This is a genomic window from Mycobacterium innocens (genome assembly GCF_900566055.1).
In the GTDB taxonomy this organism is placed as follows: domain Bacteria; phylum Actinomycetota; class Actinomycetes; order Mycobacteriales; family Mycobacteriaceae; genus Mycobacterium; species Mycobacterium innocens.
In genome coordinates, this window is sequence record NZ_UPHQ01000037.1 from 1 (window position 1) to 45,109 (window position 45,109).

Genomic DNA, 45,109 nt, shown 5'->3' on the forward strand with positions numbered 1-45,109 from the left:
TCTACGCCCGCGTCGCCCAGCGCCTCCTCGCCCTTGCCGCTGTGATCTGGCACAACTGGAAGATCAACAGCCCAGTCAAGAGGTCACTGATCGCCTACGACCACTGACCAAGGTTGGGAATTACTCATCTAGTTCGCCTCTGACGAGACACCCCCTGGCCTTCACCAGGGGGTGTCTCGCTTTCACGTGGCGATGGGACAAAGCTCCGCGAGACTGAAAGGACGCACATCCGCGTCGGCGTGTCTTCGCAGCGGTTTACGTGTCGCGGTGGGCTACGCCGGATTTCCGGTGAGCGCGTCAGCCGCTGGGTGGAAGGCTGGGAGTCGTTACGGTGCTGGTCGGAGCGGACGTGACGGTCGGGACGCTGGTGACCGTGACGGTGCTCGTGCTCGTTGACGGCGATGGCACGACGGTCGTGGTGGTGACCGTGCTGACGGTAGGTGTGGCCGTGGTGGACGAGGTGACGGTGGGTATAGACGATGTAGTTGTCGTGGCCGCCGGGGCGATCACGCCGCAGGCCACCCGCTTACCCGAATCACCAGTGGCCAACGTCTCTTCGTCCGGGCCCGGTGTGCCGTTCTTCTGGGTGTAGCGGGCGGGAGGAATATTGCCGAAGTTATCCGGGTCCTGGTGAATGATCAGTGCGGCGCCCGAGCCATTTCGCAGGTCCGCCGCGGTGAACGAGTTCGAGGTGGTGACGAGTTTCGCCGTGCCGTCGGAGCGCACTTCCAAGGAAGTCAGGTCGCCGCTGGCGGGATAGCCGGTGTGACCCGGCGCCTGGTAATGGCCCCCCGCGGAGTTGAAGTCGCCGGACGCGCCTCCCGTCGGTGCCACCGAATTGGTCTCGCATTTGCCCACCGAGTGGATGTGGAGCCCGTGGAAACCGGGGGTCAGGATCTGGTTGGGGACCGTTTCTAAGGTCAGCGTCACGAAGCCGTTGGCGAAATCGAAGGTGGCGTTGGCCACCAGAGTTCCGTCGGCGCTCTTCAACTGTGTGGTCATCCGCTCGGTGCCGGGTGGCGGGGCGGTCAGCGGCGACGTATTGGGCTGGGTGGTGTTCTGGTTGGTGCACGCACCTATCGGTGCGATGGCCGCGGTAAGCACCGCCGCCACGTAGGCCGCAGGTCTTTTCAAGCCCTTCATGGCCTGCGCTTACCCGGATTAGCCAACGCCAAACGAACGACTCGGGGTAGCGGCTGTAACCGCTCAATATCCCGGATACTTCTGCCAGATGCGCTCGGTGTCGGCGTCGGGCAAGGCGTACTCGGAGAGATGCCAGTCCGCATAGTCGTAGAGGTCGTCGGCGATCTCGCTGATGACGTCGCGAAGTTCCAGCGGTTCCAGCCATTCGCTGGAAATGGCGTCCACGCCGAGCGCCGCGCCCAGGAGGTTGCCGGCAATCGAGCCCGTCGAATCCGAGTCGCCGTCGTGGTTGACCGCCGCCACGACGCCGTCGGCGAACGAATCCGCTACCAGCGCGCAGTACAACCCGATGGCCAGCGCCTCCTCGGCCACCCAGCCCTGGCCCCAACCCGGCTACAGCCTCATGGGCCTCATGGCGGCGTCCGCCGCGACGTGCCGCAGCCTCGGCGGCCTCGACCGCGGCGAGGGTTTCGTCGTGGTCACCGAACTCGACGAGGATGCGCTTGGCCTCCGGCAGCGCCTCCGCCAGCGGCATCCCTCGGACCAGCTGGTAGATGAGCGCCGAAAAGACCCCGGCCGACAACGAACCCGTGGGGTGACCGTGTGTCAGGGCCGCAAGTTCGGTACCGATCCGGAATGCCAGCCGCGTGGTCGCTTCGGGCCGCCGCGAGACGAACAGCCCTACCGGCGCCACCCGCATGACACCGCCACAGCCCTTACTGTCGTTGTCTGCGGGCTCGCCGAGACTGCGTATCCCGCGAAGTGCCGAAATACAGGTATTGCCGGGCGCGCGCTGGCTGTGCAGCCGGCGTTGCTGATAGAGCCAGCCCGGCTGGCCTTCACCGAACGGCTCGCCGATCCCGACTGCATGCACGGGAGATTCACCTTGGGTGCGCAGCCAGCGCAGATACGCGTTGGCCGTTACCCCGGCATACGTCGACAAGCCCCGCAGACATCCGCGAACCCAGTACCGCAGCAGCCCTTCGGCGGTGAACAGGGTCATCTGGGTGTCGTCGGTCACCATGGCGACTCCGCCGTAGGCGGGCGCATACGCGGTGATCCCCTCCGGGCCGAACTGCGCCAGGATCTGCTCGCGGGTGTGGAATTCGACCGGCGCGCCCAACGCGTCGCCCACCGCTCCGCCGAGCAGGCAGCCACGCAACCGTTCCCGCTCGTCGACAGTCATGCTCGCCCACGCTAGCGGAGCCGGCCGTACCCCGCCGGTCAATCCGGCGGGGTACGGCCGCACCACCCGTCATGCGCTTCGATCTGCTCGATTCCGTGGCAGCAGCACCCAGACGGCGACCGCCGCGGCCACCGGTATCAGTGCCATGGCCAGGCTGGTGGTGCGCAATGCCGAGGCAATGAGCTCCTGGGTGTCTGCCAAGACCCGATGCGCCAACTCCGGGTTGAGTGTCGCGAGGCTGCCGAGGTGGCCCCCGCCGTTCGAGCGCGATGCCTCCAACGCGTTGGCGGCTTGAGCGGGAGAGATACCCAAGCCGGCCAGCCGCTCCCGGGCCCGTGCGGCGTAGAACGTGGTGGTCAGCAGGGTAACCACGGTGGGGCCCAGGGAGTAGAAGGATTGGCCGGCCCCTGGTTTGACCGACGACACCGATCCCTCCAGCCCCGGCGGGGCATAGCTCATCATGATGCTGGCCTGCGGGGGCTCGACCATGGCAACCCCGACGCTCAGCGTCACCACGCCCAAGCCGATCACCGGCAGGGATGTGCTCACCCCGAAGGTGGCGAACATGCAGCTGGCCAGGGTGAGCAGTCCCAGACCCCACAGCATGGTGGTACGTGCCGAAGTCCGCATCATCATGCGACCGCCCAGGACGGCTGCGGGTGCTTGCACCGCGGCGGCCAGCACCAGCAGTAGGCCCAGCACCGTTGGTGAAAACCCGCGGACCACGGTGGTGTAGTAGCCCAGCAGGAGCACCCGGCCGGCCAGCAGGAAGTTGAAGGCCAATCCGGTGATGACCGCGGCATTGAAGGGGCCGGCCCGGAAGATCCGCAGGTCCAGCGCCGGCTGGTCGGTGTGCTGCTCCCACCAGACGAAGAAGACTCCGGCGCCCAGGCCGATCAGCAGCGGCGGCACGGCCGCGCCGGGGCCATGAGCGAGGCGGGACAGTCCGTAGACGAGGCTGACCATCATGAGGCCGGCTGCGCCGATGCCGGGGTAGTCGATCCGGCGGCCCTGGATACGGAATGTCTCGGGGACGAAGCGCAGCGTGATGGGGATGGTGATCAACGCCGCGGCCGGGGCAACGACCAATGCCCAGCGCCACCCCAGCGACTCGACCAGGATGTCGCCGATCAGTGGTAGCGGCGCGCCGGCCAGGAATGCCGTTCCGAGGAAGAGGCTGATGGCCTTGCCTCGCTGTGCGGGCGGGAAGGTGGCGTTGATGATTGCCAGGGAGAGCCCCAGCAGAAAGGCGAAACCCACACCGGTCAGCGCACGGGTGATCATCAGGATCACCGCGTTGGGCGAGAGCGCAGCGAGCAGACCGCTGACGATCACGCCGGCCAGGCCCAGTAGATACATCCGGCGTTTGCCGTAGATGTCGCCCAGCGTGCCGGCGCCGAGGATGGTGGCGGCCAGAGTCAGCGTGGCCAGACTCGCGGTGAATCCGGCGGCGGCGGTACTCATATGCAGGCCCTCGCGCACCGGCACCAGGCTGCTGGAGAAGATGGCCGGGTCGGCACCGGTGATGGCGAAGCCCAGACCCATGGCCAACACGGTCATCCATTGGGCGAACGTCAGCTTGTCCTGGGCCGACCGGGTTTGCGTGTCGAGCGCGGTCATGGGGTTCCTCCGTTTTGACGTGTGGGGTGGGTCGGGTTAACCGGCGGCGGGCGAGCCGACGATCACGAAGCGCTGCGCAAGGCCGTATCGGGATGCGCTACCGCTGGTCGTGTTGGCGGCTCTGCCCGCCGCTGGCAGACCGCCCAGCATGGGGGCTGCCGCATCCGGTGCAATCTGGGAAGTGGACGCTAGCCCGGTGTTCGGCAATGCCGTGGCCGCGTGGCTGATGTTCGGGGCTGCGGCGCCCCAACTGTGTGGTACCGACAACGCCCCGATCGAACCGGCCCGGCCCATACCCGCAGACACCATCCCCATCCGGCCCAGGCCCGGCATCTTGATCGGAAAGCTGGTGGCCGCCTGCGCCAGCGGTCCCGCGGCCTGTGCTGCGACCTGCCCCATCGACATGAACGACCTCAGGACCGACGTGATGGACATCGTCGCCGACGTACTGCCCATGACGACCTCGACCGGGGTCAGCATCCCTTCTTCCACCGTGACCACCCCGGCGATCAACGGACGGGTGGCGAACCACTTCAGCAACGGCGGCACGGTGCTGATCAACTGCGACAACTTCATCGCGTTGCTGGCGGCCGCTTGACTGGCTGTCCGGCCGGCCGCGTGGGCGACCTCCGGCGCTACGGCGAACGGGGTCAATCGGGTTGCGGCCGCCGCGGCGGCGGCGTAGCCGTACATCGCGGCGGCGTCTTGGGCCCACATCGTGGCGTAGTGGGCCTCGGTGGCCGCGATCGCCGGGGTGTTCTGGCCCAGGACGTTGGTCGCTACCAGCGCCATCAGCAGCGCGCGGTTGGCCGCGATCTCCGCCGGCGGCACCGTCATCGCGAACGCCGCATGGTAGGCGGCCGCGGCTGCGGTGGCCTGCCCGGCGGTCGCCTCGGCCTGCCCTGCCGTGACGTTCAGCCACGCCAGGTAGGGGGCGGTCGCGGTCGCCATCGCCACCGATGCGGCACCCTGCCAGGGCCCGCCGACAAGCCCCGAGATCACCGACCAGCACCGAGCGGCGGTGGAGTACAACTCGGCGGACAGCCCGTCCCAGGCCGCCGCCGCAGCCAGCAGCGGCCCGGAACCGACCCCGGCATACATGCGCGCGGAGTTGATCTCCGGCGGCAAAGCTGCGTAGTCCATCGCGGCCCCCTCGCTCAGCCGAACGCAGCGGTGTTGGCGGCTTCGGCGGCGCCGTACGAGGCGGCGCTGGTGCCCAACGTGGTCACCAACTGGTCGTGAATGGCCGCGGCGTGGGCGCTGATCTCCCGGTACAGGACGGCGTGCGCGGCGAACTGAGCGGCGATCAGCGCGGAAACCTCGTCGGCAGCGGGTGGCACGACCGCGGTGGTCGTGGCTGTCGCGGCCGCGTTGTGCGCGTTCATCGCCGAGCCGATACCCAGCAAATCGGCTGCTGCGGCCACCAGCGCCGGTGGCTGAGTGGTCACGAAAGACATGCGCTTACCTCCCTCTGAGTTGACCTGTGAGCTGGTCCCTGAACTGGCCGTGTACTGGCCAAGTGCTATCTATGATCGAGACCACAGCACCGCCGCCCAAGGGCGAAATGACCCAACCCACCTCGATGGATGGTGCAAAAGTGTGCGCACATCGCGCCATCGGCGCCGACGTGGTCGCCGCCCGCGGATGCCGCGGGCCTGGGCCCACGCCCCTGCGGTGTCTGGTCCGGTTGCAGGAATCCTCGGACTTCGTTGTCACGCTCGATGCGGCCTATCCGGCCGCCGCTACCAACCCGTAGCGCCCCACTGCGATTCATTACCGCTACATCGCCTGCCGCGCGGCGCTAGGGTGATTTCCGGTTCATACCGGAATCCGTGCCACTACCCAAGTCTCATGGCAAAGACCCCAAATATGTTGGCTCGCTTAGGACCGTCGGTCCCGCCCGAGTGCCGGTCCCGACACTGTCGACCACGCGTTGTTCCGCAGTGTGCCCTGCCGGCAATGCGTCCCTGCGCCCGAACGGCGGCGTCGTGGCTGTCCGGCGAAGCTTGGCGCGCAACTTCGACAACGTGAATCGATGGTTCTCGCCGTCGTAATAGAACCGCACCGGGCGGAATAGCAAATACACCAGCAGCAGAATGGCCATCGTCAGCAGCGCCGTCCAGATCTTGACGCCATGGGCCTTTGTCGTCCTGGTATACCGTGTGATGTACCGGTAAAAGTCAAGCGCCGGGGCTTCCAACCGCCGGCCCGATATGCCTGCAACCATTGTCGGCTCGTACGCAATCTTCAAATCGTTCTTGAACAAGGTCAGGGCCAGGTCGATATCTTCGTGCAGTAGATCTTCGGGATCCCGATGGGCCAGCTGACGGATCGCCCGCCACGCCGAGTTCCGGATTGCCATATTGGCGCCCAGGAGAAACCGCTGATCTGTTGAGTGCCGTTCCAGATAGCTGCGAATCCGGCGGTCTCCCCAGAAACCGAGCCTTTGCAAAGGCATGTCATGGTAGAAAACCGGACCGGTCGCCGCGGCCACGGCCGGACTGGCGAATCGGCGGCGAATTGTCTCTACCCAGTCGTCGGCGATGATGGTATCGGCATCGATGCGGCCGATGACATCGCTGCGCGCATGGTCGAATCCATGGTTGCGTGTCGGAATGAGCCCTTGATGCTCATTCTGTTCGAGCAGGCGGATGTTGAGCTGTCGGTGGTGTCTTTGATATCGGCGCACCACCGCCAGGGTATCGTCGGTCGATTTGTTGTTGACCACGATTATCTCGTCGGGCGCGGATGTCTGGGCAATGCATGATTCCAGGCATCGGCCGATAATACGGGCCTCATTATAGGCAGGGATAACTATCGCCACGGACGGCCGCGGCGACACGACGGCGGGCCGGATTTCCGCGACAATCGGAGGTCGGAAGGTGGACAGCCGTCCGCCGTGACAGTCATCCCGTCCGCGCGTCAATACCAACTGTGGAGCGTTCACGACATCTTCCTAACCAAAAGAGATCTTGCCGAGATCAAGCAAATTGCTGGTCGCCTCCAGGAACTGGTCGTTTTCGTGTGGCAATCCAGCGGAAACGCGTAGATAGTGCGATAAACCCACATCGCCGAGAAAGATGCCCGCGTTTGCATAGGCTTCCCAGACTGCATGCGCATCATCCAATTTCCCCAGGAGGAAAAAGCTGGTGTCGCTGTGGGGAATGTCGAATCCTGCCAGCTGAAGGCCGGTGACCATCCGGTCACGTTCCAGCAGAAGCTCGGGAACTTTAGCCAGGATCTCGTCGGCGCGATCAATGATCACCGCTGCCGCAGCTTGTGTCATCGATGACACGTGGTACGGAAGTCGAGTTGCCAGCAGCGTATTAATAATGTCCGGGGCAGCTATCATGTAGCCTAATTTGCCGCCGGCGAACGTGAACGCCTGGCTCAGGGTCCGGCAGATCGCAATCTTGTCCGGGTAGCGGTGTATGAGCTGGACCGCACTGTCTTTGGTTGACATTTCGATGAAGGCCTCGTCAATAACAAGTATTCCGGACCGTAAGCGGGACAGCACTTCCTCGAACATGTCCATGCTGAAGCTGTCGCCCGTGGGATTGTTCGGATTCGCGATCACCACGACATCGGGCTGGCATCTTTCTATGGCGGTGAGGGCCGCGTCCATGTCGCGCTGCGGAAAAGCCCGGGGCGGCACGCTCCTCCATTGGGTGCCGACCGCTTCCGCGATCGTCGGGAAATATCTGTACGACGGTTCCAGCCCCAGTACGGTTCCCCCCGGCCCGGCGAATGCGCGAAAGATCTGCTGCAGTATTTCGTTGCAACCATTGGCAACCCAGATATTTTCAGGCGACACTGCGCTACGCCCATGATTGGAGATGTATTCGGCCAATTTCGTTCGTAACACGGTCGCGTTACTGTCGGGATAGGTGTTGATGGCTGCGATTTGGCCTCGGACCGCTTCGATGACCGCGTTCTGGATGTGTGGTGCCAATGGGTACGGGTTGACCGGACAATGCAAGCCGATCCCGCCATATCCGAGTGAGGCCGGAACGGGACGTCTGAGTATGTGAACTCGGTCCGGTGGTGTCGCCGAATCGCCGGGAATGTGCAGCGGAAGTGATGTGGTTTTCATATTTCCCCATTGGATTACTCGGCGGCGGTCGGAAAGACCTCGGTGGCGGAGCGGCCGCCATCACACAATGCGCGCTCGTCGCCGTGCCCGGCAAGTTGCTCACCACCGCCGCAGACGGCTATGGCTGCCGACGATCTGTGATCCATCATCGTTATCGGGCCGTTGCCGTCCAAGGGCTAAACTTCCCAATCCGGCTGGCAAATGGTGCAAAAGTGTGCACACGGGTTTAGGGTGGGTGGGTGGTATGGCAAAGTCCGTCGCCGCAGGTATGCGAGATGATTCGGCAGGGAGCGCGGATTGTCCTCAACGCTCCCCCGGAGTGGTTTGACGAATACGACCGGCAAACCATGGCGGCCAACCCGTCGATAGCCGACGATCCCGTTCTGGCAGCGGCCGCCCGACGAAGCATTCGATCCAGCCTGATGCATTGGGCCGCAGCGAATGTCAGCAACCCGGGCGCTCCAGTGCCGCCCAATGTGGGACCCGAGCCGCTGAGTATCGCCCGGGACATGGCGCGCCGCGGCCTGGAGCCGTTCACATTCCGTCCGGCACTGACCGTGGGCTGGCGGCTCTGGATGGATATCGGCTTCAAGCTCGCCTCCGACCCCGACGAGCTGCGCGAGCTGCTCGACGTGTCCTTTCGGTCCATCAGCAATTTCATCGACGCCACGGCTGCCGGCATCGCCGCCCAGGTGCAACAGGAACGCGACGAATTGGCCCGCGGCACTCATGCCGAGCGCCGCGAAGTGACCGCGCTGATCCTCGACGGCGCCCCGATCAGCCGCCAGCGTGCCGAAGCGCGATTGGGCTACGCCCTCAACCGCGCCCACATCGGCGCGGTCATCTGGAGCGACGAACCCGACGGCGACCTCAGCCAGCTTGACCGCGTCGCTGACGCCTTCGGCGACGCCGCCGGTTTCGCGCGGCCACTGACCGTGATCGCGAGTGCGGCCACCCGTTGGGTTTGGGTGCCCGAGTCCGCCCTCGATGTCGAGCTGGTTCGCCGGGCGGTCGAGGGCACTCCCGGCGCGCGAATCGCCATCGGCACAATCGCGAAGGGAATCGAGGGCTTCCGGCGCAGCCACCTCGAGGCGCTCACCACCCAGCGCATGGTGGCCGGGCTGCAATCCCGACAGCGGGTAGCGTTTTTCGCCGACGTCCAGTTGATCGCATTGATCACTCAAAACCGGGAAGCCGCAGAGGTATTCATCAAAAACACGCTGGGGGACTTCGAGTCGGCCGGGCCCGAGCTGCACAAGACGGTGCTGACGTACATCAACGAGCAGTGCAGCGTCGGGCGCACCACGAAACTTCTTTACACGCACCGCAACACGTTGCTGCGTCGACTCGAGCGCGCTGAGCAACTCCTGCCTCGACCCCTGGAGCACAGCAGCGTTCACGTCGCCGTCGCACTCGAGCTCCTGCAATGGCGCGGCAAACCGGCCACGTAGGACTGACATAGGAATGGACCCGGGGCGCCGAGCGTCGTCCCAGACCGCCGGCTGACATGTGAGGTCTCTTTTCTGGTCTCTTCTGGTCGCTTTGGTGGGGCGGGCGTTAACCGGGTGCGCTGTGGGTGGACGGCAGAAACGTCCCGTAGGCGGCAGACTGCCCGAGATCGGTGGCATATCCTGATGTTTGGGTGTAAGCGGTGCGGCCGTTGATGAGCACGGCGTGCACGGCGTCGTCGTTGCGGTTGACCACGCGGTCCAGCCCGAAGGCGTCGGGGGCGGGCGCCTCGGAGACCTCGAAGACCTGGTCGGTGAGCCCGTCCGGGTCGACCACCACCACGTCCGCGCGGGCGCCGATGCGCAGCCGGCCGGCCTCGACGCCCCACCAGTCGGCCAGATCCGACGTCAGCTTGCGCACCATCTCGCCGACGGTGATCTTCGGGCGTGGCGATAGTTCGGCCCGCTTGGCCATCGTCAGGGCACGCAGCCCGAAGTTGTAGTTCGCCAGGCTGCGCAAATGCGCACCCGAATCGGCGAATCCAATGTGGGTCCCGGGGCTTGCCAACAAGTCGAGCACGATGTCGGGGCGGTGGTTGCCCACCACGGTGTACCACCGCAACTTGTCCCGCCAGGTGGCGGCCAGATCCAGGAACACCTCGGCGGGGTGCTGTCCGCGCTCGCGGCTGAGGTCTTCGAAGGTGCGACCCACCACCGAGACATCGGGGCAATCGATGATGACGGCATCGTCGAAACGCCGGTTCCACAGGCCGTTCATCATGAATCCGCCCATGTCCTTGATGAACTGGGCCCGGAACTTCGGGTCGGTCAGCAGCGCGTACTGATCGTCGGCGGTGCGCAGGTTCCGCAGTGTGACGCCGCTGCTGAACTCCTCGAAGGCCGCGAAATCCACGCCGTCGCAGAAGATTGTCATCGGGCCGGGCAGTGCTTGAAATCGCATGTCGCCGTTGAGTACTCGATTGGTCAAGAATGCCAGCAGGCGCGACACCCGGTGCAGCATGGGGTTGGACTTGAAGTCCATCGCGGTCAGCAGGCTGGTGCGCAGCGGCCGGCGGCCGATGCCGGCCGCGGTCAACGCGAACGCCAGCACGTTCACCTGTGTTTCGGCATTGGGGGCACTCTGCAGAATGCGGCCCCGCCGGCGCAGCCGCTTGTGCAGCCTGCGGTATTCGCGCCACCTCGCGAACGTCGACGGCAATGGCTCTGCCCAGGCCCGGTCGCCGGCCAGCTTGTCACGACGAGTGGTCATCGTCGACAACCCCAGGAAGCCCTCGTCCAGCGCGTTGTCGAGAATGCGCTCCATTTCGGTCATCTGGGTGCCGCTCGGCCGAAAATGCTTGTCCGTGGCCGCTTCTAGGCCCAGCACCCCGACCCGCAGGTCGCTGTGGCCAAGCATGGCCGCGACGTTGGGGCCCAGCGGCTGCTGTTGAAGCCATTTCCGGTATTCGCCCGGTGTGTTCCATGTCTTGCTCTGCTGCAGAATCGTTTTGATGCCCGAATGCGGGATGGCCTCCACCCGGGCGAACAGGTCCGCCGAATCGTCGGCGTCCACGGTGACCATGCTCAACGAGCAGTTACCGGTAACCACCGTGGTCACCCCGTGCCGTACCGACTCGGGCAGCCCAGGGGCGGTGACGATTTCGGCGTCGTAGTGCGAGTGGATCTCCAGAAAGCCTGGCATGACCCATTTCCCGTCGGCATCGATGACTTCGTCGAAGCTGCCCGGGTTCAGTGCCTGCGCGGACACGTTGATCACCACGCCGTCGGCGATCGCGACGTCACGCACCACCCCTGCCGCGCCGCTGCCGTCGAAAACCAGCCCGCGCGAAATCAAGATTCGTGGACCGGGCTTGCCGCCGGCTGCTGTGGTGTTCATTCGGCTAGATCCTTTCGGCCGGCCCTCGGCGATACCGCCGGGCGCACTGAGCTTTACCCATCACCGTGCTGCTGGCTGGCCGCGTGAGTGGGGTAAGCGAAGTGCTCTTCATGATCGAGGTCGCGGCACCGCCGGCTAAAGGCCACAATGCCCCAATTCGCACGAACGGATGGTGCAAAAGTGTGCACGGCCGGTTTCCCGTTTCCCGGCAACCAACGCCGAACGACCCGAAATCGCGACGCGTTCCGCGACCGCGCCGCCCACGCCGCGCTATGGACCTACCTCGCGATTGGGGCCAACCAGATCAGGTAGCCAAAATGATCAGCCGGCCGAGGCTCAGCAAGCCTGAATTGGCGATCCCGGTGTTGAAGAAGCCCGAGTTGAAACCGCTGAGCATACCGCTAGGGAACGGGCCCATAACGTCGGTGACACCGGTGTTGAAAAAGCCTGAGGTGACGCCGGTGATAAGCGAGCCGCCGGCGGCCGAATTGAAGAAGCCCGAAATACCATGACCGTTGTTCATGGCCGTGTTTCCAAGCCCCGAATTGCCGACACCCGTGTTGGAGAACCCCGAGTTGCCGGTGGCGGCTAAGCCGACCGGACCCTGGTCGGTGGCGCTCCCGACGGCGGTGTTGAGATTGCCCGCATTCCAAAAGCCCGTATTGACGTGGCCCGAGTTGCCGAAGCCCGTGTTTGTCGCGCCGGAGTTGAAGAAGCCGGTGTTGAGGTTGTTCCCATTCCAGCCGCCGGTATTGATCGAACCCGCGTTCCCGAAGCCGGTGTTGAGCAGGCCCGAGTTGGCAAAGCCGACGTTGCCAGCCCCCGCGTTCCCGAAGCCGAGGCTACCGGTGCCTGAGTTCGCAAAGCCGACGCCGTTGAGGTGGCCCGGAAAAACGGTATTGGTGCCGGAACTGAAGAGGCCGATGTTGCCGTCGCCGGAGTTGAAGAAACCGATGTTGTTGGTGCCCGAATTGAACAAGCCGATGTTGCCGCTACCCGAGTTCAGGCCGTCGAAATGGAACTGGCCAGCTGCCGGGTCGTAATACGCGCCGCCGACACCGACCAAATTGTTGCCGGTGAGTCCGAAGCCGATATTGCCGTTGCCGGTGTTCCCGCCGCCGATGTTTCCGTTGCCCAGGTTCCCCAAGCCGAAGTTGCCGTTGCCGGTGTTACCCATGCCCACGTTGTTGTTGCCCGGCGTGGGGGAAAAAGTGAAAAGGTTCGGATTGGACAAGTCGGTCGGTCCACCGTTTCCGAAGCCGATGTTTCCGTTGCCGAAGTTGCCGAAGCCGAAGTTTCCGTTGCCGTGGTTTCCGGCGCCGACGTTGTTGTTGCCGTTGTTTCCGCTGCCGATGTTATTGTGGCCCGGCTGCGGGGGCACGAGCTGGCTGTTTCCCACGCCGCTGTTTCCGAAGCCGATGTTTCCGCTGCCGGTGTTGCCGCTGCCGATGTTGGCGTTGCCCTTGTTGCCGACGCCCAGGCTGGGCAGGTTCTGCAGGAATTGCTGCAATCCACTCGGCAACTGCGCGGCCGCCGTCGACGCCCCGGCGTGATAGCCGGTCATCGCGGCCACGTCCGCGGCCCACATCTGCTCGTACTGTCCCTCGGCGGCCATGATCGCCGGGGCATTGAGTCCCAACCAATTCGACCGGATCAGCTGGATGAACGCCGAGCGGTTGGCCGCCACCGCCAACGGGTGGATCGTTGCCGCGCGCGCGGCCTCGAACGCACCGGCCACGGTCCGTGCCTGTTCGGCGGCACCCGCCGCTTGGGCGCCGGCCGCGCTCAACAACTTCGCATATGGGGCGGCCGCGGCCGTCATCGCCGCCGAGGCCGCACCCTGCCACGACTCAACGGCCAACCCTGAGGTCGCCGACGAAAACGACGACGCCGCCGTCCCCAACTCCGAGGCCAGCCCATCCCAGGCCGCCGCCGCGTCCAGCATCGGCGCCGACCCCGCGCCGGTGAACATCAGCAAAGAATTGATCTCCGGCGGCAACACCATGAAATTGGTCACGATAGTCCCCTGTCAATATCACGCGGAGCTCCACAGGCGACCCGGCGCCGATGCGGGAGCGAGTAACCCGCCACGCACGCTACGCGGACGGCGACGTCAATATTGGCTTTTCGCCAGAATTCCGACCGGAGCGATTCGCTGATCGGAGCGGACGACAAGACCACCTCGACCGAGCTGCACGACCGGTCCGGCGTTCGAGTGTGCCGACAACACTTAGTCCGGCTTAGTTAACTTATTGTGCACCAACATGATTCATGACTCAGCGCCGTCAGTATCGACAACCGAAGTTGCGCGGATCGGTGAATGCCGCACTAAGATGGCTGGCGATCACAAGGAGGTCAACATGATTGGCGAAGCTGACGCCATCTATCTGAACGGTGACATCGTCACGATTGACGATGAGCAGCCAACGGCCGAAGCAGTCGCCATCAAGGACGGTCGCATCGTCGCCGTCGGGGCTTGCGACGACGTTGTACAACAACACCGAGGCCCGCGAACGCGCACCGTCGATCTCGCCGGCAAAACGCTGCTGCCTGGCTTCATCGACCCGCACAGCCACTACATCAATGCGCTCACGGTGGCCAACCAGGTCAATGTGTTCGCGCCACCGGCGGGTCCGGGCGCCGACGTCGACGCCATCGTCGCGGAGCTGAAGAACTTCCGCGACGCGCGCAACATCCCCGAGGGCGAGGTCATCATGGGCTACGGCTACGACGAGACGGTCATGCCCGAGGGCCGCACCCTGCATCGAGAAGACCTCGACAAGGACTTCCCGAACAACCCGGTGATGGTCGGGCACGTGTCGCTGCACGGCGCCGTGCTCAATTCCGCGGCCATGGACAAATACGGCATTTCATCGAGCACCATCACGCCACCGGGCGGGGTGATCGTGCGCAAGGACGGCTCGGACGAACCCGACGGCCTGGTCATGGAAACCGCATTTCTGCCGATCTTCGCCTCGCTGCCCAAACCCACCCGCGAGCAAGAGGTGGAGTGGAGCATCGCCGGCCAAATGCTTTACGCCGCAGCCGGTATCACGACTGCCCACGAGGGGGCGACGCACGCGGCGGACATCGCTGTGATGCAGCGGGCGGCCGCCGGCGGCGCCACCCTCATCGACATTGTCGCCTATCCGTTCATTCTCGATCTCGACGCGGTTCTCGAGGACAACCCGCCCGACACCTTCGGGACCTACCACAACCGCGTCAAGCTCGGTGGCGTCAAAGTCACTCTCGACGGCTCGCCGCAGGGCCGGACCGCGTTCTTCACCACCCCCTACCTCGTCGACGGACCCGACGGACAGCAGAACTGGGCCGGCGAGCTGCCGTTCCCGCAGGAAACCGTCGACTCCTGGTTCAAACGGGTCTACGACCTCGGTGTGCCGCTGAACATCCACGCTAACGGTGACGCCGCCATCGACGTCCTGCTCAAGGCACACGAATACGCCGCTGCCGACGACCTTTCCAAAGACCGCCACACCACGGTCATCCATTCCCAGTTCGTGCGGCGCGACCAGCTCGACAAGTACGTCCAATACAGCCTGATCCCGTCGCTGTTCACTGAGCACGCGTTCTACTTCGGCGACACCCATGTCCGGCTGCGTGGCAGGGAACAGGCGCATTTCCTCAGCCCGATGCGGACGGCGATCGACATGGGCCTGCGCCCGACCAATCACACCGACTTCAACGTCTCGCCCCTCGACCAACTGTTCGTGGTGTGGACGGCGGTCAATCGGGTCTCCCGCAGCGGCGAGGTCATCGGCGCCGATCAGCGTGTCACGGCCCTCGAGGCGCTCAAAGCGATCACCATCAACGCCGCGTATCAGTACCGCGAGGAGCAGTCCAAGGGCTCGATCACGGTTGGCAAACTCGCCGACTTGGTGATCCTGGACAGCAACCCACTCAGCGTCGACCCGATGGACATCAAAGACATCAAGGTCGTCGAGACGATCAAAGAGGGGCGCACGATCTATCGCAGACCGGTCGCCGCCGCGTGACCATCGGTCGAGCTCGAAACGCCGGACCCGTCACGCCGAGCGGCGGATACCCCGGCTGCGTCCGATACCGCCCTTGAGCAGCAGGTCGCGCTCCGATTCGGACAAGCCGCCCCATACGCCGTAGGGCTCGCCCACGTCCAGCGCGTGGGAGCGGCACTGATCGATCACCGGGCAGCGGCGGCACATTTCCTTGGCGCGTTGCTCGCGCAGCATACGGGCGCGGCCGCGCTCGCCGTCGGGATGGAAGAACATCGATGAGTCGACTCCGCGGCACAAACCCTGCAACTGCCAGTTCCAGATGTCGGCATTGGGCCCAGGTAGCTGCTCCGGCTGTGGCATTGCTCATTCCCTCTCTGCACGGCACATCCAAGTGGAGGTTAGGTTCGCGAACGCGCGAGGTGTGCAACTGATACTTCAGAGGAGTCACCGATGACTACCAGACAACGCTAAACGCTAGGGGGACTGCCGAATTTCCGTCAATAGCCCGCGGGAGCGGCCAAATACCTGTGCGTTGGGCGAGAATTAACTCGGTGTTCATCTATCCCGCATTTACCAGCGCCGAAACGTGCTGTCGAGACCGGTTCGGAATCAGATTTCCGCAGCTCACAGCGGTGCTGTGAGCATGCTGTAATTAGCCGAAGGATGGCTGTGAGTAATGTGCGCGTAACACAGAAACCACAAACTTTTTACCACTCAAGGTGTGTGAAACGCTAATGTTCGAACCCTCGATCGGCAGCCGGCGCGTCGTGCGCGCCCTTTTCTCTATTCACCACCACGGGATTCACCACCACGGGATTCACCGACCACGGGATTTCGCCGGCCACGGCGCCGCCGGCCCCGCAGGTGCCGGTCGGGCTAGGCATGCGGATTGGGCTGGCGTGGGCTGCGCTTATGCCACAACGAGGTGGCAATTGCGTCGGTGGATTCGGGCTAGGGTGCAGCTATCACCGTGCAGGAGTCTAGACCCGCTTCGTCGACCGATATGGCGATTGAATCGATTGAGTCGCGGTTAGCCGATGCAGCCTTCGGGAGTAGCCCGGGCAGCTGGCCGCTGCCGACGGCGACGACGCCACGACAGCTGTGGTTGCGCGCCGTGGCCGCCGGGGGACAAGGTCGCTACGGCTCGGCGTACACCGACCTGGAGTCGCTGCGACGCCGCGTCCCGGCGGGCCGCTTGGCGTCGCTGGCGCACAGCACCCAGGGGTCCTTTCTGCGCCAGCTCGGCTGGCACACCCTGGCGCGGGGCTGGGACGGACGCGCCATGGCACTGGCGGAGGCGGATCCGGAGGCCCGCGCCGATGCGCTGATCGGGCTGGCGGCCGACGCGCTGGGCGTCGGCCGCTTCGCCGTCTCGGCGACGTTGTTGACGCGTGCGGACGCGGTGTTCGATACGGCCGGGTTGCCGCCCGACGTGGCGAACCGGCTGGCGGTACGCCGTAGCTGGGTGGCCGCGGAGTTGGCGATGGCCTCAGGTGAGGCGGCGACCGCCGTCGACCACGCGCAGCAAGCGGTCGAGTTGGCGCGGGCGAGGACCGGCGGGTCGGCCAGGCACCAGGTCAAAAGTGAGGTGGTGCTGGCGGCGGCGCTGTGCAGTGCCGGCGCTGCCGGGCGGGCTCGCGGCGTGGGTGAACAGGCGCTGGTAACTACCGGGCGCCTGGGTCTGATTCCGCTGCGCTGGGCGTTGGCTTGCTTGCTGATCGATATCGGGAGTGTCACGTTTTCGACGCGCCAGTTGCGCGAAATTCGTGATATCTGCGCAGATCAAGTACGGCGCGCCGGTGGAACCTGGCGTCCCGCTTGATTCGCCGCTCGACCGTTATTGTCAATCCGTGAGTTAGCCCGGGATGTGTCCGGTTCGTAACGTTGGAGATATCGCCGTCAATGACAATTGAAGGGGAACGTCTCGACGCGGTGGTTGCGGAGGCCGTGGCAGGAGACCGGAACGCACTTCGGGAGGTGCTGGAGACCATCCGTCCGATCGTGGTGCGATATTGCCGGGCGCGTGTCGGCACGATCGAGCGGAGTGGCCTCTCAGCAGACGATGTGGCACAGGAGGTGTGCTTGGCCACCATAACGGCGCTCCCGCGCTATCGGGACCGGGGACGCCCGTTCCTGGCCTTCCTCTACGGCATCGCGGCGCACAAGGTCGCGGACGCTCATCGTGCGGCCGGCCGTGACCTTGCGTACCCCGCCGAGTCGGTTCCGGACCGCCGATCGGCCGACGCCGGCCCCGAACAGCTTGCCATCGAGGCCGATTCGGTGACCCGGATGAACGAATTGCTAGAGATCTTGCCGGCCAAGCAACGGGAGATCCTCATCCTGCGCGTTGTCGTCGGCCTATCCGCCGAGGAGACCGCGGCCGCCGTCGGCAGTACGACGGGAGCGGTCCGGGTGGCCCAGCATCGTGCACTTCAGCGGCTCAAAGACGAAATTGTCGCGGCAGGTGACTATGCGTGATTCCGGTTTCGATCGGCCCGGCTTGGACGAACTGGCCGGCACCGAGCTACTCCTCGACGCGCTCGCCGGCCGCGCCGACGTCACCCTCGACGATCCACACGAAGATGCGCTGGCCGCCCTGCTGGGGCAGTGGCGCGACGATTTGCGGTGGCCACCGGCCAGTGCACTGGTGTCGCCCGATGAGGCCGTCGAGGCGCTGATCGAAGGAATCGCCGAGCGCCGGCGCTCTCGCCGCGCGCTGGCAGCGGTCGGGTCGGTGGCTGCGACGCTGCTCGCGCTCAGTGGGTTCGGTGCGCTGGTGGCCGATGCCCGCCCCGGCGATGCCCTCTACGGGTTGCACGCGATGATGTTCAGCGAGCCGCGGGTCAGCGACGACCCAATTGTGTTGTCCGCCAAGGCCGACCTGGCCAAGGTCGAGCAATTGATCGCCCAGGGGCAGTGGGACCAGGCCGAAACCCAGCTGGCCGAAGTCAGCAGCACCTTGCAGGCCGTCAACGACGGCAGCCGACGGCAGAACCTGCTGAACGAGTTGAACCAGCTGAACACCAAGGTGGAAAAGCGCGATCCCAACGCGACTTTGCCACCGACCCCGTCGCCCCGGTCCGTGCTTTCCAGGGTCCTTGCCCCGAGTGACTCCCCGGTGACCTCGTCGGCCCCGCCGGCTCCCGACACCGAGCCGGCAGCGACATCAGGGGCACCGGAATCGACGGCGCCGACCAGTCCGGTCACGTCCGAGATGTCCACCGGTAGCCCGGCACCAACGTCGAAGCCGACGACCAGTCCGTCGCCGCCGCCGCCCACCAGCACGCCGGTGTCTCCGGCTGCGGGCCCAACGGAACCCGGCTCATCGCCGGCACCGGCCGGGGAGCCAGGCTAGAAGAAGCTAGCGGGCGGACCGCCTAGTGACGGCGGTGGAACCCGTCTGCGTCTGACGTCGCTTCGTTGAGCGAGGCGTCGGCGTATCCGCGGCAGTAATCCCAGGTGACGTAGGCGTCCGGCTCGGGATCGTAGGCCGGCTCGTGCGGGCGGACGGTGCCGTCGATGAGCAGCTGCAGCAGGTTGGCGCGCAGCATGTCCCAGTCGTGGTAGTGGTCCTGCTGGCACTCGTCGCAGCAGACCACCAGGCCGCGAATCCCCTTGTTCGCCAGTAGAGCTTCGTAGACGGCGAGGTCGGCCAGGTCAGCCTCTACCGCCAGCCGCTCCTGCTGATCGAGGGGTTGGCCGGGTTCGACGGCCTCCAGCGCCGCCGACGGGTCACAGGGGTCGTCGGCAAACGGATCGGGCGGCAAACCCGGCGGCAGGTGGTCGCGCACGCTTCTACACTACGCAGCCAGGCGGCCATCGCGCCAGAAATTGAGTGGGCGCGCCGTACGGGTCGGACCCGGCCACGCCGCAAGCTGCGCGCCGAGTACGGCTGTTGGCCGGTTCGGCCTCGCCGCCGCTACGCGGTTACAGGGATCGCCATCTCACGCCGCTTCGCGGCCTGCGTCGTCGCCCGGGCGGGAGCCGATAGGATGGGTTTCTCACTCCGCATGCGTATGGAGGGCCCCCCGATGTCCCGTGGCATGTCTCGCCTGGAAGAAAGCTCCGACCTGGTCGGTAGCCTATATGTGCGCGACGCGCATGTCGGTGGCCTGACCGGTGACCCGGTGCCGACCGGTGGCGACGACCCGCACAAGGTGGCCATGCTGGGGCTGACTTTCGACGACGTGCTGCTGCTGCCGGCGGCTTCCGATGTGGTGCCGGCTACCGCCGACACGTCCAGCCAGCTCACCAAGAAGATCAGGCTGAAGGTGCCGCTGGTCAGCTCGGCGATGGACACCGTCACCGAATCTCGGATGGCGATCGCGATGGCCCGGGCCGGCGGCATGGGCGTCCTGCACCGCAATCTGCCGGTCGCCGAACAGGCCGGCCAAGTCGAAATGGTCAAGCGCTCCGAGGCCGGCATGGTCACCGATCCCGTCACCTGCCGACCGGACAACACCTTGGCCCAGGTCGACGCGCTGTGCGCGCGGTTCCGGATCTCCGGATTGCCGGTGGTCGACGACGACGGTGCGCTGGTCGGCATCATCACCAATCGGGACATGCGCTTTGAGGTCGATCAGGGCAAGCAGGTCGCCGAGGTGATGACCAAAGCCCCGCTGATCACCGCCCAGGAGGGGGTCAGTGCGTCGGCTGCGCTGGGCCTGTTGCGCCGGCACAAGATCGAGAAGCTGCCCGTCGTGGACGGGCGGGGCCGGCTGACCGGCCTGATCACCGTGAAGGATTTCGTCAAGACCGAGCAGCATCCGCTGGCCACCAAGGACAGCGACGGCCGGCTGCTGGTCGGTGCCGCCGTCGGGGTCGGCGGCGATGCGTGGGTGCGCGCCATGATGCTGGTGGACGCCGGGGTCGACGTGCTGGTCGTCGACACTGCGCACGCCCACAACCGGCTCGTGCTCGAAATGGTCCGCAAGCTCAAGGCCGAAGTGGGCGACCGGGTCGATGTGGTCGGCGGCAACGTCGCCACCAGGTCGGCGGCCGCGGCCCTGGTCGACGCCGGTGCCGACGCGGTGAAGGTGGGCGTGGGCCCGGGCTCGATCTGCACGACCCGGGTGGTGGCCGGGGTCGGCGCACCCCAGATCACCGCGATCCTGGAAGCCGTCGCGGTGTGCCGGCCGGCGGGTGTGCCGGTGATCGCCGACGGGGGACTGCAGTATTCCGGCGATATCGCCAAGGCGCTGGCCGCGGGCGCGTCGACGACCATGCTCGGTTCGCTGCTGGCCGGCACTGCCGAGGCGCCCGGTGAGCTGATCTTCGTCAACGGCAAGCAGTACAAGAGCTACCGCGGCATGGGATCGCTGGGTGCCATGGCGGGCAGGGGCTCTGGCGCGGCGGCCACGTCGTACTCCAAGGACCGCTACTTCGCCGACGACGCGCTCTCCGAGGACAAGTTGGTGCCCGAGGGGATCGAGGGCCGGGTGCCGTTCCGCGGCCCGCTGAATTCGGTGATCCACCAGTTGACCGGCGGTCTGCGCGCGGCGATGGGCTACACCGGCTCACCCACCATCGAAGTGCTGCAGCAGGCGCAGTTCGTCCGGATCACGGCGGCCGGTCTCAAAGAGAGCCACCCGCACGACGTCGCCATGACCGTCGAAGCGCCCAACTACTACGCTCGCTGACGGCGCATCATGGTCGAGATCGGCATGGGCCGCACGGCACGGCGCACCTACGAACTCAGTGACATCAGCATCGTCCCGTCGCGGCGGACCCGTTCGTCGAAAGACGTATCCACGGCATGGCAGCTTGACGCCTACCGGTTCGAGATCCCGCTGCTGGCACACCCGACGGATGCCCTGGTATCGCCGGAGTTCGCGATCGAACTGGGCCGGCTGGGCGGGCTGGCCGTGCTCAATGGCGAGGGACTGATCGGCCGGCATGCCGACGTCGAAACCAGGATCGCGCAACTTGTCGAGGCTGCCGAGAAGGAACCCGAATCATCGGCGGCGATTCGGCTGCTGCAGGAGCTGCATGCGGCCCCGTTGAACCCCGAGTTGCTCGGCGCCGCGGTGGTCCGCATCCGGGAAGCCGGGGTGATCACCGCGGTGCGGGTCAGTCCGCAAAACGCCCAGTCGCTGACCCCGGTGCTGCTGCAGGCCGGGATCGATCTGCTGGTCATCCAGGGCACGATCGTCTCGGCCGAGCGGGTAGCCAGCGATGGGGAGCCGCTGAACCTGAAGACCTTCATCGCCGAGCTCGATATTCCGGTGGTCGCCGGCGGCGTGCAGGATCACCGCACGGCGCTGCACCTGATGCGCACCGGCGCCGCCGGCGTCATCGTGGGCTACGGCTCCACGCAGGGGGTGACCACGACCGACGAGGTACTGGGCATCAGCGTCCCGATGGCCACCGCGATCGCCGACGCCGCGGCCGCACGGCGCGAATACCTCGACGAGACCGGCGGCCGCTACGTGCACGTGCTGGCCGACGGCGACATCCACACCTCCGGTGAGCTGGCCAAGGCCATCGCCTGCGGGGCCGACGCGGTGGTGCTCGGCACGCCGTTGGCCGAGGCCGCCGAGGCGCTGGGCCAGGGATGGTTCTGGCCGGCCGCGGCGGCGCACCCGTCGTTGCCGCGCGGGGCGTTGCTGCAGATCGCGGTGGGTGAGCGGCCGCCGCTGGAACGGCTGCTCAACGGGCCGTCCGACGACCCGTTCGGCACCCTCAACCTGGTCGGCGGGTTACGCCGGTCGATGGCCAAGGCCGGTTATTGCGATCTCAAGGAGTTCCAGAAGGTCGGCCTGACGGTCGGCAGCTGATTCGGCCAGCAGACGCAGAATCGCACGCGCGGGCCCCGCGCTGTGCGATTCTGCGTCTGCTGGCGGACGGCTGGTCTACAGCTGATTTACAGAGGCGTCAGTAACTCGACGTCGCGCCCTTCCCCGAGGGCGACTACTAGGGCGGCGTCAAAGGTGACCAGACGAACTCCCCGGCGGCGGGCCAGCGCCAGCAGGTGCGCGTCGGTCACCTGGCGGTGACCGCCGATCGCCGGCACGTCGCCGTCGACGAGCGACACGTCGTCGACCAGGAAGCGGTGACCATCGACGGTCCGCAACGCCGCCAGCACCCGGCGTGCGTCGGCGATGCCGATCGGGCTGGGCAGCACCTTCGGGTTCGTCGACACCCGGATGAAGCGTGTGAATCCCACGCCAGCGCGACCAGGGCATTGACATCGAGCAGCGCCACGGCCGGGTCAGTCCTCGTCGGCGGCGCGCCGAACCATCGGGCGTGATCGGCGGTGTGCGCCGGCCGGGACCCGGATCGCGGGCACTCGTCGTCGGTTTCGACGCGTGCGGGGGTCAGGCCGCGGCGCGCCAACTCGGAAATGACCGCGCCGAGCGATCGGCGCTGACTAACCGCAAGTTCACGGGCCGCGGCGACCACATCGTCGTCGATGTCCAGCGTCGTTCGCACCAGATTGATGACAACGCATCAGCGCATCAAGGCCCCGGGCATCTCATCGGGCGCAGTGGCGCCCCTTGCCAGGGTGGGGTTAACAGGCCGATGTAAAGAAGGTCATACTGCATCGATGAAGCCGGATTACGACGTCCTGATTATCGGTTCAGGTTTTGGGGGCAGCGTCAGCGCGCTGAGGCTGACGGAGAAGGGCTACCGGGTAGGCGTGCTGGAGGCGGGCCGCCGGTTCTCCGACGAGGAGTTCGCCAAGACGTCCTGGGATCTGCGCAAGTTCTTGTGGGCACCCAGATTGGGTTGCTATGGCATCCAGCGCATCCACCCGCTGCGCAACGTGATGATCCTGGCCGGCGCCGGGGTGGGTGGCGGGTCGCTGAACTACGCCAACACCCTGTACGTACCGCCGGAGCCGTTCTTCAAGGACCAGCAGTGGCAGCACATCAGTGACTGGCGCGACGAGCTGATGCCGCATTACGAGCAGGCGCAGCGGATGCTGGGCGTGGTGAAAAACCCGACCTTCACCGACGCGGACCGCATCGTCAAGGAGGTCGCCGACGAGATGGGGTTCGGTGACACCTGGGTGCCCACGCCGGTCGGGGTGTTCTTCGGCCCCGACGGCACCAAGGCGCCGGGCAAGACCGTGCCCGACCCCTATTTCGGCGGCGCCGGGCCGGCCCGCACCGGCTGCATCGAATGCGGTGAGTGCATGACCGGCTGCCGCCACGGCGCCAAGAACACATTGCTGAAGAACTACCTTGGGCTAGCGGAATCAGCTGGGGCGCAAGTGATTCCGATGACGACGGTGAAGGGCTTCGAACAGCGGGCCGACGGGCTGTGGGAGGTTCGCACCGTCCGCACCGGCAGTTGGGCGCGCCGCGACCGGCGCACCTTCACCGCCACGTACCTGATCTTGGCCGCGGGCACCTGGGGCACCCAGCATCTGCTGTTCAAGATGCGCGACAAAGGCAAGTTGCCCCGAATTTCCAAGCGCCTGGGCGTGCTGACCCGGACCAACTCCGAGTCGATTGTCGGCGCCGCACGGCTGAAGGTTTCCCCGGACCTGGACCTGACCCACGGGGTGGCGATCACGTCGTCGATTCATCCGACGCCGGATACCCACATCGAGCCGGTCCGCTACGGCAAGGGGTCCAACGCGATGGGTCTGCTGCAGACGCTGATGACCGACGGCGCGGACCCGGATGGTCCCCCCGGCAGCGCAGTGCCGCGCTGGAAGCAGCTGCTGGTGCAAGCCGGCGAGAGTCCGCGCAAGATGATCCGGCTGCTCAATCCCCGGCAGTGGAGCGAGCGGACCGTGATCGCGCTGGTGATGCAGCATCTGGACAACTCGATCACCACGTTCACCAAACGTGGGAAGCTCGGCATCCGCTGGTATTCCAGCAAGCAGGGACACGGCCAGCCGAACCCGACCTGGATCCCGATCGGCAACGAGGTCACCCGCCGCATCGCCGCCAAGATCGACGGGGTGGCCGGCGGCACCTGGGGCGAGCTGTTCAACATCCCGCTGACGGCGCACTTCCTCGGCGGCGCGGTGATCGGCGACGGCCCGGAGAACGGCGTCATCGACCCCTATCACCGGGTCTACGGCTATCCGACACTGTTCGTCGTCGACGGTGCCGCGATCTCGGCGAACCTCGGTGTCAACCCGTCGCTGTCCATCGCCGCCCAGGCCGAGCGCGCCGCGTCGCTCTGGCCGAACAAGGGCCAAAACGACCAGCGGCCGCTGCAGGGGGATGCCTACCGCCGGCTGGATCCCATCGAGCCCGAGCACCCGGTGGTGCCCGCCGGCGCGCCGGGGGCGCTGCGGTGGCTGCCGGTCGATCCGGTCAGCAAGACAGGCTGATCAGCCGGCTCCTCAGCCGGCCAAAGCCAGCGGCGCGCCGCTGACCACGCGGCTGCGCCGGCCGTGCACGTCGACGGGCACGTCGCCCATCAGGGTGACCCGGTGCATCAGCCGGTGCTGGTCGTCGTAGTCGTCGATGGCCCGGTGCTGGGTTGCCCGGTTGTCCCAGATGGCCACATCGCCCGGCTCCCAGTTCCAGCGAATGGTGTTCTCCGGCGCGGTGATTCGTCGTTGCAGTAGTTCGAAGAGCACGCTTGACTCGTGGCTGTCCAAGCCGACGAAGTTGCGCACGAAGCTGCCGGCCAGCAGGGTGCGCTCACCGGTTTCCGGGTGCACCCGCACCACCGGATGCGCGGTCTGGAAATCGGGTTTCCGGAACGCCTGCCGGTGCGCCTGCTGGGCCTCGGTCAGTGGTTCGGCATGCAGGTAATCGTGGCGGTTGGTGTGCAGCGCCCACAGGTTTTCAGCCAGGCACTTGAGCGGTTCGGGCAGCCCTTCGTAGGCCGCCGCGGTGTTGGCCCACAGTGTCGACCCGCCGTAGCCGGGCAGCGTGACCGCGCGCAGCACCGAGGCCGAGGGGTAGTTGGCGGCGAAGGTGACGTCGGTGTGCCAGCGGTTGGCCTTGCCGTATTCGGAGTTGATCGGGGTGATGATCGGCGCGTTCTCGGCGGCCAGCATGGCCGCGGCCGGGTGCCCGATCGGCGCGCCCAGCAGGCCGGCGAACGCCAGCTGCTGCTGGTCGTCGAGGTGGCGCTGGCCGCGGAAGAAGATCACCTTGTGGGTCAGCAGTGCCTTGCGGATCTGGTCGACCGCGGCGGGAGCGAGGTCAGCGCCGAGGCGTACGCCGTCGACGCGGGCGCCGATACGGCTGCTCAGCTTCTGCACGGCTATCAGGTCTGTCATGCATGGCCCTTCGGAGACGGGTGTAGTCGGTTGACTACATGGGGTAGCGTAGTCGAGTGACTACACAAACGGCAAGCGGTCGCCGGGCCACGCCCACCGGGCGCGACGAGGTGGCCGCCGCAGTCCTGGAGGCCGCCGCCGACCTGTTCGCCGAGCGCGGCCCGGCCGCCACCTCGATCCGCGACATCGCCGCCCGATCGAAGGTCAACCACGGGCTGGTGTTTCGGCATTTCGGGACCAAGGACCAACTCGTCGGCGCCGTGCTGAACCACCTGGGCGCCAAGCTCACCGAGCTGCTGCACTCCGGGGCGTCCACCGAGGTTGTCGACCGCGCGCTCGACCGGCAGATGCGGGTGTGGGCCCGTACGCTGCTCGACGGGTATTCGGCCGAGCAGCTACAGACCCGCTTCCCCAACGTCGCCGAACTGCTGGACTACGTGCGGACCCGCCACCGCGACGACTCCAGAGCGCGGCTGGCGGTCGCCAATTACATGGCGCTGCAACTGGGTTGGCGGCTGTTCGAACCCATGCTGCGCTCGGCGACCGGACTCGACGAGTTGCCGCCGGCCGAACTGCGGCAGGCGGTGATCGCCGAGGCCGCCCGGATACTCGAACCGCACTGACGCGCCACGTCCCCGGGCGTCGCGGCCGTGTCGGTGTCAGTGGCCGCCGATGCGCCGGCGGTGAATCGGCTCGCGGCCCGGCGGCTGCTGCGGTGGCGGCAGCAGCGGCTTGCGCGGGCGCACGGCAATGGTCGACGGCGACGACGTGTCCAGTTTGATGTTCTCGCCGGCGTGCCGGATCGTCAGCTCGCCGCCGGGCCCGTCGCGCAGGGTGTAGGTGACGTCGGAGTGATTGGCGTCGACGGTCACCCCGAAATCCCGCCACCGCAGCCGGAAGCGCAGCCGCGAGATGCCGTCGGGCAGTTGGGGATCGATGGACAGGATGCCCTCGTCGTCGCGCAGACCGCCGAAGCCGCCGACCAGCGCCGTCCAGGCGCCGGCCAGCGAGGCCATGTGTAACCCGTCGCGGGTGTTGCGGTGCAGGTCGCGCAGGTCGATCAGCGCCGCTTCGTAAGCATAGTCATGGGCCAGCTCCAGGTGTCCGACCTCGGCGCACATCACCGCCTGAGTACACGCCGACAGCGACGAGTCACGCACCATCCGCCGCTCGTAGTAGTCGACGTTGCGCGCCTTCTGTTCCGGGGTGAAGGCGTGGCTCTGGAACTGCATGGCCAGTACCAGGTCGGCCTGTTTTATCACCTGCGCGGGGTAGAGCCGCACGTAGGCCTCGTGCAGCAGCAACGGGTAGGTGGTATTGGCCTGGAAGTCCCACTCGGCGAGGGTGGTGAACCCGTCACACTGCTGGTGGACCCCCAGCTCTTCGTCGTAGGGAATGTTCACGGCATCGGCCGCGTCCCGCCAGGCGGCCATCTCTTCGGTGGTGACGCCCATCTCTTCCGCCGCCTCCGGGTGGCGCAGGCAGGCGTCGGCGGCGGTCACCAAGTTGTTTGCCGCCATCAAGTTCGTGAAGACATTGTCGCGAACCACCGCGGTGTACTCGTCGGGACCCGTAACACCGTCGAGATGCCACACGCCGTGCCGGTCGTGGTGGCCGAGCGAAAGCCACAGCCGCGCGGTTTCGACCAGTACGGCCAGGCCGCAGTCCTTCTCCAGCGAGTGGTCGCCGGTGACGGTCCGGTACCGATCGAACGCCATCGCGATGTCGGCGTTGATGTGCCAGGCGGCGGTGCCGGCCGGCCAGTAGGCCGAGCACTCCTCCCCGCGGATGGTTCGCCAGGGGAATGCGGCGCCGTCAAGTCCGAGTTCGGCGGCCCGCTCTTTGGCCAGGTTCAGCGTCGAGGCCCGCCACCGTAGCGCGTCGGCGACCGCGTGCGGCGCGGTGTAGGTCAGCACCGGCAGCACGAAACCCTCGGTGTCCCAGAAGGCGTGTCCGTCGTAGCCGGTGCCGGTGAGCCCTTTGCTCGGGATGGCGCGGCGTTCGGCGCGGGCGCTGGCCTGCAACAGGTGGAAGAGCCCGAACCGGACCGCCTGCTGGGACTCCGGGTCGCCCTCCACCTCGACGTCCGCATTCTCCCAGAAGTCGTTGAGGTAGGCGCGTTGCGCATCCAGCAGCCCCTGCCACCCGCTGTAGCGCGCGCCGTGCAGCGCCCCGGCGGCCTGGTCGCGCAGCGCCGGACGGGAGCGCAGGCTGGACCAGCCATACGCCAGGTATTTGACGATGCGCAGCTTCTGTCCCGGGCGCAGCCCGCAGATCACGGTGGTCCGGGCCAAGTCGGCGCGTGCGTCGGTGGTGATCTCGACCCGCCCGGGGACCTCGACCTCGTGGTCCATCGCGGCGGCCATCATCAGGGCGCTGCTGCGGGTGCGGTGCATGAGAAGCGCGCCGCACTCGGTGCATTCGTGGTCGACGGCCTCCAGCGGTTTCTCCAGGATCGCCGACACCCGCGGGTCGGCGGAGGTCTGCGGTTGGTCCTCGTTGGTGACGAGCTCGGATTGCACTGTGACAAGCGAGAATTCGCCGACGGCCTCCACCACGTACTCGATGGCCGCGGCGGCCCGGTGGGCCAGTGACACCAGCCGGGTGGATACCACCTTGACCTGCTTGCCCGCCGGCGACTGCCAGTGGGCCCGGCGGGTCAGCGTCCCGGCGCGCAGGTCGAGAACCCGCTCGTGTGAGATCAGCGTGCCGTAGCGGACGTCGAACGGCTCGTCGTCGACCAACAAGCGCAGGATCTTGCCGTTGGTGACGTCGACGACGGTCTGGCCGGCCTCGGGATACCCGTATCCCGCCTCGGCGTAGGGCAGCGGCCGGATCTCGAAGAAGGAGTTCAGGTAGGTGCCGGGCAGGCCGTACGGCTCGCCCTCGTCGAGGTTGCCGCGCAAGCCGATGTGTCCGTTGGACAACGCGAACAGCGATTCCGACTGCGCCAGCAGGTTCAGGTCGAGCTTGGTCTCGCGAACCCGCCACGGTTCAACAGGGAAGGCTTCTTCAGTAATCATCGAGGATCATGCCTCACAGCAGTTCGGCGAGATCGTTGACCACCACGTCGGCGCCGTTGCGCCGCAAGTCCTCGGCCTGGCCCACTCGGTCGACACCTACCACGAACCCGAAATTACCGGCCCTCCCGGCCTGTACGCCCGACAACGCGTCCTCGAACACGGCGGCCGCGTCCGGGTCGGCGTCGAGCAGCTGGGCCCCGCGCAGGAAGGAGTCGGGGGCCGGCTTGCCGGCGATGTGCTCTTCGCGCAGCCGGACGCCGTCCACCCGCTGCTGGACGAACCGGTCCAGGCCGGTGATCTCGAGCACGTCGCGGGTGTTGGCGCTCGACGACACGACGGCGATGCCGAGCCCGGCCGCCGCGGCCGCTTCCAGATACCGCCGTGACCCTTCGAACACCTCGACCCCCTCGTCGCGCAGGATCTGCTGGAACATGTCGTTCTTGCGGTTGCCCAGCCCGTAAACCGTTTCGGCTTCGCCGGGGTCGTCGGGATTTCCGTCGGGCAGCTGGATTCCCCGGCTGTCCAGGAAGGACCGCACCCCGTCCTCACGCTTCTTGCCGTCCACGTACCGGCGGTAGTCGGTGGCCGGATCGAAGGGGACGAAGGGTTCCCCGGTGCGCTCGGCCCGCTCGGACAGGTACGCGTCGAACATGGCCTTCCAGGCCTTGGTATGCACGCTGGCGGTATCGGTGAGGACACCGTCGAGGTCGAACAAACAGGCACGCACCTTCTCCGGCAGACCCAGCACAGGCAACCTCGCTCCCGCTCACAGTTACTTTCGGGTGATACCAGCTCACCATCTCACCCTGGCGATGACGGCACCTTAGCGCCTGACCCTGACACGTTCATGTGGATCGGGCATCCCGGAACCTCGGATCCGGATCGGAGGTGAGGCGGACGGCGCCGGCGCGGCCGGCGGCAAGGAGTTAACTGATTGCCCTGGCCCCGGCTCGGGCGATACCCCGGATCACTCGCAGCCGTCCGTCACCGAGCGCACGGGTGAGGTTCTCGGCCTTCTGTGCGAAGTCGGCGACGAAGGCGTGCAGCCCAAGCGGGTTGGCAGGCATTGACAGCAGCAGCTGCATCGTCGTGGTGGCCTGCTCGGTGAGATCGCTCCAGTGCTCGACCGCGAACCCTGCCGACTCGACGACGGCGCGCAACTCGCCGGCAGTGACCAGGTGGCTGCGTCCGGGTTGGTCGGCCCAGGGCAGCGGATAGTCGAGTTCGCCGGGTTCGCCAATGGTGATGTCCCACATGGCGAGTCGGCCACCGGCGACGGTTACCCGGCGCGTTTCCCGGTAGAGGCGGGTCTTGGCGGCCACGTTCATCTGGACATGCTGGCTGAAGACAACGTCGAAAGTGGCGTCGGCAAAGGGCAGTTCGGTGACATCTGCGTGCCGGACGCTAATCCGCTCGTCGAGCCCGACAAGTCGGTTGAGCCAACGATTGGTTTGGCAGTACTCATCGCTCAGGTCGACGGCGGTCACCCGGCACCGGCACCGATCGGCGACGAAGCGGGCGGTACCGCCGATCCCGCTGCCGGCGTCGAGAACCCGCATGTCTGCGGTAATCCTGATCAGGTCGACCAATTCCGTTGTGGCAAAGCGGCCCATCGTGTGGAAGTCCTCCAGCAGCGTCAGGTCCGCGGGCCGCAGGTGCTCGAGATCCTTTCCGGCGGCCCGCAGAGCCTGCCGGATACTGGGCTGAGTCAGGCCCGTCGAGTACTGGGTATGGATCTGGTTGTCGGTCATTTCGGCACCCGGGCCGACGCGGTGATCAGCGCAGGCATGGTGACGGCGGCGTCCACACTGAGAACGGTTCCGGTGGGGCCGACCCAATGCCTCACCCACGGCGTCGGCGATGTCGGCGCCGGACAGCAGCGTCGGCCCGGTCGGACGGTAGGCCCGACCGTCATGCCGGTGCGGGTCAAGCAACGCTCCTACCGCAACGCGCGCGATATCTTCGTTGGAGGGCGGCGCATTTCGGCCGCTTCCGGTCGGCACCGGTAGCACGCCGAGTTGGGCGGCCAGCGGGACCAGCTGGAGGTAGTTGTCGGCGAAGAATCCGGGATCGACCGCGACGCGTACGGTATCCGGCAGCAGCCCGAACAACTCGGCTGTCAACCAGGCCTGCCGGGTGGACAGCGCCGGATGTTCGGGGCTGGCCAGCCACTGCCCCAAACACCACCACCGCTTCCACACCCGCACGTCGCGCCGCCACCGCGAAGGCGACCGCGCTATCGAGCGCATGCGGGTGGTACGGGGGATTGAAGTACAGCCTGTCGACCCCGTCCACCACGGACTGAACCTGTTGGATGTCAAACATATCGGCGACGACGACGTCGGCGCCCAAGGCCTGCAAACGGGCACTGCGCTGGTCGTGGCGATGCACCAAAGCCCTGGTGCTAACCCCGCGGCCAAGCAGTTGGGTGGCCACCGCTCCGCCGATCCTGCCCGTGGCGCCGGTTACCAGCACTCGGGTACGTGTCATCGGATTCTCTTTTTCTGGATCTGATTGATTCGTAAGCCGTTACGCCTGCGTCAGTGCGACTGCCGGGGTGGGCGCGGTTGTGTGTGGCGCGCGCGCCGGCAAGAACGCGGCGACGACGACGGCGGCGGCCAGCGCGATGCCGGCGCAGACCAGGGAGCCGGCCTGCAGGCCGTCGAGGAAGGCGCGGTCGACCGTGCCGCGGACGGCGGCGGCATGGTCTGCCGGCAGCCGCCCGATCACGTTGTAGGCGGCCGCGATTGAGTGCTGCATGGCTGCGCGGACGTCGGCAGGCAGTGTCGTCAGCGCCGCCCTGGCGCCGAGCTGGCCCGAGGATGCGAAGACGCTGCCCACGATGGCGACGATGGCCACGCCGAGGGTACCGCCGAGTTCGCGGGTGGTGTCGTTGACGGCCGAGCCGACCCCGGCCTTGTCGGCCGAAAGGGAGCCCATGATCGCCTCGGTGGCCGGTGCGGTGGTGAGGCCGAGCCCGCCGCCGAGCAGTAGCATCTGCATCGCGATCTCGCGATAGGGCGTGGCGGCATCGGCCGTGGACGCCCAGGCCAGGCCTACGGCGAACACGCCCAGACCGGCGGCGACGACGGCGGTGGTGCCGACCCGCTCGACCAGCCGCGGCCCCAGGATGCTGGCCAGCGCGATCGAGAGGGCCGCCGGCAGCAGCCGCACCCCGGTCTCGAATGCCCGGTATTCCTTGATGAATTGGAAGTACTGGGTGATGACGAAGATGAACCCGAACAGCGTCAGGAAGCCCGCGGTCACCGCCAGGCTGCCGCCGGAGAATCGACGGTCGGCGAATACCGACACGTCCACCATCGGGTGGCTGCTGCGCCGTTCCCACAGCGCAAATCCGACGAGAACCATTGTGGCCAAGCTGAATCCGGCGACTGTTCGGGTGCTGGTCCAGCCCCAGGTGGGGGCCTCGATGACGGCGTAGACCAACACGGTGATCCCCACCGCGGACAGCGGCAGGCCGGGGACGTCGACCCGGGGGGCGGCCGGGTCGCGCGAGGTCGGGACGAACAGGATTCCGCCGGCGATGGCGATGACCGCGATTGGGATGTTGACCATGAAGATCGAGCCCCACCGGAAGTGTTCGAGCAGCCAGCCGCCGCTGATCGGCCCGACGGCCACCCCGACGCCCACCATGGCCGCCCACACTCCGATCGCCTTGGCCCGGGTCACGGGGTCGGTGAAGATGTTGGTGATCAGGCCCAGAGTGGTCGGGAAGATCACCGCCGCGCCGACACCCATGGCGGCCCGGGCCGCGATCAGCGCATCCGCCGAATTCACCTGTGCGGCAACGCCGGAGGTGATCGCGAACAGGACGAGGCCGGCGTTGAGCCAGCCGCGCCTGCGGTAGCGGTCGCTGAGGCTGCCGGCCGACAGCAACAGGCCCGACATGACCAGGGTGTAGGCGTCGACGATCCATTGCAGCTGCGCGGTGTCGGCGCTCAGGTCGCGCGACAGCGTGGGCAGGGCGACGTTGACGATCGTGGCGTCGACGCTGATGACGAAGACGCCGAGGCAGATGACGGCGAGCGCCGGAACGGGATGGTTGCGGAAAGCCGGAAGAGTCACGGACAAGATACTAAAGTTTGTAGACAAACTAACCAAGTAATTGGTGGAAAAAGATGTCTAATGCCGATAGGCTGGCGCAATGGCGACCCGCAACTACAACCAGAACTGCCCCATCGCGCGCGGGCTCGACATCCTCGGTGAGCGATGGACCCTGCTGATCCTGCGCGAGTTGGTCGGCGGTCCCCGCCGCTACGGCGATCTGCGCGCTGCACTGCCCGGCATCGCCACGAACCTGCTTGCCGAGCGACTCAAACAACTACAGGACTTCGGGCTGGTCGAGCGCACCGACCTACCGGCTCCGATCGGGCGCACCGTCTACACCCTGAGCGACGTCGGTTGGCAGCGGGTGCCTCCCGTCCTGGGAAGCATTGCGCGGTTCGGACTGGACCTGCTCGATCCCGTCGACGACGGCCAGGTGTCGCCGTTGAACGGCTTCCTGGCCGGAATACTGCTGGGCTTCGACCCGGTGAAGGCCGCGGGTGTGGAGGCGACCTGCCGCGTCGAGGTCGACGGCCGCCGGTTCGAGTTCGCCGTGACACACGGCCGTCTCGGCGGCGCCCGCGGCGAGCCATCGGTCACGATCACCGCCGACGCGGCAGATCTGGTCGCCGCCCGCCTCGGTGCCGGTGAGGCCGACCGCCAGGCGGCGCTGCGCCGAATCCGGTTCGACGGCGACCACGACGCGATCGCGGCAGTGCGCCAAGCATTTTCGTTGCCGTCCGGCTAGCAAGGAGCGGGCGAGCCGGCCGGTGGCCGTGGGCCACCGGGGTCCGGGCATGGTGCCGCCCCGGGCGCGCCGCGCGGGCACCACGGGCACACCTTGCGGCGCGAACCGGGTGGCGGCGCCCACTAAACTTGCGGCGTGGCGAAACCTGACGATCCCGAAGCAGCTGGACATGCGCCGCCGCGGCCGGTGTTGGTGGTGGACTTCGGTGCGCAATATGCCCAATTGATCGCCCGCCGGGTCCGAGAGGCCCGGGTTTTTTCGGAGGTGGTTCCGCACACCACCGCCATCGAGGAGATCAAGGCCCGTAATCCGCGAGCGCTGGTGCTGTCCGGCGGGCCGGCGAGCGTCTATGCCGACGGCGCTCCCAAGCTGGATCCGGCGCTGTTCGACCTGGGTGTGCCGGTGTTCGGTATCTGCTACGGGTTTCAGGCTATGGCGCAGGCGCTCGGCGGGACGGTCGCCCACACCGGCACCAGCGAGTATGGCCGGACTGAGCTGAAAGTCCTTGGCGGCAAGCTGCATTCGGATCTGCCGCAGGTCCAGCCGGTCTGGATGAGCCATGGTGACGCGGTGACGGCCGCCCCGGAGGGATTCGAGGTGGTGGCCAGCAGCGCGGGAGCGGCGGTGGCCGCCTTCGAGAACCGGGAACGGCGCCTGGCCGGGGTGCAGTACCACCCGGAGGTGCTGCACACTCCGCACGGGCAACAGGTGCTGGGCCGGTTTCTGCACGAGTTCGCCGGGATCGGCGCGGAGTGGACGCCGGCCAACATCGCCAGCGCGCTGATCGAGCAGGTGCGTGTGCAGATCGGCGACGGGCACGCCATCTGCGGTCTGTCCGGGGGAGTGGATTCCGCGGTAGCCGCGGCGCTGGTGCAGCGCGCGATCGGGGACCGACTGACGTGTGTCTTCGTCGACCACGGCTTGTTGCGCGCCGGTGAGCGTGCGCAGGTGGAGCGTGACTTCGTGGCGGCCACCGGGGCCAACCTGGTCACCGTCGACGCGGCGGACACTTTCCTGGCGGCGCTGTCGGGGGTACACAATCCCGAGGGCAAGCGCAAGATCATCGGCCGGCAGTTCATCCGGGCCTTCGAGGGTGCGGTGCGAGATGTGTTGGACGGGCGCGAGGTTGAGTTCCTGGTGCAGGGCACGTTGTATCCCGACGTGGTGGAATCCGGCGGCGGCAGTGGTACCGCGAACATCAAGAGCCACCACAACGTCGGCGGCCTGCCCGGGGACCTGAAGTTCAAACTCGTTGAGCCGCTGCGGCTGTTGTTCAAAGACGAGGTGCGCGCGGTGGGACGGGAGTTGGGTCTGCCGGAGGAAATCGTTGCGCGCCAGCCGTTTCCGGGGCCGGGCCTGGGTATCCGGATCGTCGGTGAGGTCACCGCCGCCAGGCTGGAGACGCTGCGGCGCGCGGACACGATCGCGCGCGAGGAACTGACCGCCGCGGGTTTGGACAACCAGATCTGGCAGTGTCCGGTGGTGCTGCTGGCCGATATCCGTTCGGTCGGTGTGCAGGGCGACAACCGCACCTACGGGCATCCGATCGTGCTGCGCCCGGTATCCAGTGAGGACGCCATGACCGCCGACTGGACCCGGGTGCCCTACGAGGTGCTCGAGCGCATCTCGACCCGCATCACCAACGAGGTGCCCGAGGTCAACCGCGTGGTGCTGGACATCACCAGCAAGCCGCCGGGCACCATCGAGTGGGAGTAGCCGGGAGTCACTTCACCGCAGGGCCGGGCACCGAAATTGCCGCCACGGTCGTGGCCCGGACATCGACCGCAGCCATGGCGGCGATTTCGGCGTTACGTCTGGACGAGTTCGCGCCTGCCGTAGTTGATCGTGGCCGCGGTCCAGGACCCGCCGGCCTCCTCGACGAGTTGGCGGGCGATATCGCAATCGCGGTTGGCGGCGACCAGTAGCAAGGTGTGGTCGGCCGTGGTGACAGATCCGCCCAGCAGTCGCTGGCGTGCGGCTGAATCGGCCATCAACGCATCGCCGAAGCGCGCGATGTCGATGCCGGGCACCGCAATGAGGATCGCGTCGGCTTCGGGCGCACCTTGCCGAAGATATTCGAAGGTCAGCGCCGTTTCCTGGTGGAACTGGCGATTCATCGCCTCGGCGGCGATGTGCAGCGTGGGTTCGTCGACCACGCAGAGATGGAACTGGCGGGCGCGCTCATAGGCGATCTGCTGCAGCGTAGCGGACCAGAACACGCCGTCGACCAAGGTCGATCCCGTCACCTCGGCGCCGGTCTGGGCGATGGTCGCCACGGCTTGACGCTCGAACGGTTCCAAGTCGTCGCGCAATTGGCCGGCTGCCTCCGAATCGGGGCCGGTGATGACCCGGGGGTTGTCGGTGGCGAACAGCTCCGCCGGTTGACAGGATCCGGCAGCGCTGCTGGCCGGCGCGAAAACGCTGCCGAAACACACCATCAGCCACACCAGCACCGAGCGCACACAGCAGCTTCTCACGTTGCTTGACGGCTGTCGCGGAGTGGGTGTTTACTCGACTGTATCGAACATATATTCGAAAATATGGGGTTCCAAGAGCTGGTAGGAGGGCGAGTCATGACTGCGGCTTTCGCCTCCCGCCCACCGCATGGAAGCCGTGCTGAGCAGCTGGAATCGTTGCGCCGGCAGATCGCGGTGCTGTCCGGAAAAGACCTTGTTCGTTCCGATGACCTGCTGCCGGAATCGGAATCCACGCTGTCGGTCCCGGAGTTGCCGGCACTGCTGCCCCGGGGAACGGTGGCGATGTTGTCCGGAGCCCGCTCCTTGCTGCTGAGCATGGTGGCCGCGGTGACGGCGGCCGGGGGCAACGCCGCCATCGTCGGCCAACCGGATATCGGGCTGCTGGCCGCCGTGGAGATGGGAGCGGACCTGAGCCGGCTCGCGGTGATACCGGATCCCGGGACCGATCCGGTGGAAGTGGCCGCGGTGCTCCTCGATGGCATGGATCTGGTGGTCCTCGGCCTGAGCGGATGCCGGGTGACGCGGACCCGGGCGCGGGCCGTGGTGGCGCGGGCTCGTAACAAGGGGTGCACGCTGCTGGTCACCGACGGCCACTGGGAAGGGGCGTCGACGCGGTTGGAAGCCCGGATCTGCGGCTATGAGATCACGGCGGGCAGCCGGGGCACACCCACACCCGGATTCGGACGGATCAGCCGGGTGCGGCTACAGGTCAGCGGATGCGCGCGGGGGCAGCCGGTCGGCCGAGTGCTAACGGGGTGAACCTGGTGGCCTCGTCCCGAGTGCTGGCGATCTGGTGCATGGACTGGCCCGCGGTCGCGGCGGCCGCGGCCGCGGGCCAGCCGGCGACGGCTCCGGTCGCGGTCACTTTGGCCAACCGGGTGATTGCCTGCTCGGCGACGGCGCGTGCGGCCGGCGTACGCCGTGGGCTACGGCGCCGGGAGGCGGCGGCCCGTTGTCCGCAATTGCACATCGCGACCGCCGACGCCGACCGCGACGCCCGTTTTTTCGAAGGGGTGATCGCGGCGGTAGATGATCTGGTGCCCCGCGCCGAGGTGTTGCGGCCCGGCCTCTTGGTGTTGCCGGTGCGCGGGGCGGCGCGGTTTTTCGGGTCCGAGCAGCAGGCGGCCGAGCGGCTGATCGACGCGGTGGCTATGAGCTCAGTGGCCGGCGCCGAGTGCCAGGTCGGGATCGCCGACCAGCTTTCCACCGCGGTTTACGCCGCGCGTGCCGGTCGTGTCGTGGAGCCCGGGCAGGACGCGCGGTTCCTGTCGGCGTTGTCGATCCGCCAGCTTGCCACCGAGCCGAGCCTGTCCGGGCCGGGGCGAGAGGAGTTGACGGATCTGTTGTGGCGGATGGGGATTCGGACCATCGGTCAGTTCGCCGCATTATCCCGCACCGATATCGCATCCCGGTTCGGCGCCGACGCGGTGGCCGCGCACCGGTTCGCCCGCGGTGAACCCGAACGCCTTCCCTCCGGACGCGAACCGCCGCCGGAACTCGACGCCGTACTGCATTGCGAGCCACCGATCGACCGGATCGATGCCGCGGCATTTGCCGGGCGGTTGCTGGCCGGAACGTTGCATCAGGCGCTGATGGCCGCTGGCGTGGGATGTACCCGGCTGGCCATTCACGCGGTCACCGCCAACGGCGAAGAGCGCAGCCGGGTGTGGCGCTGCGCCGAACCGCTGACCGAGGATGGCACCGCCGACCGGGTGCGCTGGCAACTGGACGGATGGTTGACCAACCGGACCGCCCGCGACCGGCCCACCGCACCGGTGACGCGGCTGCGGCTACAGGCGATCGAGGTGGTGTCCGCCGAGGCGCTGCAGTTGCCGCTATGGGGCGGCCTGGGTGAAGAAGACAGGCTGCGGGCACGTCGGGCGCTGGTGCGGGTGCAAGGTCTGCTGGGCCCGGAGGCGGTGCAGGTGCCGGTGCTGTCCGGCGGTCGCGGGCCGGCCGAGCGCATCACGTTGACCCCGCTGGGCGACGAGCCGGTGCCGCAAGCCGACCCGAATCAGCCGTGGCCGGGCCAACTGCCCGAGCCGTCGCCGGCGGTGCTACTCGACGATCCGGTGGAATTGCTTGACGCCCAGGGTAATCCGGTACGGGTAACCGGCCGGGGGATGTTCTCCGCCGACCCGGCGCGATTGACGTCCCGGGGTCGAGACGATCGGCTGCGTTGGTGGGCCGGACCATGGCCGGTCGACGAACGGTGGTGGGATGACCGGCCCGAAGCCGGTCAAGGGGGAAGCCGCACCGCCCGCGCCCAGGTGTTGCTGGAGAGTGAGCGCGCGTTGCTGCTGTGCTACCGCCAGCGGCGCTGGTATCTCGAAGGAAGCTATGAGTAAGCCTCGACGCGTTGTAATGCCTCGGGCGTCAGGTCCTTGCGGGAGGGATGGCCGTCGACCGCCATGATCAGGCTGCCTCGGCCAGCAGCGAGCGCAAACGCGAAACCAACGGGTTCGCCCGGCTACGCCCCGGAGTCATCTCCACCACACCTGCCACACCGATGTCGGGACCGAGACCGGTGTGCAATTTGCCCACCTGCCAGCGACAAAGCCGTTGGGCGCCTGAAGTTGTCGCTGTGAGCCGGGCAAAACGAGCATCCCGGTCCGGCAGCCTCGCCGGCGATCGATGTGACTGTCGCGGAAGGCAACAAGACGCCGCATGCGACGTCGGCGGTTGCCGGCGCCGTTTGCCGCGGCGCTCCTAGCAGGCTCGCCGGGCGGTCCAGAATTTCCGCGCCAGGGCAGCACCGCCCACCGCTGCGGCGCCCAATGCCGCCGTCGGAACCGCCACCCGGGTGGCGCGGGCGCGCGAGTCCGGCGCGGGCCGACCCGGGGGAGTCACGGAGCCGATGTCAGCCGATGCGTTGGCCATGGCCATCACTTGCCCCAGGTGCAGCGCGTTCGCCGATCCGGAATCGCTGATCTGGGTCTGGCAGGAGAACCCGTTGGCCACCACCAGCGCATCGCGATTTTTCCGGATGGCCGGCAGCAACGCCTGTTCGCCGCACTCGAGCGAAAGCTGGTACTTGCCTTGCTCGAATCCCCAGGACCCGGCCAGCCCGCAGCACGGCCCAGCGAACTCTTGGCCACCCCGGCGCCGAGCAATTCCGCCGCCTGCACGACCTCGTCGGCGGCCTCGGCCGCACCCTGCCCGACGACGATCGCCACCTTGTCCCCGGAGTTGAGGATCTGCGCCGCCTTCTCCAGTTCGGACTTCGGCGGAATCACCCGGGGCTTGGTCCGGCCGATGCTGCTGAACGCCGCGCCGTGCATCCGGGCCGGCGAGGGCACCGCGTCGGATTCACCCACATCCTCGGGGCAGGATGATGGTCGCCACCGTCCGGTTGTTCAGCGCCACCTTGCACGCTCGGTCCACCAGATGCCGCGCCTGTTCGGGTGCCATGCAGGTCTGGACGAAATCCGAGGAGACGTCCTTGTACAGCGAATTGGGGTCGATCTCCTGCTGGAACGCCGCGCCGAGTGACATCCGCTTCTGCTGACCGACGATGTCGACCACCGGATAGTGGTCGAGCTTGGCGTCGTAGAGGCCGTTGAGCAGATAGAACCCCGCCGCCGGAGGTGGCCAGGCAGCAGCCGATCTCGCCGGTGAACTTGGCGTGCGCCGTGGCCATGAAGGCGGCCATCTCCTCGTGGCGCGGCTGGATCAGTTCAGGGTCGCCGCCGGCCCGGTCCAAAGCGCCGAGCATCCGATAAGATCCCGTCGCCGGGGTATCCGAAGATCCGGTGAATTCCTCACTGTCGCAGGCGATCAACGATGAAGTCGGCGGTCTTGGGCATGGTGCTCCTTCGGTACGGCAACTACGCGGGTGGACCACCGGATCGCCACCGCCGACCGGTCGGGGAACTTGCAGCGGTGACGATTGCCGATGGTCACAATGTGGGTCTACCCGTCGCTACGCGAGTCAAACGGCCGAGATGCCCGAGTTACCCGGTTCCGGTGCCCACGCACGGGCCGTACCCGTCCGTCAGCCGATGCGCCGCTTCGAACAGCAGCGCATGGACGAAGACCTGGGGCAGGTTGCCGCGCAGCTGACGCTGACCGATGTCGAACTCCTCGGTGCACAGACCGGGCGGACCGCAGGCGGTGCGGTTTCGTTCGAACCAGCGCACGGCCGCCAGATTGTTGCCCTGCTGATGATCGGCCAGCGCCATCAGGAATCCGCACAGCAGAAAGGCGCCCTCGGCCTCGCCGAGTGGTTGCTCGCCCGATTGGAACCGGTACACGAACCCGTGCCGGCCGAGGTCGGTGCGCACGGCGGCCACGGTGGCGACGCTGCGCGGATCGGTCGCCGGGATCGCGCCGCGGATCGACGGTATCAGCAGCGCCGCGTCGATTCGCGGATCATCCGGCGCGCGTTGCCACCGTCCGTCGCGGTGCAGGCAGTCGGAATTGGTATCGGCCACAAGAAGATCGGCCAGACGCTGGCACTGCGAGCCCTGCCGCGGCGGCGCCACCTCGCTGATGCGCCGCAGCCCCGCCGCACACGTCAGCCGGGAATGAGCCCAGCGTCGGTCGTCGATCTCCCAGATTCCGGCGTCGGGCTCGCGCCAGCGCTTTTCGATGGACTCCACCAGGGTCTCCACGGCCCGCCAATGTGCGGTGTCCAGCCGGTCCACCCGTGCGGCGGCCGCAAGCAACAACAGCGCCTCGCCGAACGCGTCCAACTGGAATTGGTCGGTCACCCATTGCCCGTTTTGACCATGCCGCCGGGATAGCCCGGCAGATCCAAGTCCTGTTTTTCGGGCACCAAGTCGCCGGTAATGCAGTAGGCCGGCTTAAGGCCGGGACCGTCGGCCAGCACGCGTTCGCTGACGAACCCGACGGCGTCGTCGATCAACGGGTGGGCTCCGGCGGCGGCGACAGCTTGTCCGGCGTAGCACTGGTCGCGGATCCAGCGGTAGCGGTAGTCGTAGTTGCGGCCCTGCTCGGCCCGTTCCGGCAGCGACATGGTGGCCGCGGCCACCATGCCCCCGCCGCTGCTGGTCATCCCGCGCAAGACCGCGTACGCAGTCTGCGCGTCGGCGTCGGCCAACGAGCCCGATATGGTCGGAACCGCTGCCGCCCAAGCACTTTCGGTGCCGCGCCAGGCGTCGTTGGGCCGCGCGGCGGCGGTGGGCAGTTCCTGATCGGACAGCTCGAGGACCAGGTCGTGGTCGCGTCCGGGAACCACCTCGATCACCGCCTGCAGCGGGCCGTCGCCGCCTCGGGTGGCATCGCCGGCCCCGGTCCAGCGGAACCGGTGCGGTCCTGACCGCCCGGTCCACACCTCGTCGGCGCAGCGCAGCTGCGACATCGGCGCGGTGCCGAAGCCGGCGCGCACGTCGAGCGCGACCCGCATCCGCGCCGGCCGATCCAGGGCGCGGATGCGGCGCAGCACCACCGCCGTGTGCGGGTCCCCGGGAAACGCCAGCGCCTCCCGGCACTCGACGATCCCGTCGGTGATCACCCAAGATGAAGGTGGGTAGCGACCCGGATGCCGACCTGGGCCGGGTGGCGGCGGCCCGGTCGGCCATCGGCGACGACGTCGAGCTGTTCGTCGACGCCAACGGCGCCTACCGCCGCAAACAAGCGCTGCTGTGGGCGCGGCGCTTCGCCGAATACGACGTGTGGTGGTTCGAAGAACCGGTCAGCTCCGACGATCTCGACGGCCTGCGCCAGCTCTGCGTGCACGGCCCGGCCGGCCATCGGCGACGGCGAATACGGCTATCACCTCCCGTATTTCCACCAGATGCTGGCCGCGGGCGCGGTCGACTGCCTACAGGCCGACGTCACCCGCGCCCTGGGGATCACCGGGGTGCTCAAAGTTGTCGCGCTGTGCGACGCGCGTGGCATCGACCTCTCGCTGCACTGCGCTCCACAGATCAGCGGCCAGGTCGGCACCGCCGTCTGGCACCTGCGCCATTTGGAGTACTTCCACGACCATGTGCGCATCGAGGGGCTGGCGTTCGACGGCACCATCGACCCCGAACCCGACGGCCTGCTGCGTCCGGACCGCAGCGCCGGGGCACGGGTTGACGGTCAAACACGCCGATCTGGAGGACTATCGGGTCGCGTGACTTCGCGCCGCGCTGGCCGCCGAGCGTGACGTCACTGCGAAAATTCCGTGCGAAACTCGCGGTGACGTCACGCTGGGCGCGTCCGTCGCGCGGTGTCGAGACACCAGTGCCTGCACCAGATGACGGGCCCCCAGCACCCGGGTGACGACGACTGCTTTTCGATCGACGTGAACCCCGTGAATCCGGTTCAGCACCACAGTGGGGGCGGTGAGCAGCACGGCGCCCCATCCGGCGCGCAGCAGCTCGATGCGGCGGACTTTCATGTGCTCTCAGTTACCCGGCGTGCGAACGTTCCAACCCGCGCGATGAACCGCTCGAAGAACACCTCCGGGTCGACGTCAATGCCGACCAGCGCGTTGGGTGCTCGCCTTCCGGACCAGTCGGGCACCGTCGTGCCGCGGGCCGGGGTTTCGGTCAAGTCGACGTCGACAGTGGCGCGCCGGGTGGTGACCAGTTCGGGATCCAGGGCGATCGCGGCGGCCAGCGGATCGTGCAGGTACGCCAGATATCCGTATCCGCGGTCCCGGTGAGACTCGAAGTAGAACCGCATGGTGTCCTCGATGAACCGGGTCAACGGAACCGACGGGCCGCAGGCAGCCGTCAGCCGGGCCAGGATTTGCGGCGTCATCGCCACCTGCCGGGTGAGATCCAAGCCGCAGACAATCGGAAGCGCTTGCGGCTCAACGGCTTCAGCGGACCATGCGGCCAACGCTTGGGCTGCTGCCTCGGGGTCTGCCTTGATGTTCCACTCGGCGGTCGTCTCGCCTTCGAAAGAGCCGCCCACGATCACCAGCCGGCGCAACAGTTTCGGCAGCTGCGGTGCGGCGCGCAGCGCCAGCGAAAGGTTGGTCAGCGGGCCGGTGACCAGGCCGATCAGTTCCCCGCGATGGCTGTGCGCTGCGCGCACCCACGCCATCGCGGCGTCGTGACCGGTGACCCGGCGATCGGTGACCGGCAGTTCGGCATACCCTAAACCCTTGGGGCCGTGAATGTTTCCACGACTCGGATGGTCGGCGCCTTTGGACACCGGTATGTCGTGGGCGCGGCACAATTCCAGTAAGCCCAGGTTGTTGGCGCACACCTGGTCCACCGCAACGTTGCCGCCGGTCGATGCGATACCGACCAGATCCGCGTCGTCGCTGGCCAGCACATAGATCAAGGCGATCGCGTCGTCGATGCCGGTGTCGACGTCGGCGAAAACCGCGCTCACCGCGATAAGGATACGCCGGATTAGGCTGACCCAATGCCCGATGACCTGAAACCACACTTCGAGGACGTGCAGGCGCATTACGACCTGTCCGACGACTTCTTCCGGCTGTTCCTCGACCCGACCCAGACCTACAGCTGCGCCTATTTCGAGCGCGACGACATGACACTGGAAGAGGCGCAGATCGCCAAGATCGACTTGGCGCTGGGCAAACTCGGATTACAGCCGGGCATGACATTGCTCGACGTCGGCTGCGGTTGGGGCGCCACCATGATGCGCGCGGTGCACACCTACGACGTCAACGTTGTGGGTCTCACCCTGAGCCGCAACCAGGCCCGCCATGTCGAGCAATTGATCGCCACCTCGGCAAGTCCGCGCACCCAGCGAGTATTGCTGCAGGGCTGGGAGCAGTTCGACGAGCCCGTGGACCGGATCGTCAGCATCGGCGCCTTCGAGCATTTCGGACATGAGCGCTACGACGCGTTCTTCGCCCTGGCGCACCGGCTGTTACCCGATGACGGCATCATGCTGCTGCACACCATCACCGGGCTGCACCCGAAAGAGATACACGAACGCGGCCTGCCGATGTCGTTCACCTTCGCCCGGTTCCTCAAATTCATTGTCACCGAGATCTTTCCGGGCGGGCGGCTGCCGTCGATCCCGATGGTCCAAGAACGCGCCACCGCAAACGGTTTCACCGTCACCCGGGTTCAGTCGCTACAGTCGCACTACGCGAAAACCCTCGACATCTGGTCGGCGGCATTGCAGGCCCACAAAGACCAGGCCATTGCCCTGCAATCGCGGGAAGTCTACGAGCGATACCTGAAGTATCTGACCGGCTGCGCCGACATGTTCCGCATCGGCTATATCGACGTCAACCAATTCACCTGTGCGAAGTGACATCCGCGGCCGCCGCGATCAGGCGCCGTTGAAACCGCCGAACCGCCGTTCTACCAGTGCAGGCCGGGCACCAACCGCGCCAGCTGCCGGACCGCCCGGGGTGTCCGGATGGCGCCGGTGACGGCACGCACCGGGCGCTTCGGCTTACGTCTCGGGGGCGCCGCCGGGGCGGACGGCAACCCGCGCGCCGCAGCCGAATCGGGGTAGCCCAGGTACAGCTGGTGCAGAATGCGCCGCGAAACCTTGGGCGCGAAGTAGTTGCCGGCCTCGGCCAGCGTGCCCAGCGGGGTGTCGATCCGCGCCGGCTTCTCGACCAGCGCGCGCACCACCATGGCCGCCGCATGCTCGGCGCTGATCGCCCGCATCGGGTTGAGCCGCTGCGACGGGGTGATCATTGGTGTGGCCACCAGCGGCATGTGGATGTTGGTGAAGGTGATGTGGTCGGAGAGCGTCTCGGAGGCGACCACGTCGGCGAACGCGTCCAGCGCCGCCTTGCTGGGCAGATACGAGCTGTACTTCGGGTTGCGGGCCTGCACCCCGGCGCTGGAGACGTTGACCACGTGACCGAACCGGCGCTCACGCCAGTGCGGCAGCAGCGCCAGCACCATTCGCACCGCGCCGAAGTAGTTGACCGCCATGACCCGTTCGTAGTCGTGCAGCCGGTCGGTGGAGTTGACCACCGAGCGGCGAATCGACCGGCCGGCGTTGTTCACCAGATAGTCCACCTGGCCGAAGCGGCCCAGGATGTCTTTGACGGTGTGCTCCACCGACGTCGAGTCGGTGACATCGCAGGTGAAGGCGTGCGCCCGTCCGCCGCTCGCCCGGATCTCGGCCACCAGCCGATCCAGCGCGTCGGCGTTGCGGGCCAGCGCGAACACCGTTGCGCCGCGCTGCGCGACGGCGATGGCCGACGCCCGCCCGATCCCGCTGGAGGCGCCGGTGATGATGACCTGCCGGCCATGCAGCGGTCCTCGTGGATCGTCGCGGCGGGCGCGATCGGGATCGAGGTGTTCGGCCCAGTACCGCCAC

At 67.0% G+C, this 45,109-nt stretch carries 40 protein-coding genes and 7 pseudogenes; 18 read left to right on the forward strand and 29 right to left on the reverse strand.

What is annotated here, in order from left to right; translation table 11 throughout:
• Positions 1-107: pseudogene (locus EET03_RS04560) on the forward strand (IS982 family transposase); the annotation flags it as partial.
• Between the two features lie 190 nt (positions 108-297).
• Here EET03_RS04560 and sodC read toward each other — a convergent pair.
• From sodC to EET03_RS04585, 5 genes and pseudogenes are all read right to left on the reverse strand, one after another.
• Positions 298-1,134, reverse strand: coding sequence for a superoxide dismutase[Cu-Zn] (gene sodC, locus EET03_RS04565; protein ID WP_075541169.1), 837 nt, complete (start codon positions 1,132-1,134; stop codon positions 298-300).
• Between the two features lie 72 nt (positions 1,135-1,206).
• Positions 1,207-2,329: pseudogene (locus EET03_RS32905) on the reverse strand (ADP-ribosylglycohydrolase family protein).
• A 69-nt stretch (positions 2,330-2,398) separates the two neighbouring features.
• A complete protein-coding gene (locus EET03_RS04575; protein ID WP_082274438.1) occupies positions 2,399-3,949 on the reverse strand; it encodes an MFS transporter in 1,551 nt (516 codons plus the stop codon).
• Between the two features lie 36 nt (positions 3,950-3,985).
• Positions 3,986-5,092, reverse strand: a complete 1,107-nt coding sequence (locus tag EET03_RS04580; RefSeq protein ID WP_075541129.1) for a PPE family protein — start codon at positions 5,090-5,092, stop codon at positions 3,986-3,988.
• A 14-nt stretch (positions 5,093-5,106) separates the two neighbouring features.
• On the reverse strand, positions 5,107-5,406 hold the full coding sequence (locus EET03_RS04585) for a PE family protein (protein WP_063470011.1): 300 nt from the start codon (positions 5,404-5,406) through the stop codon (positions 5,107-5,109).
• A gap of 71 nt (positions 5,407-5,477) precedes the next feature.
• On the opposite strand from EET03_RS04585, the gene EET03_RS04590 reads away from it, so the two are divergent.
• Positions 5,478-5,705, forward strand: a complete 228-nt coding sequence (locus tag EET03_RS04590; RefSeq protein WP_075541130.1) for a hypothetical protein — start codon at positions 5,478-5,480, stop codon at positions 5,703-5,705.
• Between the two features lie 93 nt (positions 5,706-5,798).
• Here EET03_RS04590 and EET03_RS04595 read toward each other — a convergent pair whose 3' ends face one another.
• From EET03_RS04595 to EET03_RS32290, 3 genes are read right to left on the reverse strand one after another with little or no spacing between them, the layout of a single operon-like run.
• Positions 5,799-6,896, reverse strand: a complete 1,098-nt coding sequence (locus EET03_RS04595) for a glycosyltransferase family 2 protein (RefSeq protein ID WP_082274439.1) — start codon at positions 6,894-6,896, stop codon at positions 5,799-5,801.
• 9 nt (positions 6,897-6,905) lie between these two features.
• Positions 6,906-8,042 carry an aminotransferase class I/II-fold pyridoxal phosphate-dependent enzyme gene (locus EET03_RS04600; protein WP_075541132.1) on the reverse strand — a complete coding sequence of 379 codons (1,137 nt, stop codon included), beginning with the start codon at positions 8,040-8,042 and terminating at the stop codon, positions 6,906-6,908.
• 14 nt (positions 8,043-8,056) lie between these two features.
• Entirely contained in the window at positions 8,057-8,188 is a 132-nt protein-coding gene (locus EET03_RS32290; RefSeq protein ID WP_279637611.1) for a hypothetical protein, read from the reverse strand.
• Between the two features lie 93 nt (positions 8,189-8,281).
• Here EET03_RS32290 and EET03_RS04605 point away from each other — a divergent pair, with 93 nt between their 5' ends.
• Positions 8,282-9,493 carry an Rv1453 family transcriptional regulator gene (locus tag EET03_RS04605; protein ID WP_063470015.1) on the forward strand — a complete coding sequence of 404 codons (1,212 nt, stop codon included), beginning with the start codon at positions 8,282-8,284 and terminating at the stop codon, positions 9,491-9,493.
• Positions 9,494-9,599: 106 nt separating this feature from the next.
• On the opposite strand, the gene EET03_RS04610 is transcribed toward EET03_RS04605, so the two are convergent.
• Both EET03_RS04610 and EET03_RS04615 read right to left on the reverse strand, forming a co-directional pair.
• Positions 9,600-11,387, reverse strand: coding sequence for an N-acyl-D-amino-acid deacylase family protein (locus EET03_RS04610; protein WP_075541133.1), 1,788 nt, complete (start codon positions 11,385-11,387; stop codon positions 9,600-9,602).
• A 304-nt stretch (positions 11,388-11,691) separates the two neighbouring features.
• A complete protein-coding gene (locus EET03_RS04615; protein WP_099193980.1) occupies positions 11,692-13,404 on the reverse strand; it encodes a PPE family protein in 1,713 nt (570 codons plus the stop codon).
• Between the two features lie 343 nt (positions 13,405-13,747).
• On the opposite strand from EET03_RS04615, the gene EET03_RS04620 reads away from it, so the two are divergent.
• Entirely contained in the window at positions 13,748-15,400 is a 1,653-nt protein-coding gene (locus EET03_RS04620) for an amidohydrolase (RefSeq protein ID WP_075541171.1), read from the forward strand.
• A 30-nt stretch (positions 15,401-15,430) separates the two neighbouring features.
• Here the strand turns inward: EET03_RS04620 and EET03_RS04625 are convergent, their stop codons facing one another.
• Both EET03_RS04625 and EET03_RS30040 read right to left on the reverse strand, forming a co-directional pair.
• Complete coding sequence (locus EET03_RS04625; RefSeq protein ID WP_063470018.1) at positions 15,431-15,739, reverse strand: WhiB family transcriptional regulator; 309 nt, start codon at positions 15,737-15,739, stop codon at positions 15,431-15,433.
• A gap of 371 nt (positions 15,740-16,110) precedes the next feature.
• Positions 16,111-16,263: a hypothetical protein gene (locus EET03_RS30040; RefSeq protein ID WP_167470582.1), complete on the reverse strand. Its 153-nt coding sequence runs from the start codon at positions 16,261-16,263 to the stop codon at positions 16,111-16,113.
• A gap of 119 nt (positions 16,264-16,382) precedes the next feature.
• On the opposite strand from EET03_RS30040, the gene EET03_RS04630 reads away from it, so the two are divergent.
• From EET03_RS04630 to EET03_RS04640, 3 genes are all read left to right on the forward strand, one after another.
• The gene (locus EET03_RS04630; RefSeq protein ID WP_075541135.1) at positions 16,383-17,201 is read left to right on the forward strand and encodes a hypothetical protein; all 819 of its coding nucleotides are present in this window, start codon (positions 16,383-16,385) and stop codon (positions 17,199-17,201) included.
• Between the two features lie 80 nt (positions 17,202-17,281).
• Positions 17,282-17,857, forward strand: coding sequence for an ECF RNA polymerase sigma factor SigD (sigD, locus tag EET03_RS04635; protein WP_075541136.1), 576 nt, complete (start codon positions 17,282-17,284; stop codon positions 17,855-17,857).
• Positions 17,850-18,734 (forward strand): anti-sigma-D factor RsdA, encoded by an 885-nt coding sequence (locus EET03_RS04640; protein ID WP_075541137.1) that lies wholly within the window; start codon positions 17,850-17,852, stop codon positions 18,732-18,734. Before sigD ends, EET03_RS04640 begins: the two co-directional genes overlap by 8 nt.
• A 22-nt stretch (positions 18,735-18,756) precedes the next feature.
• Here the strand turns inward: EET03_RS04640 and EET03_RS04645 are convergent, their stop codons facing one another.
• Positions 18,757-19,170 carry a DUF5319 domain-containing protein gene (locus EET03_RS04645; RefSeq protein ID WP_075541138.1) on the reverse strand — a complete coding sequence of 138 codons (414 nt, stop codon included), beginning with the start codon at positions 19,168-19,170 and terminating at the stop codon, positions 18,757-18,759.
• Between the two features lie 240 nt (positions 19,171-19,410).
• On the opposite strand from EET03_RS04645, the gene guaB reads away from it, so the two are divergent.
• Entirely contained in the window at positions 19,411-21,018 is a 1,608-nt protein-coding gene (gene guaB / locus EET03_RS04650; RefSeq protein WP_075541172.1) for an IMP dehydrogenase, read from the forward strand.
• 9 nt (positions 21,019-21,027) lie between these two features.
• Complete coding sequence (locus tag EET03_RS04655) at positions 21,028-22,155, forward strand: GuaB3 family IMP dehydrogenase-related protein (RefSeq protein WP_099193981.1); 1,128 nt, start codon at positions 21,028-21,030, stop codon at positions 22,153-22,155.
• A gap of 86 nt (positions 22,156-22,241) precedes the next feature.
• Here EET03_RS04655 and EET03_RS04660 read toward each other — a convergent pair.
• Positions 22,242-22,529 (reverse strand): annotated as a pseudogene (locus EET03_RS04660) (TA system VapC family ribonuclease toxin); the annotation flags it as partial.
• Positions 22,530-22,589: 60 nt separating this feature from the next.
• Positions 22,590-22,810: pseudogene (locus tag EET03_RS04665) on the reverse strand (antitoxin).
• A gap of 115 nt (positions 22,811-22,925) precedes the next feature.
• On the opposite strand from EET03_RS04665, the gene EET03_RS04670 reads away from it, so the two are divergent.
• Positions 22,926-24,671, forward strand: coding sequence for a GMC oxidoreductase (locus EET03_RS04670; protein ID WP_075541141.1), 1,746 nt, complete (start codon positions 22,926-22,928; stop codon positions 24,669-24,671).
• Between the two features lie 12 nt (positions 24,672-24,683).
• Here the strand turns inward: EET03_RS04670 and EET03_RS04675 are convergent, their stop codons facing one another.
• On the reverse strand, positions 24,684-25,574 hold the full coding sequence (locus tag EET03_RS04675) for a TauD/TfdA dioxygenase family protein (protein WP_075541142.1): 891 nt from the start codon (positions 25,572-25,574) through the stop codon (positions 24,684-24,686).
• A gap of 56 nt (positions 25,575-25,630) precedes the next feature.
• Between EET03_RS04675 and EET03_RS04680 the strand changes: the two genes are divergently transcribed.
• On the forward strand, positions 25,631-26,197 hold the full coding sequence (locus EET03_RS04680; protein ID WP_082274440.1) for a TetR/AcrR family transcriptional regulator: 567 nt from the start codon (positions 25,631-25,633) through the stop codon (positions 26,195-26,197).
• Positions 26,198-26,233: 36 nt separating this feature from the next.
• Here EET03_RS04680 and EET03_RS04685 read toward each other — a convergent pair whose 3' ends face one another.
• From EET03_RS04685 to EET03_RS04705, 5 genes are all read right to left on the reverse strand, one after another.
• Positions 26,234-28,597 (reverse strand): glycoside hydrolase family 65 protein, encoded by a 2,364-nt coding sequence (locus EET03_RS04685; protein ID WP_075541144.1) that lies wholly within the window; start codon positions 28,595-28,597, stop codon positions 26,234-26,236.
• A gap of 13 nt (positions 28,598-28,610) precedes the next feature.
• On the reverse strand, positions 28,611-29,345 hold the full coding sequence (locus tag EET03_RS04690) for a beta-phosphoglucomutase family hydrolase (protein WP_075541145.1): 735 nt from the start codon (positions 29,343-29,345) through the stop codon (positions 28,611-28,613).
• 178 nt (positions 29,346-29,523) lie between these two features.
• On the reverse strand, positions 29,524-30,348 hold the full coding sequence (locus tag EET03_RS32910; protein WP_075541173.1) for a class I SAM-dependent methyltransferase: 825 nt from the start codon (positions 30,346-30,348) through the stop codon (positions 29,524-29,526).
• A gap of 175 nt (positions 30,349-30,523) precedes the next feature.
• A complete protein-coding gene (locus tag EET03_RS32915) occupies positions 30,524-31,087 on the reverse strand; it encodes an NmrA family NAD(P)-binding protein (RefSeq protein WP_082274441.1) in 564 nt (187 codons plus the stop codon).
• 39 nt (positions 31,088-31,126) lie between these two features.
• Entirely contained in the window at positions 31,127-32,683 is a 1,557-nt protein-coding gene (locus EET03_RS04705) for an MFS transporter (RefSeq protein ID WP_075541147.1), read from the reverse strand.
• A 79-nt stretch (positions 32,684-32,762) separates the two neighbouring features.
• Here EET03_RS04705 and EET03_RS04710 point away from each other — a divergent pair, with 79 nt between their 5' ends.
• Together EET03_RS04710 and guaA are read left to right on the forward strand one after the other, a co-directional pair.
• Entirely contained in the window at positions 32,763-33,410 is a 648-nt protein-coding gene (locus tag EET03_RS04710; RefSeq protein WP_075541148.1) for a winged helix-turn-helix transcriptional regulator, read from the forward strand.
• A 135-nt stretch (positions 33,411-33,545) separates the two neighbouring features.
• Positions 33,546-35,126: a glutamine-hydrolyzing GMP synthase gene (gene guaA / locus EET03_RS04715; RefSeq protein ID WP_208648994.1), complete on the forward strand. Its 1,581-nt coding sequence runs from the start codon at positions 33,546-33,548 to the stop codon at positions 35,124-35,126.
• A gap of 92 nt (positions 35,127-35,218) precedes the next feature.
• Here guaA and EET03_RS04720 read toward each other — a convergent pair whose 3' ends face one another.
• The gene (locus tag EET03_RS04720) at positions 35,219-35,848 is read right to left on the reverse strand and encodes a hypothetical protein (RefSeq protein ID WP_075541174.1); all 630 of its coding nucleotides are present in this window, start codon (positions 35,846-35,848) and stop codon (positions 35,219-35,221) included.
• A gap of 135 nt (positions 35,849-35,983) precedes the next feature.
• Here EET03_RS04720 and EET03_RS04725 point away from each other — a divergent pair, with 135 nt between their 5' ends.
• Positions 35,984-36,646 carry a hypothetical protein gene (locus EET03_RS04725; protein ID WP_075541149.1) on the forward strand — a complete coding sequence of 221 codons (663 nt, stop codon included), beginning with the start codon at positions 35,984-35,986 and terminating at the stop codon, positions 36,644-36,646.
• Positions 36,647-36,648: 2 nt separating this feature from the next.
• Positions 36,649-38,235 carry a DNA polymerase Y family protein gene (locus tag EET03_RS04730; protein WP_167470583.1) on the forward strand — a complete coding sequence of 529 codons (1,587 nt, stop codon included), beginning with the start codon at positions 36,649-36,651 and terminating at the stop codon, positions 38,233-38,235.
• A gap of 361 nt (positions 38,236-38,596) precedes the next feature.
• Here the strand turns inward: EET03_RS04730 and EET03_RS31155 are convergent, their stop codons facing one another.
• From EET03_RS31155 to EET03_RS32600, 5 genes and pseudogenes are all read right to left on the reverse strand, one after another.
• Positions 38,597-38,767, reverse strand: coding sequence for a hypothetical protein (locus EET03_RS31155; protein ID WP_244232238.1), 171 nt, complete (start codon positions 38,765-38,767; stop codon positions 38,597-38,599).
• Between the two features lie 5 nt (positions 38,768-38,772).
• Entirely contained in the window at positions 38,773-39,204 is a 432-nt protein-coding gene (locus tag EET03_RS31160) for a hypothetical protein (RefSeq protein WP_244232239.1), read from the reverse strand.
• The gene (locus tag EET03_RS31165) at positions 39,197-39,412 is read right to left on the reverse strand and encodes a hypothetical protein (protein WP_244232240.1); all 216 of its coding nucleotides are present in this window, start codon (positions 39,410-39,412) and stop codon (positions 39,197-39,199) included. Before EET03_RS31165 ends, EET03_RS31160 begins: the two co-directional genes overlap by 8 nt.
• 97 nt (positions 39,413-39,509) lie before the next feature.
• Positions 39,510-39,602, reverse strand: a pseudogene (locus tag EET03_RS31170) (hypothetical protein); the annotation flags it as partial.
• 238 nt (positions 39,603-39,840) lie between these two features.
• Positions 39,841-40,835 (reverse strand): annotated as a pseudogene (locus EET03_RS32600) (glycoside hydrolase family 15 protein); the annotation flags it as partial.
• Positions 40,836-41,368: 533 nt separating this feature from the next.
• Here EET03_RS32600 and EET03_RS32295 point away from each other — a divergent pair.
• A pseudogene (locus EET03_RS32295) lies at positions 41,369-41,521 on the forward strand (enolase C-terminal domain-like protein); the annotation flags it as partial.
• Positions 41,522-41,645: 124 nt separating this feature from the next.
• Positions 41,646-42,002: an enolase C-terminal domain-like protein gene (locus tag EET03_RS32300; protein WP_208648995.1), complete on the forward strand. Its 357-nt coding sequence runs from the start codon at positions 41,646-41,648 to the stop codon at positions 42,000-42,002.
• A gap of 230 nt (positions 42,003-42,232) precedes the next feature.
• On the opposite strand, the gene EET03_RS04760 is transcribed toward EET03_RS32300, so the two are convergent.
• A complete protein-coding gene (locus EET03_RS04760) occupies positions 42,233-43,183 on the reverse strand; it encodes a nucleoside hydrolase (protein ID WP_075541151.1) in 951 nt (316 codons plus the stop codon).
• A 33-nt stretch (positions 43,184-43,216) separates the two neighbouring features.
• Here EET03_RS04760 and cmaA1 point away from each other — a divergent pair, with 33 nt between their 5' ends.
• Positions 43,217-44,080, forward strand: coding sequence for a cyclopropane mycolic acid synthase CmaA1 (gene cmaA1, locus EET03_RS04765; protein ID WP_075541152.1), 864 nt, complete (start codon positions 43,217-43,219; stop codon positions 44,078-44,080).
• 50 nt (positions 44,081-44,130) lie between these two features.
• Here cmaA1 and EET03_RS04770 read toward each other — a convergent pair.
• Positions 44,131-45,109, reverse strand: a 979-nt coding sequence (locus tag EET03_RS04770) for an SDR family NAD(P)-dependent oxidoreductase (RefSeq protein WP_122508732.1), incomplete at its 5' end; no start/stop codon positions are given.

Excerpts from the sequence above, each read along its gene's own strand:
- EET03_RS04610 (WP_075541133.1), bottom strand. The coding sequence starts at position 11,387 with ATGAACACCACAGCAGCCGGCGGCAAGCCCGGTCCACGAATCTTGATT.
- EET03_RS04640 (WP_075541137.1), top strand. The coding sequence starts at position 17,850 with ATGCGTGATTCCGGTTTCGATCGGCCCGGCTTGGACGAACTGGCCGGC.
- EET03_RS04620 (WP_075541171.1), top strand. The coding sequence starts at position 13,748 with ATGATTGGCGAAGCTGACGCCATCTATCTGAACGGTGACATCGTCACG.
- EET03_RS04585 (WP_063470011.1), bottom strand. The coding sequence starts at position 5,406 with ATGTCTTTCGTGACCACTCAGCCACCGGCGCTGGTGGCCGCAGCAGCC.
- EET03_RS04600 (WP_075541132.1), bottom strand. The coding sequence starts at position 8,042 with ATGAAAACCACATCACTTCCGCTGCACATTCCCGGCGATTCGGCGACA.
- EET03_RS04630 (WP_075541135.1), top strand. The coding sequence starts at position 16,383 with ATGGCGATTGAATCGATTGAGTCGCGGTTAGCCGATGCAGCCTTCGGG.
- EET03_RS04625 (WP_063470018.1), bottom strand. The coding sequence starts at position 15,739 with ATGCCACAGCCGGAGCAGCTACCTGGGCCCAATGCCGACATCTGGAAC.
- EET03_RS32300 (WP_208648995.1), top strand. The coding sequence starts at position 41,646 with ATGCTGGCCGCGGGCGCGGTCGACTGCCTACAGGCCGACGTCACCCGC.
- sigD (WP_075541136.1), top strand. The coding sequence starts at position 17,282 with ATGACAATTGAAGGGGAACGTCTCGACGCGGTGGTTGCGGAGGCCGTG.
- EET03_RS04725 (WP_075541149.1), top strand. The coding sequence starts at position 35,984 with ATGACTGCGGCTTTCGCCTCCCGCCCACCGCATGGAAGCCGTGCTGAG.
- EET03_RS32910 (WP_075541173.1), bottom strand. The coding sequence starts at position 30,348 with ATGACCGACAACCAGATCCATACCCAGTACTCGACGGGCCTGACTCAG.
- EET03_RS31155 (WP_244232238.1), bottom strand. The coding sequence starts at position 38,767 with ATGGCCAACGCATCGGCTGACATCGGCTCCGTGACTCCCCCGGGTCGG.
- cmaA1 (WP_075541152.1), top strand. The coding sequence starts at position 43,217 with ATGCCCGATGACCTGAAACCACACTTCGAGGACGTGCAGGCGCATTAC.
- EET03_RS04675 (WP_075541142.1), bottom strand. The coding sequence starts at position 25,574 with ATGACAGACCTGATAGCCGTGCAGAAGCTGAGCAGCCGTATCGGCGCC.
- guaB (WP_075541172.1), top strand. The coding sequence starts at position 19,411 with ATGTCCCGTGGCATGTCTCGCCTGGAAGAAAGCTCCGACCTGGTCGGT.
- EET03_RS04655 (WP_099193981.1), top strand. The coding sequence starts at position 21,028 with ATGGTCGAGATCGGCATGGGCCGCACGGCACGGCGCACCTACGAACTC.
- EET03_RS04710 (WP_075541148.1), top strand. The coding sequence starts at position 32,763 with ATGGCGACCCGCAACTACAACCAGAACTGCCCCATCGCGCGCGGGCTC.
- EET03_RS04670 (WP_075541141.1), top strand. The coding sequence starts at position 22,926 with ATGAAGCCGGATTACGACGTCCTGATTATCGGTTCAGGTTTTGGGGGC.
- EET03_RS04580 (WP_075541129.1), bottom strand. The coding sequence starts at position 5,092 with ATGGACTACGCAGCTTTGCCGCCGGAGATCAACTCCGCGCGCATGTAT.
- EET03_RS32915 (WP_082274441.1), bottom strand. The coding sequence starts at position 31,087 with ATGACACGTACCCGAGTGCTGGTAACCGGCGCCACGGGCAGGATCGGC.
- EET03_RS30040 (WP_167470582.1), bottom strand. The coding sequence starts at position 16,263 with ATGCCTAGCCCGACCGGCACCTGCGGGGCCGGCGGCGCCGTGGCCGGC.
- EET03_RS04685 (WP_075541144.1), bottom strand. The coding sequence starts at position 28,597 with ATGATTACTGAAGAAGCCTTCCCTGTTGAACCGTGGCGGGTTCGCGAG.
- EET03_RS04575 (WP_082274438.1), bottom strand. The coding sequence starts at position 3,949 with ATGACCGCGCTCGACACGCAAACCCGGTCGGCCCAGGACAAGCTGACG.
- EET03_RS04590 (WP_075541130.1), top strand. The coding sequence starts at position 5,478 with ATGATCGAGACCACAGCACCGCCGCCCAAGGGCGAAATGACCCAACCC.
- EET03_RS04720 (WP_075541174.1), bottom strand. The coding sequence starts at position 35,848 with ATGGTGTGTTTCGGCAGCGTTTTCGCGCCGGCCAGCAGCGCTGCCGGA.
- EET03_RS32290 (WP_279637611.1), bottom strand. The coding sequence starts at position 8,188 with ATGGATCACAGATCGTCGGCAGCCATAGCCGTCTGCGGCGGTGGTGAG.